Source organism: Patescibacteria group bacterium (genome assembly GCA_040753135.1).
In the GTDB taxonomy this organism is placed as follows: Bacteria; Patescibacteriota; Minisyncoccia; order UBA6257; family Brennerbacteraceae; genus JBFMGR01.
The window spans coordinates 1-41,132 of the sequence record JBFMGR010000002.1 but is presented as its reverse complement, the minus strand read 5'-3'; the positions used below and the strand labels follow the sequence as shown (position 1 = coordinate 41,132).

Genomic DNA, 41,132 nt, shown 5'->3' with positions numbered 1-41,132 from the left:
AAAATTTCCAATTTCTAATTCCTAATTTCCAATGAAATGCCTGATGCTAAAAAATTAAGAATTTAGAATTTCATTAGGAATTAGATATTGGTAATTAGAAATTAAGTTAGTCGCGATTACTCGCGAATAACGCGCAGCACCTCTTCCACCGTGGTCAGGCCTAATTGGGCCTTCTCAATTCCGTCTTCAAACATTGTTTTCATTCCTTTTTGGTTTATCAGTCTTTTCAATCCTTCTAAAGTAAAATCTTCTTGGGAAATATAAGCCCGAATGTCCGGATCAACATCTAAAAACTCAAAGATTGCCAGTCTGCCCTTATAGCCAGACCAGTGACAGGTTTGACAGCCTTTTCCATGGTATAAGATTTCCGGGGCAACAAAACTTTCAACTCTTTCCGGAGCGCTGACTTTAAGCTGGCCCAAAATTGAGTTCTTTAATTCCTCGGTAATAGAAAACGATTCAATGCATTCTTGGCAAACTTTCCTGACCAAACGTTGAGCCATAACTAAATTCAAAGTTGCCGAAACCAAAAACGCCGGCACACCCATCTCAATTAATCGAGGCACTGCTGTCGGCGCATCATTGGTATGCAAGGTGGACAAAACCAAGTGTCCGGTTAAAGCCGCATGAGTGGCAATCTCGGCAGTTTCGTCATCGCGAATCTCGCCAACCATAATTACATTTGGGTCGTGGCGAAGAAACGCCCGCAAGCCCGAGGCAAAATTAATTCCGGCTTTAGGATTAACCTGGGTTTGGTTAATATATTTCAGCTCATACTCAATTGGATCTTCAATCGTAACAATATTCACTTCGGTCCGGTTTAATCGGGAAAGAATTGAGTATTGGGTGGTGGTTTTACCTGATGAAGTCGGGCCGGTGGACAAAATCATACCAAAGGTTTTTTTAATGTTCTTCTCCACCATCTCTGCTTGGACTTGGGTCATGCCCAGCTCTAAAAATGACAATGGTTTAATGCTGGCAAGCAAAAGCCTCATGGTCACCTTTTCACCGTAAAAAGTCGGCATCACTGCCACCCGGATGTCAAAAACATCCTCCCCACGCTTATATCTGATCCGGCCGTCTTGGGGTTTAGAATGCTCATCAATCTGCATCCCGGCCATAATCTTAATCCTGGCAATCAAGGCCGGATGAATCTCTTTTGATAACCGGGCCACTTCTCTTAACAGACCATCAATCCTGAAACGAATCAAAACTTCTTGATCAAAGATCTCCAAGTGGATATCAGAAGCATTCATTGCCGCGGCATAGGAAATCAAATTATCCACAATCGCCACTACCGGCAGCTCTGAAGCAATTTTAGTCAGATCAGCGGTCTTGCCAACCTGAAGCCGCTGAAGCTGGCGCAACTGGTCTTCTAAAAGCCGCTGAAAGTTTTCCATTATCTCCCGGCGATAAAGAGAGAAAGCGTAGCGGAGATCATCCTGGGCAGTCAAATAAATCTCCAAAGGCTTCTGGGTGTAACGTTCTAAAAACTTGATTGTTTCCAGATCGCTTGGATCAAGCATTGCCACCTGAAGCTTGCCTTCTTGGTTTGTGCCAAAAGCCGCCGCATTTCTGGACCGAGCGATATCTTCTGGGAAAACATTCAGAATCTCCATCGGAATTTCCAAGCCGGCAAGATGAACCAGCTTAACTTTATAATAATCAGCCAAAATCTGATTCATATAATCAGCATTGACCAGGCCCCGGGAGACTAAAATCTCCAAAAGATCCCGGCTGGTCCTTTCTGCTTCTTTTTGGGAAACCTCAAAATCTGCTCCTTGAACCAAACCGGATTCTAAAAGCTGCTTTTTTAAATTTTCTAAAGGAATTTTAGGCATACCTCAATTAAAATCCTAATTTCTAAAAATACTAATAAAAATCTATTGGATTGCTGCCCCGGGCATCTTTACAATTAATTATACCATCTTCTTGACTTTTATAGATAATAAACATTTGTGGATATCGGGGAATCGCCATTTTTCAATTATCAATTTTCAATAAATAATCAATGTATTAATTTCCAAACTTCCAATCGCTGGGAGCCGCGATTCCCCGATTCGCGTTATTGCTCCTAAAATTCGCATTATTCCCGCCAAAGGCGGACAGGCGCGATTACTCCCTAGCCCACCTTTAACCAATTTGTATATTCACGATTACTCTTTAAATTTTCAAAATCCCCAAATTAAACAGATTAACCAAATTCCCGCCGAACAAAAAAACCAACAGGCCAACCAAACCCCAAAGATAGCGGAAGCTGAAATAAGCCGGCTGGAGCTGTTTTTTGTTTTTAAACAAAAGATAAGCGCTTCTCAAAACAAAGCCCAAACAGCCAAAAGCTAAAACCAAAATAAAGACAAAAAAATTATCCGGCCAAGAATTCAGGAGAATTGCGATCCCGCCGGAATAATGTTCTTCAGAATAAAAAAACCTGCCCCGGGAAAGTTTTGCCCCCAAGAAAATCAAAAAAAATAAAAAAGCGCTTAGGAAAAAATTAAATGCCGGCAGTTTAGCAAAATGAAGCCAAGCGTAAGACAAAAAATAGCTAATTGGCTGGTGGGGCGGCAGAAAATAGACAAACGGTTCGGTTTTAGACCAGATTAAATACTGAACCAGATAGAGAGAGAAAATTCTCAAACCGGCAAAAACCAAAACAAGAAAAAACAGGCTCCGGACAAAAGTAAAAAACTTTTGGTCAGAAATCTTGCCTAAATATCTTAAACAAGCAAAAACCAAATTCGCCAATAAAAAAAGAAAATTAAAATAAAAGTAATAATTAACAAAAACTATTTCGATGAATTTAACCATAAACAAAACCCCGCCCTTTTATCATATCGCGTTTAGGGCGAAGATAAAAGGGCGGAGTGAAAAAACTGATACAGCTAAACCGCATTAGCTGCCGCCATTATAAAAGTTGGTTGTGGTGGTTGAAGCCAAGAAAGCGCTGCCAACTTCGTAGATTCCGGCAATATTGCCGCCGTCTTTAGATTCAACATCGCCATTGCCGCCATTGGCATAAGTGGTGCTTTCCATATTGGCAAACAGAGAAAAGGTGGTATTGGTGTAATTACAAAGATAAGCGTAATACCGGCCCGGGGTAGCAGAAGAAGTGGTTGGATTCGGATCAATCGGCCATTTTGCCAAAGGCGAGCCGCCGGTCAGATGGTCCAACCTGACTGTAATCCAGCCGGAACTGCCAATCTGCTGGGAGGTATTGCCTTTGTTGGTAGTATTGGTATAAGCGACACCGGAAACCGCTGAATAAGTATAATCAGTTGAATTGTCAACACAACCGACTCCGGCTGAATCATCGCCCAAAATCGGGGTAGTGGTATTGGCAATATAATAGTTGATTGCGGTTTTTACTGAAGCTAAATCAGCCAACCGCTGGGAATCGCGAGATTTTTTCAGCAGTTCGGCCGGATTTAAAGCCACAAAAGTAACTGAGGCCAAAATTGCCAAAATTGCGATAACGATTAACAGCTCCAATAAAGTAAAACCTTTTTTTGTTTGAAACATATTTAAATAAACTTTATTTATTCGACCGAAGCACTAAAATTAATTCTACTTACTATTATTTATAAATAAAATTAGTTTGTCAAGATAAAATTATGAACAATCGCCCCGTTGGGACTGCCGAGAAAAGAATCAACCAGTTTTTGTCTGAACCAGATTTTTGACCTTTTTAACCAGCTCGTCAATTGAAAGCCGGGCTTTGACGTAATAATCAATCGCCCCAAGTTCCCTGCTTTTTTCAATGTCGCTTTCTTGCCCTAGATTGGAAACAATAATCACCGGAATATTGCTAGTCTGGGGATTCTGGGTAATCGCCTCTAAAACTTCAAAGCCATTTTTCTGGGGCAAAATAATATCCAGCAGAATAATGTTTGGAGGCTCTTGTTCGACTTTTTTCAAAGCTTCGGTTCCGGAAAAAGCCTGCAAAACCAAAAAACCCTCTTTTTTAAATCTTAAAGAAAGAAGGTTGGCTAAAAATAAATCATCTTCAACAATTAAAACTTTTGCTTGTTCGGTTGGATTAGCTATTGGTTCCATATTAAAAATTATATCACAAAAAATCAGGGGCAGTGACAATAAATAACTGTGGATATTAAAAGTGAACTAAGCGAACCCCGCTTAAAAGAATTATCCTCCGATGAACAGCACCGGACTGAATCTCAATTTAAAGCTCTCAGCCAAGGGCTGACTGCCTTTTGTTTTAAAAACTCAAGACAGCGAGATTAACACTTTCCGTCTCAACTTCAATGAAGTTGGCGGACCGACCAAGAAACAAAGGCGCGCCTAGCGCGAATTTCCATTATCCAATTTCCAATATCCAGTTTTAGATATCAGTAATTAGTAATCTGGAATTCCGCCGCAGGCGGCCCGGTGTTCTTTATAGAAATTTTCCATCCACAGCTTCCGCTACGGATGCCTTGTTACGACTTATGCCCTGTCACCGAACTCTGGTTAACCCAGCCCTTTGCTCGCGAAGCGAGCACAGAATTATGAATAATGAATTAAGAATAAGGGTTTAAACCCATAATTCATAATTCCAGATTCATTATTCTGCGCAGTTCATGCGCAAAGGGCTGGGCTTCACCAGTTCCCGGCTTCCTTGCATTGACGGGCGATTGTGCTCTAGAAGCTTAGAGTTAACGTTCCCGAACCAAACCCCTTTTATATATATGGGGCCGGTCCTCCGACTTTATGCCGGAGCCGTACGTGCGGATTTCCCGCATACGGCGAGCTCCAACCACTGCTTTGCAGCAGAAATCCCAAGACTCAAACATTAAATCATAAACAATATCCAATGACCAAATTCTAAACGTGTTTTGAATTTTGGAAATTAGAATTTCGAATTTGTTTGGAATTTGTGATTTGTAATTTGGAATTTTTCTAGTTAGAGTGGTTCCTTCGGCACAATGCCTACTATGAACCAGCTGACTCCTGACGCAGCGTCAAGCTTCGTCACTGCGCCAGGTCTCCCCGGGTCAACGCATTCACTTTTCCCAACATCCCAAAACGATTTTATTTCCGCACCTTCCCTACCCTCACCACCCATCAGTAGGTCGATGCATCGTTTCCGTTAAACGGAATAATTCGGGCTGTTGTTTGCCTCCAGGCCCTCCGCCAACCATCTCGCGATGATTGACTGCCTTTCTGCTACGCTCTGCGACGGTCGCAGAGGAATGGATTTTTCTGCCAAAGACAGACCCGCCTCTGGCGGGAACCATTTAGCGAATGCGCCTGCCGGGCGCGTTTATTGTGAGTACAGGACTCGAGAACGTATTCAACGCGCCGTGGCTGATGCGCGTTTACTAGCGATTCCGGCTTCATGAGGGCGAGTTGCAGCCCTCAATCCGAACTGGGGCCAGGTTTTAGAGATTAGCTCCGCCTTACGGCTTGGCTACCCTTTGTCCTGACCATTGTATCATGAGTGTCGCCCAGGGCATCAAAGGGCCATGCGGATTTGGCGTCATCCTTACTTCCACCCAGCCCTTTGCTCGCGAAGCGAGCACAGAATTATGAATAATGAATTAAGAATAAGGGTTTAAACCCATAATTCATAATTCCAGATTCATTATTCTGCGCAGTTCATGCGCAAAGGGCTGGGTAGTCTCGCGTGACACTTGTAACACGCGACAAGGGTTGCGCTCGTTACCCCACTGAAGGGAACGCCTCCATTCGTATTCCTACGAATCTTAGACTATACCACCATCCTGCCAAAATTATCTAAAACGTTAGTTTGGAGGAGACCAGCGTATTATGATGACTTAAAAATTAAAATCACCATCTCGGTTTTAAACCTCAGTCGTTACGGGGTCAAGAAAGTTTGTATTTTAATTCCGGAATAATATGTGGTTCTATCAAGCGCGAGAATTTTTTACTCGCTTCTTTCCCAAAATATAACCTTCCGCTTTTCACTACTGTTGGCTCTATGCCATATCTAATAGACAGCCCCCGACAAATTCTTTCTAAATCTTCTACCGTAAATTTTTCTGTAGCTATGCCGATAGAATCCTTTTTTCTAAAGAAACCGTCATCCATATACCAAACAGAAAGTGTTAATGGAGAAAGTGTTGAATCAATATGTTCTGGCACAATTTTTACGCCTTGCGGATAGAAAATATCCCGCCAAGGACGAAAATATTGTTTTGTCCAAAATCGGTATGATTCAAAAATTCTTCCGTTTCTTTTTCGTTTTGCGAAACAAATTCTTGTACTGACGATTCTTTTCAGAAGAGTGTATTTCCATTCTAAAAATGTTTTCTGTTGAGAGCCTTGCTCGATCTGGATTCTTCCTAATTTAGTTATATATCCGTCGCCGAGCAACGACCCAACCAAAATATCGTACTCTTCTTCTGTTAACTTAAGAACAAGATTTTTCCTCGCTCGCAAAACAATCGGTAAAACTTCCCGACTTCCCACGGTATTACCCATGACTTCATTTTATCATAGGCTCCACCGTTATGAGCTGGTTTTTTCATTTGGCGATTACTCGCCAATGCCGCGAAGCGTATTTTCACGGCACGAGCTGACGACAACCATGCAGCACCTGTACAACCCCGTTCTGCAAGCAGAACAACTGTTTCTTTTCAAAAACAGCATAGGGATTGCATGTCAAGCCCTGGTGAGGTGCCTCGCTTACCATCGAATTAAACCCCATGATCCACCGCTTGTGCGAGTCCCCGTCTATTCCTTTGAGTTTTAGCCTTGCGGCCGTACTTCCCAGGCGGTTGACTTAACGCGTTAGCTTCGCCACTGAAAGGGTCGATGCTCCCAATGGCTAGTCAACATCGTTTAGGGCGTGGACTACCAGGGTATCTAATCCTGTTCGCTCCCCACGCTTTCGTGCCACAGCGTCAGAAAAGGGCTAGCTGACTGCCTTCGCTTTTGGTGTTCCGCACGATATCAACGGATTTCACCCCTACACCGTGCGTTCCGTCAGCCTCTCCCCATCTCAATCCCGCTAGTATCTAATGCGGCCCCAAAGTTAAGCTCTGGGATTGAACATCAGACTTGTCACCAATGCACAGCATTGGAATTACCAATTTTCAATTTCCAATTTCCAATGAAATTTTCAATGCAAAAGTTTTGGCATTTCATTAGAAATTAGGAATTAGAAATTTGATATTCCCAGTGCCGTGCACTGATTTAGCTCTTGCGAGCCCGGGACGCCTGCGCACGCTTTACGCCCAATAAATCCGGATAACGCTTAGGGCCTTCGTGTTACCGCTGCTGCTGGCACGAAGTTAGCAGCCCCTTATTCCACCATTACTGTCAGAAGTTGGAGATTAGAAATCAGAAGTTAGAAATCAACAGTTATAGTATGCCAGCTTCTAACCTCTAAACTCCAACCCCTTCATCATGGCGAAAAAGAGTTTACACTCCGAAGAGCTTCTTCCTCTACGCGGCGTCGCTCCATCAGGCTTTCGCCCATTGTGGAATATTCTCGACTGCTGCCACCCGTAGGTGTGGGGCCCGTGTCTCAGTGCCCCCGATGGGGAACAGCCTCTCAGCTCCCCTACTGGTCATCGCCTTGGTAGGCCATTACCCTACCAACAAGCTGATCAGGCCTAGGCCCATCCCCAAGCGGCTTGCGCCTTTAATCAATGCACAGCATTGGAAATTCTAAACTCAAAATCCTTCAGCCAGAGGCTAATCCGCCTCTGGAGGAAAATCTTAAACAATATCAAAATTCAAATGTTCAAAATCCAAAAAGTTTTGAATTTAGAATTTTGGTTATTGAAATTTGTTTAGAAATTAGAAATTGGAATTTAGAAATTCCAGTGCTATGCACTGGCGTTATCAGGTATTACCCCATCTTTCGATGAGCTATCCCTGTCTTGAGGGTAGGTACCAAGGTGTTCCTATCTCGTTCGCCGCTAACGCAGCGCACCTCACTATGGCTCGGTGCGCGAATTATGAAGTATGAATAATGAATTAAGGTTTTTAATATCCATAATTCATAATTCTTTATTCATTATTCTGCATCGAACAACAGTGAGATGCACTGCATCCGCTCGACTTGCATGCCTAATCCACGCCGCCAGCGTTCATCCTGGACCAGGATCAAATCCTCAAAAAAAAGCATATAGCTTATGGTGAACAGCAAATAGTTTAAAACCATTTGCCATAACCCATTTGCTATTTGCCAATCTTAGGATAATCCTTAAAAATTAAACGGAGTTCGCTTAATTCACTTGACTAATAAATTTTCAAAGGGCAAAACCTAAACTGCGCCTAAAGAAAACAAAAACAGCTTAATTTAAGCTGCTCAATATTAAGGTTTTTAAGCTGCAGCGGTTTCTGATTAAAGTATAGCAAAAATTAAGCCCCTGTCAAATTCACAAGTTAATAAGTCAGCCAATTTAAAATTGAACAGTTGCTTTCTTGGCAGATATTTTTCAGACCGGAATTGGTAGAAAACCATAAGCCAAACCACTGCCTTGATTGAAACTGCTTTTCAGCCAAAGGGAAACCATAACTTAACGGAGCATAAAATAACCAACTGCCAGCGACTAACAGCAAAACAACCGCTAACCAGAATCTGCCTTTTTTGAAATTCAAGAATTGCTCACCGACAACAAACCAAAAGCTTGCCAAAGAGATAATCATTGCTGACAAATAGTGATACAAAAACAGCACTCTTTTAACTAAAATAAACGGCAGAAAATTTGCCAGATAAAGCAAAAGCAGGATGTTTTTTATCTCCTTATCCTTCTGGTCTTCCGGCCGGTAAAAAATCAAATTAACTATGCCGATCAAGCCTAAAAGCCAAACCAAGGGATTGCCAAAAAAATAAATTCGGCTCACTCCTTCGTCGCTATTACTGCTTACCCAATAATAAACTGCCCGAGCCATTAATGGCCAGCCAATTGCTTTACTGCCAAAATCATGCGACGCAGATAAGCCGGTATTATACTGCCACATCTTTTGGTTAAGTTCAGAAAACTTCTCCAAAGAATTCAGTTGATTATTGCGAAACTCTTGGCTCATAAAATCACAACCATTGCCTTCAGCCGGCTCGGGGCATCTTGGCAAAAGCGCAAGATGAAGCTGAAAAACAGCAAAATAAACCAATAAAGGAATTAAAATCAGAAATAAAAATCCTTTTCTTGATCTAGAAACAATGCCGGTTTTTAAACTCAATTTAAACAAATCAAATAAATAGACCACCCCGGCAACGCCCAAAAATGCCAAACCAGTCCATTTAACTAAAGCGCTCAAACTAAAGAACAAACCGGCAAATGCCAACGGCAGAGATGAATAATCCTTATTTCTCGCTTTAAAGAAAAAATATAACCCTAAAAATCCGAATAGAATTAAAAAAGAATCCAAAAGAATCAAGCGCGACTGGACTAACAAGGCGTTGTCAAAAACCATAAACAAGCTGGCAAAAAAAGCTACCAGGGAATTAATCTTCAGCTCTTTCAAGAACAAAAAAATCGCTATCGGAATCAAAGCGCCGGCCAGAGCCGGAAAAAACCTAAACCAGACAAAAGGCAAAGCGCCATAATCTTGGCCAATATTTTCAAAACTAAAAACACCGTGTTCAGCAATATAATTCTGATAGCCGCCAAGCCAAGCGCCTAAAGCAATAATTAACTTTCCCAAAGGCGGATGAATATCAAAATAATACTTACCGGTAAAATAAGAAGAAACAAACTTACCAAAATGAACCTCGTCAAAAACTGTCTGGTTTGGCTGGTTAATAAAAATAAACCTGGTCAGCAAACCAAGAAAAGTCAATACTAAAAGCATCAATTTTTCAGATTTCAGATTTCCCGGATTTAAGATTTTTGATTGGAACACTACTAAATCAAATGACTGCTAATTACTAATAAATGTTAACAAATTCTATGCGATCGTACAAAAATTATTAACATTGGCACTTACTACTTAATACTATTCTCATTTTGTGGCATTATAAATCGCTTGGATTTCCGCTTCGGATAAAGCACGATTGTAGATGCGAACGTCGTCGATAGAGCCGTTGAAATATCCATAAGTACCCGGACTAATTAGCAATGAGCTGCTTGAATCCCAGGATATTCCGGCTGCACCAGATATGTTCATTTGTTGATTGAAACTTCCATCTATGTATATCTTCTCATATCCATTCCTGTCGTATGTTGCTACAATAAAATGGTATCCTCCATCGTTGACATTAATATTAGAATCGAGCCAATAATCCTTGCCAGAGCCAAAATAGCTATTAATCCGGATTATATTCGGACTATAAGTCGCCCAAAATCGATTAAAATTTCCTTTTTGAATTAAATTGGATAGCGGACTTGAAATATTTTTCATCCAAAAGGCAAGCGAGATATTGTTTATACCAAAATGTAAGCTTGAACTGTCTGAGATGCTTACTTTGTCATCCACCCCATCAAAACTCAAGCATCCTCCTTTCTTGCAGTTAGTGCTGGTTTGCCAAGTTGGTCCATTGGTTAAGGTGCCGGTGTTATTGTTGCCTGAGTAATCATAAGCTGTTGTTCCTGTTCCTTCATCAAAGGTCCAGTAGCCCACCAGACCATTGTCTCGGGTAAATGGTCCAAGATTGAGATTAGAGCCAAGCTCAAACACTCCTGGCATTCTACCACCATCATTAATTGCTTGGTCAGCCACCTTGTTATTAGTTGATTCCATTAAGCCAGAGAGCATAAAACTGCCTCCAGTGGTATAGGTATAGTAATAGGTACTATCATTCTTGGGGTCAACTGGCAGTTTAGCTAAAGGTGAGCCAATCTCTAAACCAGCGAGATTCACTGGGACCCAGCCAGTCCCATTGGTTTTTCTGAGATTAGTTTCAGTAACACAGGCATAACCAGAATAATCTGGTGGTACTGCTGGCAAAGACCAGGAAGAGCAGTTAGAGTTAGTATCAGGTAAAGAAACATAGATTAAGGTAGAAGAACCCATGACTGGGTTCAGGGTTTGAGATTCATAGATAGCCAGAGAGTTGTTCAATGACCTTAAATCAGCTAAGCGTTGAGAATCTCTTGCTTTTCTTAGCTGTTCCACTGGATTTAAAGCAATAAAACTCACACTAGCCAAGACTGCCAAGATGCCAATGACGATCAGAAGCTCGAGAAGAGTGAAAGAGGTATAGAATCTTTGCTTGGACATTAATACTTTATACTTATTTATTAATCGCAGTTAAATTTAATTATCTCTTTATTATTATATTCAAAAACTTTTTCGCCGGCTTCAGAAAAATCATTGTTTAAAGGATTCGGATAATCAGCAAAAAACCGCGGCTCTTTCAGCCAATATTTTACCGCATCTTGGCAAAGTTCGGAAACGTTTTCAGTTGAAACGAAATTTTTAATCTTGGCTTGCCTTTGGCTAATTAAATCCGATTGGCCTTGGGTCCAGAGCCAACCAATAAAACCAAGATAAATCGGTCGACCAGTGGTCATTGGAATAAACTGATTTGCCTGTCCATGGCTTAAAATAGCGTCATTCGGAGAACTGTTCTCCTTTATCCAATCAGCAATCACCAAATCCTGTTCTGAATAATAGCCAAAGTTGCGGACATTTTTCTCTAACCTTAAGCCGGTTTTCACTCTTGCCCAAACATCAATAATTCCGGAAAAGCTGCCCAGAATAATAAGAATAATGAATAATGAATTAAGAATTATGAATTTGTATTTTCCGCCTTGATTCATAATTTCTGATTCATAATTCCGCGGCGGCGCGTCAAAAAGACTTAAACTAATAAGCGCCGCCAATACCCACCACCAGAATAAAATTTTATTATTATCAAAAGGCCAGGGTTGAAACAAGAATAAATTCGGCAAAGCAAACAAAACCAGACTTGGCAAAACTAATTCTTTTGCCTGATGATTGAGCTTTTTAAAGCCATAAAACAAAACAGCAAAAAGCCAAACTATAAAAATTAAGCCAAAGTTTTTCAACCAAAACCAGAGCGCCGAACTATCTGTTCCAAAAACATTTGGATTACAAAAAAACCAGTTAAAACTATGTTCACAGCTCATCCAACCAAACCAGGGGATAAAAAATCCTCCATTCCCGTTTCTGGAAAAAATTCCTGACAGCAGATAGACTAATTGAGGCAAAGCGATCAAAAAGCTAATAAAACCAAATCTTAAAAACTGATTAACCCGCCTATCTTTAAAAAACTCTCTCAAAGAACCAAAAATTTCCTTAAAACAGAAAACCAAAACAAAGATTACTAAACCTAAAAAACTATGAGTATGAGCTAAGGGCAAAAACCCCAAAAGCAAAAGCCAGCGCCACGTTTGATGCGGCTGCCGCGTTTGACTGCGGCGCCAGTTCTTTTTATCAATCAAAAGTCCAAACAAAAGTAAAAATCCCAAAAAAGCGCCCAAAACAAACGACCGCTGATGAGAAAAAAATGAGATGATCGGCACAATCCAGACAATGTTCGCCGGATGATTTTTCTCGGTTAATTTGCCGCCGGTCCGGGTGTCTAAATGAGTATACTCAAACTTTGGTTCAGAAAAATTATTTAGAAAAGAATTTAACCAGCCTTGCTGAACTGCATCCTGACTCACCTGCTGGAAAAACCAGATAAAGCCTAAGCCGGCGCCAAATAAAACTAAAAACGCTAAAATCCAAGCCAAGGATTTTCTGGTGAAGTAATTTCTTCCTAGCTCAAACAAAGCCAAAATCATTCCCGCGCCAAAAACAATTATTGGCAGATGCCAGGCAATTAGCAAGCTCAATCCCCCTTTCAATAGAACCGCGGATAAAAAATTAATTAAAAAAGGGTAGGTTAATTTTCCCGCTCCGGCAATCGGCTGGTCTAGAACAAACGGGTCGGCTGTTGCCAATCTCATCACCATATTCAGATGATAAGCGCCGTCGCCCCAGCCCTTTAAGATGCCAAATGGAAAACCAGAAGAATCAAAAAGCATTGCCTGCAAAGCAACAATAATAAAAACAATAACAATTGTCCCCAAAATCAGTTGGGGGGGGCTAAAAACGATTTTTTGCCAGCGGTTCTTAAAAATTTTTCTCGGTTTGAAAAATCGGATTAAAAATACGCTCGCTAAAACCAAGCCCCAGATTAATCCTTGAATCAGGTTCTGAAAAATTAGACTTAATCCTAAGTTTAAATAACCGAGAACAACCAAGCCCAAAGCCAAAGAGAAAACAAAAAAACTGAAGCCCCTGATCTCATTTTTAAAATCAAGCCAGTCAAAAAAACAGGCGCCAACTAAAAAACTGATAATGATAAACCCCAAACTAAACATTAAATTTTATTACAAACTCGTTCAACAAAGCCCGGGAATCTTTCTAACTCACTCTATCCAAGCTGAGTTTTGCTTTAAATATTTAATCAAATTTTGCTCTTCAGATTTTGGGATTTTGGTTAGAAGTTCTTTAATCGTTGTTTTGGCTCTTTCTCTCTGCCCCTGTTTTTTATAAAGCTGAATTAAAAAGGTGTAATCTCGGATTAAAAAATTAATTGGCAAACCCGGAACTTGAGTTATCTGTTCCAGTTCTTTAATTGCCGCCAATCCTTTTTGGCTTGCTTCCGGCCCGCCATTTTCAGCGCCAAGTATTAAACTGGAAATCAGCAGCTCCCAGTCACTCAACCGCCGGGAAATATCATAACCATGCTCTTTGGCTTTCGCTCTGGCTTGTTCCATTTTTTCCAAACTGCCCCAACGGGCTTCATGCTCTGCCTGATAAAACCAGAAAACGCCGATCTGATCATTCAAGCCCAATAAAATGTCTGAATAAGTTTTTGCCTCAACCTGTTTGTTGTTCCTCATTGCCCACAAAAACAGATACTGATAAGCATCTTCCCGTTTTGGCGCCAGATCGGTTGCTTGTAAAAACAAATTATAAGCTTGGGAGTCGCTGCTTAACTTGTCGCTGAAATCTTCTTCTGTCTGCATAAACAAAGAGCCGGCCTCAACCGCAATGTCATAATCCCAAGGATGAAGTTGTAAATCTTTTTTCAGATTTTCAGCGATCAATAAAGCAAGCTCCTGATATTCGGGCGTTTTGGCAAGAAAAATCTCAAGCGTGGCAAAATCTTTTAGTTTTCTGGATAAAGAAATATCCACCTCTTTATTTAAATAGGTGCCCGCGCCTCGAGCTTTTAAATAATATTCTTTTGCCTGCTTAAGAGCAAAATTTGGATTAGCAGTTGGCGCTAAAGCAAAAGCGGTATTAGCCGTATTTCTGGCTGATTGTTCAGGCAAAAACACCCCGTAATAAAAACTTAAACCAATCAAACCTAAACCAATAATCAAGCCAGAAAAAGAAAGGGTTCGGCTGTTTTTTACTATTCTTACTTCTGACCTTTGCTCCTGAATCAGCCAATAAGCCAGAGCCAAGATAACAAAAAAGACGATTCCCGAACTCGGCATCTCAAACAGCACCAAGTTCTGGACAAAATAAGCTCCGAGTAAACCTAAGAACAAGCTGTAAACCAAAACTTTCTGGTTGTCTTCTTTATCCTGCCATAAAAACTTTAAAAAACTGAAACTGATTGCCCCGAATAAAAACAAATAAGACAAAAGCCCGATTATCCCCTGGCCAACCAATAAATCAATAATTTTATTATGGGGCCGGTCAAAGATGGCGATTTCATAGGTGTGAATCTCGGGAATAAAATGTTGGTTAAAAGCATAGAGAAAATTTTCCAAGCCCCAGCCTAGAACTGGCCGGGCTAAAAACGCGTTCCAGCCAATCTGCCAGGCAATTAATCTCGGCTTGGGAATCTGCCAGAGGGCGTAGATTCTTGAAGCTAAAAATGGCGAAATTTTTTGCCACAACCCGGGCAAAAACCAAAAACTGGCTAAAACCAGCCCAAAAACCGCCAAACCGATTAAAACCGGCTTTAAATATTTTTTGCCGGAAAAAAATAAAACCAAACTGCCGGACAGAACCAAGCCGCCAACAGCGCCGACATAAGCGCCCCGGGTGCCGGTTAGGAAAATCAGAATAAAACTAAACCCAGCCAAGCCCAAAAACAGCTTTTTCCAGGAATCTTGAGACAGGAAATAAGCCAGCAAGTTTAGAAAAAACAAGACCAAAAAATAGGTCCCGGAAAAAGCCGGATTACCAAAGGTTCCGGCCAAACGATCTTGGTTGCCTAAATTAAAAATCCCGGGCAAAAATTTGCTGATTAAAGCAGCCAAACCGACAATCACGCCAATCAAAGAATTAATGGTTAAAAATTTGACAATTTCATTCTTAAACAAACCAACAACCATCACAAAAAAAGCAAATAAGTGAAGATACCAAAATAAGCCGTCCATTCTTTCGGCTTTGGACCAGAATGCCAGCGATGGATCAACTGCCAAAAAGCTGGAAACAGCGAGAACCGAAAACCAGCCAGCTAAACCAACAACCAAAATATTCAACCGAGGCAGACAGTTTTTATCAACCACTAAAAGCAGAAGATAAAGCGCCAGGGCCAGTTCAATTACAGCCATAAAAAAAATCGCCTTTGGAAAAACAAACGGGTAAAGATAATTTATCCCAACCACTAACGGCGATAACAGAGACAAATAAAGAAGAATTTTTATGGCGCTGACAAACGAATTCTTGTTTTGTCTTAAAAAAGCAAACATAACTCAATTATAAATATAAGGGCATCGCAAGTCCAGCGGACTTACGATGCCCGAAAATTTCTTTCTAAATTTTAAATCTTAATCTTCTGCTTCTGGTTCCGGAGTTGGACTGATTTCCGGAGTTGGCGAAACTTCCGGCACTGGCGAGATTCCGGGCGGCAGCTGCCGACCAACTTTTCTTAGCGCTTCCTGAAGCTGACGAATCAAGTTCTCAATAATGCTTCTTAAGCGAAGCACTTCTTCGTTCTGAATTCTTGGCACTGAAATTCTGGCATTAACCAAATCAGCTTTAATACTGCCGCTTGCCTCATCAATCGTCCCAATAATATCAACTTTGTCGCCGACTTTTAACTCTGACAAAGACCAATCCCTTAACCGGCCAACCACAAACTTGGTATTTTCATTGGTTTCAACTGCCAAACTCAATCCCCAAACCTTAACAGTAAAATTATTCCCGGAAACCGAAACTACTTCAGCGTCAGTAATCTTGGTATTGCCGGTTGGAGCAATGACCAAACTTCTCACTGCCCGACCTTCCCTAATTTCTTCTATCTCCGGCAGTTCAAAGTTCTTTTCCCAATCGCGCAACTTTTCAAAAACCTCGTCCGGCTTGAAGCCTTTTAATTGCAAATTCAAGCCAATTCCCTCTTGTTCAGCATAAACCCAACCAGCTGCTAAGGCGAAAAAGCTTAAGATTCCTGCTAATAATATTTTTTTCATAATTATTGCTTAATTTTTAAAAACTAAACCCGACCTAATAATATTTTAGAAAAAAATAAAAACTTATCAAGCCCGAATCCCAAAATCATTCCTCAATTTTCAACACAAACCAATCTCTTCTGTCTACTATCTGTCCGATCGGACAGATAGTAGACAGAATTAAAATTTCTCCTTGATACTTATTGCTTTATGCCATTTATTTTCCAGATCCCAGATTAAAAACTTGCGATGTCCCTAATATTGATTTGTAATTTTAGGACATCGCAAGTTGTTAAATCTAAAATCCATCTTAAAATCTATTGGCTGCTTCTATAGTTTGCTTTAACTCAAAAAATCGCTAAAAAACTAAAAAACATGCGAAAACCTGGACAGAAACAAAGATTTATGATTTAATATTGAAAATCTGTTCTTTATATAAGGAGGTAAAAATGGCTGTATTAACCACTGCGTTGATTTTTACGGCAGTGGAGCTTGTCAAACCCACTGCTATAAAAATCATTAAACTCCCAGAGGCACATTGGGGACCTACTTGGATCAAGGGCTGGATTTCAACCCCCAACAAGGAAGAGTTTTCATTTTCCTTTGGCAAAGAACAAAAATGGGATCCTTCTTGGGGAGAACTAGTAGATTTCAATCTAATAGCCAAACGAAAAATGGAACTGGCTCGACGGTTGAAAATGGATACCAAAGTTGCTGCCGCTTATCCTTGGCTTCTTGAGCCAGGTGATTATCTTTATCCCGGCGGAGTTTACCGCCAAGGCATCGCTGTAGGCTGCAGCGGCATAGTGGGTCACGCAGACGAAGGCTTGGCCGCCTTAGTTGCAGATACCATTATTATGTTGGCTCAGCTGAAAACCGGCCAGCTAATTGCGGCTGACAGAATGAGAATTGAGTAAGGAGGATAAAATGAAAGGCATCGCCACTGTTGAGTTCGTCGACACTGAAGAAATTATTTTTTCAGTGTTGACTGAAGATGGTCAGCGATGTGATGGCGTTGTCGTCCGTTTTGATGACGACGATGCCCCAACTGGTCTTGAGCGTCTTCAGGGCTGCGACAAGGGGGATGAATTTGATGTCAGCGTAGACCCTGACAAGTTCTGGCCCACCCGAGGGACTGCGGGGGTTGAAATCCTCGCAATCCTCGGTAGACATAAAAAGAAATCGGTTGGTTTCCGCTGCCGCGAATAGTTCTTTACCCAAAAACCTCGCCATTGGCGAGGTTTTGTCATTAAAAATCCTAAACAAAATTGAGCAATCAATAAGATTTTCAATTTAGATTACAAATTTTTACTTTTCATTTTCCCCTTTTATATCTATTATTTCCTCTCTTCTGTCTACTAACTATGCGATCGCATAGTTAGTAGACAGAATTAAAATTTCTCCTTGATACTTATTGCTTTATGTCATTTATTTTCCAGATCCCAGATTAAAAACTTGCGATGTCCCTAATATTGATTTGTAATTTTAGGACATCGCAAGTTTCAATATCAACCATTTGCCATTTGCTATTGGCTATTCGGTTGTTCTGGTGTGCCGTTAATCTCGTTGTTTTCAGCGTCAAGACCATTTTTCTGAATACCATTATTAGTTTGCCAGTTAGTCAATTCTTCTCCGGAAATATTCGGATTAATTCTTTCCATTGAAGATTTCGTTTCATTATCTCCAGCGGGCCAATCCTGGCCATTGCAGATTGTTTTGTCTTGGAAATTGCCTAAATTATCCAATAATTCAAACACCTCGCACGGATTATTAATTGCGCCAGTAAAGATTTGATCAGCATTAATATCTGAGACCGGCTCATCATTTGTCCGCTCCAAAAGATAATAACCCCCAGCCGGAATAGTTCCGGTTAAAGAAATATCCGGGGTTCCGGAAGCTGAACGCAGAACCCAACCAGTTAAATCAATCTCTCCCGCTGAATTATTATAAAGCTCTATCCACTCATCATTAGTTGAGGCTTCGGTTCCCATCCAAGCAATCTCGTTTATGACTGCTTGAAGCAATGGCCCTGAAGGTTCTGGCGATGGTGAAGGCGGCGGCACTATTGGCTCTAACGCCTGATATTGATTTTGAAACTGCCATTGCCTCTGGTCTATCTGGCGCAGATACAAACCGTTGGCCGGACCACCCTCATTCACCCATAAACTAACGGTCAGATAATCATTCAAGCCCAGCTCGTTTAGCGGCTTTGGGCTCGGCACCCATAAAATCGGGACTTTAAGAATCCAGGAATTAGCGTCAGGGTCTGCGGTCTGGGGCAGTTTGTTCTGGTTATAAGCCATTTTGCCAAAAGAGTTCAGCTCGCACTGTCCGGGCAAAAATCGCACTCCTGATTTCGGTTCAGCTCGGGAATTATAATCGCAGGTTTCATCGCCCCAAAAACCATAGTTAAAATAAAATATGTTTGAACTATCACTACTTTTAACCCAGAACTGGGCCAGATTCGGATCATAAGCATAATAAAAATCAGCCAAACCATTTAAATGAAATCGAAGTTCATAACCATAAGAATACTGATCAGTAATCTCCGGGATCGGCAAGGTATATTCAAATTCCAAAGAATAACCGGTTTCTGAACTCGGGTCAATGCCCCAACGAAGATTTTTCACGGCGCTGACCGAAACCGGTTCAGGATAAGAAACCGGGGTTGAGTCATTTTCCAAAAACGAACCCAAATAATGAAGATTATCCGGTTCAGGCGTGGCTTGATTATACAGCGGCCAAAAAACTAAAGCAATAAAGTCATTGGTGCCGATCTCGCGGCCCAAAACTTGCTCAAAATATTCCCGGCTAATCCCCTCTTCTAAATCTTTTCCCAACAAAACATAATTAACCGTGCTGATCTCGGTTGGTCGGATTTTTAAAACTTTCGGGAACTGGTCCGGATTAAATCCGCTGTTATGATTCCACAAACTCAAAGCTGGGCCGTAATTCGGGTCATTTTGGTTAAGAATTTGACCGGTGGCAGCGGGAATCGGGTATTTTAATTCCGGCCGATCTCCGCCGCTTTGTTTACTCCCGGGAGTTTTGATAAACTCGCTGTTCCAGCCGGCTAAAATCGCGTAATAATCTTCTTCTGGCAGAACTTGATTGACTGTTAACTCAATCGTAAATATCCCGCCTTTTTCCGGATAAAGTTCAGTGTCAAAATACCAGGCAACATCATCAAAGAATTGATTGTTTGACTGCTGATAAGTCGGGGTTGGCGACGGAGTCGGACTGGGTTCGGGAGTTGGCGACGGTGGCGGCGAAGGTTCAGGTGAAGGGCTTGGGCTTGGTTCTGAAGACGGAGAGGGTTCAGTGCTTGGCGTTGGCTCTAGGGTAGAGCTTGGTTCAGGACTGGGCGCAGAAGAAGGTGTTGACTCTGGCGTTGGGCTGGGTTGAGGCGAAGGTGAAATTGGAAGATTTGGGGTTTGGGTGCCAATAAATTGGGGTAAAGATTGAGAGGTTGGGCTAGGCGTTGGGGTTGCCGCTGGAGTTGGACTTAGAATTGGTATTAATATTGAAGTCGGAGTTGGCGAGAAAATTGGACTTGGTTCAGGAGAGTTTAAAACCGGAGAAAAAGCCGGTGATGGTGTTGGGTTTGAGCTTAAAGGGCTTGGTTCTGGAGAATTTTGCTGTCCTGCTGATTCTTGATTTTGCTGCTGGCTGTTTTGATTATCTTGGCTTTGAGGCAAAATCTGACCTAATAAATTATTCCCTTGCTGGGTTAACCATTGCCAAATTTTTTCATACCATTTTAGCTCGGGCTGTTCTAGTTGAAGTTTTTCATTAGCAACTTCTTGAAAAAATAAATTTATTACTCCGGCGCTGTGCGTAACTGCTTGAGTAGAGAGACGGGACCAGTAGTCTTTAAGAACAAAGTTGTCATCGATCGAAACCTCTCCCTCCAGCCCCATTAATACACTTGACTCTATAGACTGCGCTGATAATTTAAAAAACCCGTCTGCATCTTTATTTAAAGCATATAACAACGAGTTTCCTCTTTCATAATCAACTGCTTGTGGTAATTGGTATCCCTTACTTATACCGATTGTATCCCTACTATAAAAATTATTATTTGAGTATTTAGCAATTGATTCAAAATAACTATCTAAATTGCTTAAAACCGCTGGGGATTTTGTTTTTAATCTCTGGTTCAATTCAGAATCAGCATTATTTAGATTAAACTTGGCTGACCATTTTTCATACGGGCTATCAGCTAGATGACCGTCGTTCCGGGTATGGTCAGGCACATTCGCATCTTGAATCAGATGCAGAATATGGCCCAAAGCAAACATTGCTTTTTCTTTTTCGCCTTTAAGCCAGTATTGCTTGGCTTTCCCCCAGGTAAAATCTGTTTCAGAAAAATTAACCTGATTTTGCTCTTGATTGCTTAAGATTGAACTGATTGGATAAAGATTTTTTGTTGCTTGATAAACCAACCGGTTTTGCTGATAAGAATCCTGGCTCCATTGCTTGGAGCTAACCCAGTTAATCACTTGCTTTAAGGTGTCGGCAAAAACCAAAGGATAAGCGTCGATGGCAATATCCGGATCATAGCCCCGCTGGTAAACCGGGTCATAAAAATGGTTAATCCATCTGGGCGCGTCGTCTTCTTTGCGCGAACCATCAACTAAAAAATTAGCTAAATCTTGAGAAATTTGATTTTCAGAAAAACTCTGATTATAAAACCTGATTGTTTCTTGGGTTAAGTAGCCGTGAGTGTTGTAATCATAACCAAACACAAAAAAGGGCGCGAAAACCGCACTTATTAACAAAGCTTTAACCAAAAATCTAAAAATCCGGTTAAAGAGTTTAGGCATTATTTACATGCTCTCTATTTTCCAAACGCCGGAGTAGGGATTCAACTCTAGATTTATATATCCTAGAATTTCTCCATTTTTCTCTAGAATAAACTTGAAATCTTCCTCGCTAGTTATTCTCTCTTTATCGGGTTTAACGAATGATAATTTCTCAATTACTTCATCAAGCTTATTTGCTTCTTTTGTCAACTCTAGGCCGCGTTTCCATTTCGGATCGTATTCTAGATAATACTCGCTATTCTCATTGGTATTCAAAGCAAAGTATTTGCTTGCTAACTCAATATCACCTTTTTTCAGAGCGTCAATAAATAAATTTAAAGTCTCTTCTGGTGTCTTGCCGCCGTAAACATCTTCTCGCATCGCTTTTTCATACGGCTCAATATAGTATTTTTGGAACAGGTCGTATTTTAACTGCTCCCGGCCTTCAGGGCTAAAAAATCGGTACCAAACAAAAATTCCCCCACTGACAAATAAAAAAACAGTCAACCAAATGACTGCTTTCTTGTAGCTGAATTTTTTTCTTGGTTTGGAAAAATTCCCTGCTTCAGGAATTTGTTTGGAAGCCCGATTAAAAATCTTCAACTTCATAGCCACAACAAGTTTATTTTTTATCTTTTATCACCTCGTTTTAAAAAACATCTCTGGGTATTCATTTATAAACGCACTTTTTTTATTTTCCCAAAAACCCTCTGCCTGTCAATACAAAGTTATCCACAGCCTTAGTTCCAATCATTTTATTAATTATTTTTTGTTTGTTTTTAACTTGATTGCTATCTTGACGATCGTCAAGATAGCAATCAAACAACTAAAATAATAGAATAAATAACCATAAATGATCGAGGATTGTTGCTGATTTCTCTAAACCCTTAAACTGCCGCTTTTATTAATTTCATAAATCTCAACATAATCCAATAATCCTAATCGGGAAAGATCTTTAATAAAATCTCTAGGGATTAGATAATCGCCCGACCAGACGCTTTTCTGAACCATTTTAAACCCTAAATTTTTTAAAACCGATCTTAACCAAACCCGCTGATGTTTTTTAGATTCTGGAATATCGAACATCACTATTGTCTTCTTCCGAACTCCCCCTTTTTTATATTTTCTGTATTTTCTGGCAGAAAATTCTTTGCTCTGTTTTAAAGCCAAAAATTTTTTCTTACCCTTCTTGGAAAGCTTTAAATCACGGTCAGGTTGCGAATCCGGAATTAACATCCCCTCTTTTCCCAATTTATAAAGTAAATTATAGAGTCTTCGTTTCTGCTCTATAAACTCTTTTGTTCCCAAAGTTAAAGATTTTCTTGACCGATGGAGTTGTTCAAACTTTCTGTCTATCTTTTTACCGGAGGCACCGTAGCCAGAAACTATTATTGCCAAAGTTAAATCAGTCAAAGTGGTAATTCCTTCTTCAATAAATTCCAAAACAGTGAATAATTTATCGCCTCTCATTGCACTAATAATAGTTTAATATTCCCAGAAAAGATTAACAATACTTTAAGTGTTGATGCTTAAAAATTAGAAAAAGAGTCTTAAACTGATTGCTATCTTGACGATCGTCAAGATAGCAATCAGTTGTTGTTTTTATTTCTTTAATTTTTATTCCCCTTTTTTATCCTTTCATTTCGAGTAAAATCATCGGGGCAAGAAAATTTTTTCAAGCTAAATTAAAATAAAAAATAAACCCAAAAAGAGCCCGAAGGGCTCTTTTTGGTGTTGGCAGGCGTTTTGTTTTTTTCAACAAAACCCAACCGCGTCAGTTATGCGCTACTGAAAAACCATTAAGCGCCCGGCTTGGTGAAGACACCGCCATTGATCGGCAAACCAATGCCAACGTAGTTAGCTTCTTCTATGTCAGCGCTGGTGGATGAGTTGTCATTAAAGCTCATATCCGCAGCCGCATTCTTGAGCGAAACCTGGAAGCTATCACCAGTAGTGGTGAAGACACTCAAGTTAGCAGTGACATAGTATTCTTTAGTTGTTCCGGCAGGAACAGTGCTAGAGAAGCTGTTAAAGTCAATCGTGGCATTAGTAGCCAAGCTGTTAGCAGACGCGGTCTGCAAAGCAGTGCTGGTGCCAGCATCGTAAAGAACAACGTCCCCAGTAGCGGCAGCCTTACCAGCCAGAACAGTCAATCTAATATTGGATGATGCAGTTGTGTTCATAAACTTAACATCATCGCTAGAATGAGCTGTAATTCTGAACCGGAAGACCTCCATTACGCCAGGAGTCAAGGTCGTGCCAGAAGCAGCCACATAAGCAAACACTGGCCGGCTGCGAGCAAAGGTCATAGCGCTGCCATTAAGCTCGTTCGTGGCTGAAGAACCAGACTCCAAAGTGACGTACTGGTTAGAAGTTGAACCTTTAGCTGAGACATTGGTGGTGGCAGTTGCCGTTCCATCAGTAATCTCCAAGCTGAAGCGCTGTTTGGCGCCGTCATCAACAAATGAGGCGTTGGATTTATCAGTCGCGTCAGCTTTAACCACTAAGGTTTTGTAAGAATTCTGCGGAACAGTGAACAAGCCGGCATTATCTTCAAACAGGACATAGTCCATTGTCCAACCATTGGTTGAAGAAGTTGCGGTGCTGGTGGTAAAAGCAGGCACAGTTGCGCCGGCCTGAACGCCATCAACATACAACTTGACATTCTTGAAGTTGCCCGGCTTGTCATCAGCACCGGACTCAAACACCTTAACTCGGGTCACCTTGACTGACTCGGTGTTGTTAGCAGAGAACCTCCAAGCAGCTAAAGTCTGCTCGGTGTCGCCGGCAACAACATAAGTTGAGTCAGGCATGGTTGGTGACGCCTCATTAGCAATCGTCAAGGTGGCGCCGCTGTTCAAAGTAATCAACTGGCCACTAACATTGCCGGAGCCGTAGGTTGTTGCACTGTTAGTGATTAAGCCAGTCGCATCCATTGAGGTAATTCTGGCGGCATCAGTTGACTCGCCGTTCCAAGTTGAAGTTGAAGCTGAAGACAAAACATCGGCTTTCAAGTCAATCTGCTTGGATTGGCCAGCCGGAACTTCAAAAGTGGTGCTGATATTAAAGGTGTTGTCTGAACCACCAGTGGTTGACGGCGAAGCAATGGTCTGACCCAACTGGGTTGAACCATTGAAGAGCATCAAGTTGGAAAAGGCAGAGCCCAAACCATTGGTGCTTGACTGGCCGTCATCAACAGTGATTGAGTTGATTCTAACTCCTTGGTCAGAAGGAGCAGTAATCAACCAAGAAGCAATCACCACATCCTGGGCGTTCAAAACCGTCGAGATGTTCGCCACTGATGAGTTCTTAACTGCTGACAAAGTGCCGGCGCTGATTGAGATGGCATTAGCGCCAACATCGCTTGATGGAACATCAATTGAGTCACCGGTTGACTGACGAACACCATTAGAGGCATCGTTGTCTTCCAAAGTGGCAGTAATTGAGTCGCCATTAGCTAAAGTGCCGGTTAAGTCAGCGTAGATCTCAACCACCACAGTTTCACCGGCTTTAAAGGTGTAGTTGCCGGAAAAGGTCTGGACAGTGCTGTCAGCCGGAGAGGCGACAGTTGAACCAAACTGGGAACCAGCAATGTACAGCTTCAAGTTGGAAACGATATGGCTGTTAACTGATTCAACAACCTTGGCATACATTGAGGAAACTTTGACATCCTCGCCAACCGCTTTGAGCTCAAACTTAGCGATCTTCATATTGGTCGCGTTAAGAGCCAAAGGTCCGGTTGGAGAATCTGATGCCTTGTTGGTCACAATTGAACCAGAGTTAATTGAAGTGGTGCCTGCGGCTTTGAACAATGACCAAACATTGGACTGATTAGTCTTCAGATAGACATTGTAAGTCGTATCCATTGAAACAAAATCAGATGACTTGGCCACCTGGAAGTAAAAGTTGCGGCCAGAGCCCTTGATCACATCAGCCCGAAGAGCCACGGTTCTGGTCTGACCAGAAGTAAAGCTCAATGGCGCTGAAGAGAGATCAAACTCAACTGTTTTATCAGTGCCCATCATTGCCACAGAAGAACCAACCTGGGTGCCGTCAACATACAAGCCGATATTCTGCAAAGCGTCATAATCAGCAGTTCCCACTAAAGTAAACTTCATGTAGGAAACTTTTTGGGGCTGATCAGAAGCCAAAGCAGAAAACCTAAAGACTTCGTAGTTGGTGGTACCAGCATCAACCGTGGTGTTGGAAGAAGGCAAAGCTGAAGAGATAGTCATTTTACCCAAATCGCTGATCTGGGCAGTAGTCATCTGGCTGCCATAGATCGGGAATGAACCGCTCACTGTGGAAACGCCAGCAACCACACTATCTGCGGCAGCTAAGCCAAAGATAAAGGTCTTGCCAGATGAAGTGCCGTTGGACAAGTCAATCTTAACCACGACATCTTTATAAGATCCGGCAGGAACCTCAAACAAACCGGCTGAATTGGTAAAGGTAAAGTAGCCGGAAGAGATTGAGGGTGATTCAGCGACTCTGGCGCCATCAACATAAAGATACATATTGGAGACGTCAGCATCAGCAGAAACACCGGTCCGCTGAACTTTCAAAGAAGTAACTTTAACCGCACCAGCGGCTGGAGCAGTAAATCTGAAAGCGGCGACTGAAGCCAAAGCTTGAGCGCCGTCTCCAGAAGTAGAGTCAGCCACTAAAGTGCCGGCGGCCGGAGCGTCTGGGGACAAAGCCACAGAAACTGAATCAGCCGGAGCGGGTGAAACTCCCGGGGTTGGGCTGACAGTTGGCGCGGCCTGACCATACAGAGCATTAAACTTGTCTCTGGTGGTTGAGCCAACAAAACCAGTGCCATTAGTCAAACCCCAAGGGGCCAAAACCTCGCTGGCATACTTCTCTTGAAAGCGGATAACTGCGGCTTTGGTTAAAGGACCAAAATAGCCAGTGACCAAACCCTCCGGGTAAACAGCTGAATCCTTAGCCAATCCTGATTGAAGAATATTGACTTCAGGATCAGTCATCCCCTGCTTGAGATTTTTGGTCAAAACGCCAACATATGATCCGCCACCCTGCTGGGACTGCAACGCAACCAACTGGGCTTGCAAAGCGGCAATCTGTGCCAAAAGCTCTTCAATAGTGACAGCTGCGGCTGGAGAAGCGGCAGAAACTGCCATTAACGCTACTAAAGAGCCGGCAATAAATTTCTTGAATTTATCCATTTTCTGTTTAGTTAATTTTTTTAATTTTAAGAGCTTTGAGATTAATCTATTCCCAAAGATTTAAGTTTGGGGCATCGACGCTTTAAAAATCAATCTCTTAAGTTTCGACCTTAATAAGCTCTTTCTTTTCCTGTTTGGTTTAACCAAACAGGCGGGTAAGTTCTCCCGCGGGAAAACTTGTTTTTGCCCGGATTAATTCCGAGCGGAATTCAGAACCGGAGTCGACCTCCTCCCTGTCCTGTTGAGCAAGGCAAGAATCAATCGTAAACAAAATAAAGACAATCCGAAAAAACTTTCCTTGCTTAACCGAACAGAAAGCTTTTATTTGCCTAATCTTTTAAACCTGATTGTTCCAACATTAAAAATCAAAATGAAAAAACACTCAACCTGTCTCCTTGAAATCCTCCTTTGCCTCCTTATTAAATAAGACGGAAAAATAACTGAATTGTTACAATAAATCCTCCTTTAAAGAGCTGATTATATTATAAAAAATAATTAAACCGAGTCAAGTGTGGATTATATTGCTGTCTCCTACTAATCTACTAATCAGTACCAATAATACTAATAAGATTGATTGGCAGATATTAGTAATAATTGGTAAATTAGTAGGATTCTATTAGAAATTGTCTCGTTTGGCGAGATCTGGCGCAGATAGAGAAATTACAAAATATTCTAAAATCTGGCTTCTAAAATTTAGTTTTTAAGTTTAATAATCGCCTCAAATTCTACGCCCTGGGGGGTTTGAGAAAAAGAAGACAAAGGAATCTCGGCGTCGGCAAAAAGATTATCAAACTGCTTGATTTTTTCAGGAAAAGCCAAGGCGGTTTGCTGGTTTGGCGCTGAAGCGCGTAGACGAAACTCCAAACTGGTTTCAGAAAAAGAAACTCGAGCGATAGAAATACCAAGCTCTTGGGCGGTTCGGGTTAAAGCCGACAAAACTCCAGACCAGTTTTTAGCTGGTTTCTCGATTGTTTCAATCTGGGCAACAAACCGATTGAACTCTTCGGCTTGCTGATTCAGAGCCGAGATCTCGGCTGTCTCCGGTAAAGCAATAAGAGAATCAAGCTGGGCTTGGGTTTGTTTTTTCTCGTTATTAACCAATAAAAGCGCGGACAAAAAAATCAATCCCAAGCCGGCTAAGACCGCGGCGCTGATCTTGGCCCAAAGAGAAACAAAAAAAGACAGCTGGCTTTCTTGATAAAGCTTTTCCGTGCCTTCAGGCAAAAAGCTGACAATGTCATCTAGACTCCGGGGAATTAAACTGCCGCGCAAACCCGCGCCAATCAAACCGGCATAAAGATCTGGGGCTTGATTCTGAACTGCTGCTGGCAAGGCAATCGGAATCTCCCTTAAATCAAATTTTTGCGCCAGGTAATTAATTAACTCTTTTTTCAAAATCGGCGAAAACAAAGAAAAATTAATCACCTGCTCTTGGCTGTGAGAAGAAAAATATTCAAGAATCCGGGCAACTTCCCGGCCCAAAACCGCTTCTAAATCTTGGCGGGTAATCTTCCCATCGCTTGCTTCTGGTATCTGGCTCCAAAACAAATAAAGGTCAAAAAATAATTTGCCGCTTTTACTGACTAAAAAACTGATTCCGTCTTCACCGATATCAACCAAAAGCAAGGTGATGTTTTTCTCAATTGTCCGGGAAAAATAATTAAAGTTGCGGAGCAAACTCAAAGACCTTGATTCTAAAGCCAAGGGCTGAAACCCGACCTGATTAAAAACTTCCAAATAAGCGTCAATTTTCGGCCGACTGGCAACGCCAATTAAAAACTCCCGCTGAAGGGTTTTTAAATTAACACCCAGATTCTGCCAGTCAAAATAAGCTTCGTCTAAATTAATTGGCGAAACCTGGGCAGAGTTCAGCTTAACTGCCTCTTCATAAGAAGCTTCAGGAATTTCCGGCAATTCTAAAACATTAAAGAAAAAATTAGCTGAACAAAGAGAGATAACTACTGGCGAGCATTTTAGGCCAGCAGTATCACATTTGGCTTGTCTTTTCAACTCATTCAGGGCTTTGATTAAACTGGCTTTGTTTTTCAACTCGCCCTTCTCAATTACTCCGGGTTCAAGTTTAACCTCGCCAAACAGTTTTGGCGCTAAATCAAACTTAGAAAACAAAATGTACCGAACTGCTTTTTCGCTAACCTCTAGAGCGGCAAACTCTTCTTCAGGCACCAGTTTCTGAAAAAATTTTTTAAACCAAAAATGATTGACTGGCATAAATCAAATAATTAAATAAAAGTATAACATATTTCATTGCTGCGCCTACCAATTTACTAATCAGTATTAATAATACTAATAAGAGTGATTGGTAGATATTAGCAATAATTCGTAAATTAGCAGGAGTTATTGATAATCAGCAACTTAACAGTCTCTACGCTTAACGCAACCGTCAAAATCTACTACAGGGCAATTTCCTGCCAGGAAAAAAGCGTAATCTTGCCGGTAATGTCATCCCGAACCACTTGGGCTTGGACTTTTTTTCTGGCATTGCCAACAATTCCGGTTGAAGTAATCAGATTAAATCCGGCCCGGGGATTGTCTTTTTCAACGACTACAGTTGCCTGGCCATTGCCGACTGCCAATTGATAACCAGCTGAAGTAAAATCTTTATTTATGGACAAACGATAAAGCGCGTCATAAACTCCTGATTCAGCCACCCAAAAAGCTTCCTGGCCTTTTAGCCGGGAAAAACTGGCCGCATTTTCAAAATAGCTTAACAAACCCATTCCCAAAGACAAAACCACGACAATTAAGCTAATGCCCAAGATCAGAGAGATGGCAGAAAAACCTTTAAAAGACATAATAATAAAATATTATAGCAATTTTTTTCTCAACAGATAAACGATTATCAACGAATAATGAACTGAATTTCTAATTTCCAATTAATTTTCAATTTTTCTGGCTATACCAGAATCTCGCGAAGCGAGACAATCTCTAATAGAACCATACTAATCAATCTTATTAGTATTATTGGTACTGATTAGTAAATTAGTAGGACAGGGCAGTGGCAATGAAGTAATGCGGTTTGATTTGTATCATTCGGGCGAATTAGTGTATTTGTGCCGCTTTTTGTAAGTTAAATTGATTCGGTTTTGACAAGATCTGTGGCAACAACAATCCTTAATTTATTAGTCCGGACCGGCCAGCAAGACATCAGCCAAAGATGCGAACCATTATCCGGATTCTCAACCCGAAAATCTTTCGGCACAACCACTTTTGAACCGGAAACGCGATAAAGATATTTTTTGCCTTGAGAAACAACAACCACCTCGTCGCCGGGCTCTAATTTCTCCAGTAAAGCAAAAACCGAACCATAATCGCCTCGATACCAAGGATAGGCCGAACTGTGCCCCAATAAAATTCCGACTCCTTTTTCGCCAAACCCGGCAGAATCCGGATAATGAATCACACCCTTCTCCAGCCAAGACAAAAGCTCTTTATTATCAGTGGTGTCGGGAAAGACAATTTCAGCTTTAACATTGATTTTCGGAATAAAAACAAAACTCTCGGTTCCTGAAGCGGAAACTTGATTAAAAGTATCAGGGCTAACCTCTTGACTGTTGGGGGTTTGGAAAATCAGCGTTTGTTTTAAAGACCAATTAGCCTGCGCTAACAGCGCCCGGCCATTAAAGATAAAAATTACTATTGGCAGAAACAGAACCAGATAGCCAAAAAAATACTTAAAAAATAAAATTAAATCAAAACGGCTGAAAACTTTCATCCCTGAATTCATAAAATTTTTGCAGTCAGATAAAACGTTTGTTCAGCGCCGGGCAGATAAGCAATCGCCACAACAATGACTATGGCTAAAGCCGCGCCAATAATCGCTTTGGGATACGGAGTATAGATTTTTGAAAACATGCCCATTGCTAAAACCAAACCAAGATAACCGGCCAAGCTGAATAGAATCGGATTCGGATTAATTGCCAAACCCAACAAATCTTGGGTTAATTGCGGGGTTTGGGGCAAATTTGAATCTTTGGTCAAGCCGGCAAAAATCGGTTCAGCGGAAACCTCCGGAGATAAAGTTGGGGTTATTTCTAAAGACGGACTTGGCATTAAAGAAATTTCCGGCTCGGGGCTGGCAACTGCTTGGGTTTCCTCGCCGGCAATAATCGGTGTTGGCGAAAAACTGACTGGAGACTGAACCGCTAAAGGCTGGACGGTTGGCGACGGCGTTAGCTCTGGAGAAACTATCGGGCTTGGACTGATTAAAACTTTGGCTTGAGAGAGTTTTGTTTTGGGCGTGCCGAAAACCTGAACCACTAAAGTGGTTTGGTGTTCTTGAATCTGGCCGGAAACGACTGCCACGCCGATCTCCTGATAATTTTGATTGAGCAAATTAAACCGATGAGTCGGCGAATTCATCCAAGCATCAACAACGTCTTTAGATTCAAAAAAATCAATGGCCAGATTTTCACCGGCGTACTGGTAAGAATAATTGTTTTCCGCAAACCAATGCCAAGGAGACAAGCCATCAGGAGAGTTATGGCTAAAATACCCTTTGCTAACCATATCTTGAGCTTTGTCTTGGGCAACTTGAGACAAAACTGGACTCTGGCTAACCGGCGATAAACCAGCCAGTTGCCTTTGCTCATTGGTCAGCTGGACAATCAAACCAGAGCTAATATCAGCAAAAAACGGCAGTTTGGGCAAAACCAGCCAAGAAGCAAAAGACAAGGATTTAATAATTAAAGCAAGCAAAATAACTAAAGATAGATTCTCTATCCTTAAGGCATAAGGAAAATTATTGTTTGCTTGAGTGGGCAAAAAATAGTTTTTTAAGAAGTAAATCGCTTTTCTAATCATTCTTCTCATATATATAATTATACCATAAAATAGCTTAAAAATCAATGAGAGTTAGGGCGCGGTTTTAATAAATTATAGCACAATAACTGCGCCCATTTATCTCCTTTTTTCATTTTCATTTTCAACCCAATCTAAGGAAGTCTCACTTCCTTAATTTTGAGTGTTTTTGGCGCCAAAGCTCGATTTTTTTATGGTTGCCGGACAATAAAATTTTAGGCACCCGCCAGGTTTGACTAATAGCAAACGGCTTATGGCGAATGGTTTTTTTAGTTGTTTTCTTTGCTATTTGCCATTTGCCACCTGCTATTTGCGGCCTGAATATTTCTGGCCGGGTATATTGAGGATATTCTAAATAGCCGGGTTTTGAAAAGGACTCGTTTGTTAATGACTCTTTTTTGCCCAGAACTCCGGGCAATAATCTCGAAACCGCGTCAACAATCGCCATTGCCCCTAATTCGCCGCCAGTCAGAACATACTCGCCGATAGAGATCTCTTCATCAACCAAATGCTTTGCCACCCGTTCATCCACGCCTTCATAATGACCGCAGATTAAAATTAATTGTTGATACTTGGCCAATCTCTTGGCGTCTTTCTGGGTAAAGAGCTTGCCCTTAGCCGATAACAAAATAATTCTTGTTTGGAATTTCGGCTTTGAAGTTTGTTTGGGATTTGGGATTTGGGATTTGGGATTTCTTAAAATTGAACCAATTGCTAAAGCAATGGGTTCAATTTTAAGTATCATCCCCGGGCCGCCGCCAAACGGCTTATCATCAATAGTTCTATGTTTGTCTTGAGTAAAATCGCGAAGATTGTGGATATTAATTTTGATTTTTCTCCGCTCTTGGGACCGGCCCAAAATTGAACTGGAAAAATAAGCCGGGAAAACTTCGGGAAAAGCAGTAATAATTTCAAAACAGGTTGATGCTTTTGAACTGATTTTTTTATTTTTTGCCGGTTTTCTGCTTGATTGCTTCATCTTAAAAGATTTTAACACAAATCCGCTGTTGTTTTGTTTAACCAATCTCAAACCCCTCCGCAATGCGGAGGGGTTTGAGATTTAGCTACTAATCTTAAATTTTCAAATCTTCAACTACTTGGTCAACTGTATCAACAGAAGCGGTTCGGTTAGGCCTTTCAGCGCCTTCCGGCTCTTCAATCTTTAAGTTGACTCGGGCATCATTCTTAATGCCAACAATCCGCAATAAAGTTCTGATTGCCTTGGCAGTCCCGCCTTGTTTGCCAATAATCAACCCCATATCTTTGGGATCAACTGACAAAGTTAACAGCACTCCCCTTTCGTCAAGAGTCCGATTGACCTTGACCGCATCAGGATTGTTGACAATCCCTTTGACCAACAGTTCAAGAAATTCTTGATAAGCTGCGTCTGACATAGCTTTATTTTCTGAATCACTGACTTGATTTTATTTCAAAGATCAGATGATTGTCTTAATTGTCAAGTTAATTAGCTTGCCTGATAAACGACCAATCTGTTCCGGAGACTTTACCAGAACATATTTTTATTTTGGCAAAAAAATAATTGAATTTCAAGCGGTTTATTCCCCAAGTTCGGTTGGGGCCGGTTCCGAAGCTTCGGGCTCATTTTTCTGTTCCGGATTTAATTCAGGTTCAGTTTTTTCTGTCTGGGCTGACGGTTCTGAAACTTCTTTTTTACCCGGCTGCCCTGGTCCAACTTTATCTGCCTGAACTGATTCGGCCAAGGATTCGGTTTCTGGTTCCGGGGATTTTTCTACCCCGGTTGCTTCAGCCGGCTTAGGTTCTTGAACCGAATCAGGCGCTTGTTCCTGACTCGCTCCCGACTGGACTGATGGCTCTGATTTTTTCTTTGATTTTTTATGAACCGCGATTTTCTTGCTTTTGATTATTCCGGCCCTGATTAAAAGATTCTGCAAAGAATCAGAGGTCTTGGCCCCTTGAGAAAGCCAATACAAAATCCGCTCCTTTTTCAAAGCAAATTCTTTTGAAAACGGGTTAAACCAGCCAAGATATTCGATTGGTTTTCCTTTTGGCCCGCCGGCTTTTTTTGGAGTGACAATCACCCGATAACTGGGCTGGTTTTTTTTGCCAATCCTTTTAAAACGAATGCTTAACATAAATTAGAATTTAGATTAAAAGATTTCAGATTTTAGAATATCTATAATATCTTAAAATGAAAAAATAATCAATTCTTTAATCCTTGTCTTTATTCGCACACTTGCCCCTATCCCTATATTTTCGCCAAAGGCAGACAGGGTTGATTACCTATTTATTCACGTTATTGCCTTTTTAGATTGGCGTCATTAGCAACCACTCTTACAAAAATCCCAGATCCTTTAATCCTTTTTCGTAAATCTCAACTGCCTCTTCAGCTTCAGAATGAACCAGCGGAGAGAAATAATGAACCGCTTGATTCCTTAAATCATGGGCTTTTAACAGCTCTTCTGGTTTAACCTCGCGCCACAATGGGGTTTGCCTAATTAATTCTGGAATTGGCTGGCCTTTAATATTAAGACCCTCAAGCGCCTGGCGAAAAAGCTCTTCGGCTTCAATTAAAGCCAAGCGGTCGTCTTCAGCGCTGTTGGTTGATAATCTTTTTTTGATTTTCTTCATCTGCCAAGTGAATTTTTTCGCTGTTTGGGACGGCCCAGAACTTTTAACCACTGCTTTAATCTTGTCTATTTTTCCTTTTAAAACTTTTAGTTTGATAAACAAATAAACTGTCAAGCCAAAAAGAAAAAAGCTAACCAAGAGACTAACAGTTTTTAAAAATGAAGACAGGATCAGCCAGTTGGTTGAGTCAAAAAACAAAGCTAAAGACTTAATCAACCGATGCTCAATCGTGGTTTCTGGAAAAGTATTTAAGATTGATTCAAGCATAACGATACTTAAGAATGGGCTTTTTCGTACTGATAAGCGGCTCTTAAAATTAACTCTTCGCTGAAGTGTTTGCCAATAATCTGCAAGCCAACAGGCAATTTTTCCCCTTCTGATTCAGCAAAACCGCAGTTGATTGACAGGCCCGGAACCCCGGCTAAGTTCAAAGGCACGGTATAAATATCAGCCAGATACATTGCCACCGGATTGTCCATTCTCTCACCGAACTTAAAAGCCGGAAACGGCGAGGTCGGCGTCATAATTAAATCAACTTTTTCAAAGGCTTGGTCAAAATCTCTTTTAATCAGTTGGCGAACTTTTTGAGCCCGGGAATAATAAGCGTCATAATATCCAGAAGACAGAGAAAAAGCGCCGAGCATAATCCTCCGTCTTGGCTCCGGGCCAATCAGCTTGCCCCGGGTCTTAAAATAAATTGCCCGAAAATCATCTGCCTGAACAGAGGCAGGATAACGAATCCCATCATAACGAGCCAAATTCGCGCTCACTTCCGCTGGCAGAACAATATAATAAGTCGCTAAACCATAAGGCGAATGGGGCAACTCAATTTTTTCAATTGCCGCGCCTTGGGATTCATACCAGTTAATCGCTTTTTCAACTAACGCTTTTACTTCTGGCTCAAGCCCCTGGCCGAAAAACTCCTCTGGAACGCCGATTCTTAAACTCTTAAAATCAAAATCTTGGATTAATTTTCCCGTCAAACCCTGATAAACCGCTTTCCCTGAAGTTGTCGCATCAAATTTATCTTTACCGGCAATTGTCTCAAAAACCAAACCGGTGTCTTCAATTGTTTTAGCCAGCGGCCCGATTTGGTCTAAAGAAGAAGCTAAGGCAATCGCGCCGTGCCGGGAAACCGCGCCATAAGTCGGCTTAAGCCCAACTACGCCGCAAAAGCTGGCGGGTTGGCGGATTGAGCCGCCGGTGTCTGTGCCCAAAGCAAATAAGCTCATTCCAGCGCTAACAGCAGCCGCAGAGCCGCCAGAAGAACCGCCCGGCACTCGAGATAAGTCATAAGGATTTTTGGTTTTCTGATAAGCTGAGTTTTCAGTTGATGAACCCATGGCAAACTCATCGCAGTTGGTTTTGCCAATCATTATTGCTCCGGCTTTTTTAAGCTTTAAAATCACGCTAGCATCATAACTAGCTTGATAATCCTGCAAAACTTTTGAGCCGGCTGTGGCTTGAACCCCCTTAACTAAAATATTGTCTTTAACTGCATAAGGAATTCCAGCCAAACTGCCAAGCTGATCGCCTTTCTGGCGCGACAAATCAATTTCTTCGGCTTGACTCAAAGCTTCTTTTTCGGCCAGATATAAAAACGCCTCTAGAGCCGACTCTTTTTGCCTGATTTTCTCTAAATAAAACTTAGTCAGCTCAACTGCCGAGATCTGTTTTTCCTCAAGCAACTTTGCTGTTTGTTTTACGGTTAAATTGTCTAAATTGGTCATTGGATAATTGATTAGGAATTGGAAGTTGGGAATTAGGTATTATTTCTCGATTATCTTCGGCACCTTATTATAATCCCCCTGCTTTTTCGGAAACTGCTGCTTAAGCTGTTCTGGATCAAAAGCAAAGCTGTCTTTTTCTGAATCATTTTGCCGAAAAATATTAACCAAAGAATGGCCGCCAGACATCGGCTCAATTTTTGAAACATCAATTTCTTTCAATTGGGAAATATAATCTAAAATCAAACCCAGCTCTCGGGTCATTTTTTCCAATTCTTGTTCAGACAGCTCTAAATGAGCTAAATCAGCTAAATGTTTTACTTCGTCGCGAGAAATCATATCTCTTAATTATAAATTAACAATTCCCAATTTCCAATCAAGCTCCAATTCTTTAATTCTCAATTGTTTGATAATTGATTCATTGATAATCCATTGAAAATTGATCATTGAAAATCGAAAACTCATTCCCCTCCAATTAATCTCAAAAATTCAGCTTCGGAAATTACTTTCACTCCCAGTTTTTCTGCTTTAGCCAATTTTGAACCGGGGTTTTTGCCGACGACAAGATAATTAGTTTTTCTGCTGATTAACTCTGAAACCTCTCCGCCCAACTGCTTAACTTTTTCTTTGGCTTGTTCTCTGGTGGTTGATTCCAGCTCGCCGGTAAAAACAAAAACTTGCCCGGCTAGTTTTCCCTTTTTTACTGATAACTGATCACTGATAACTAACTTAACCCCAACCGCATCAAGTTTTTTCAAAAACTCGATGTTTTTCTTGTTTCGAAACCAATCATAAATGTTCTGAGCCACTTTTGGTCCGATATCTTTAATTGTCTGCAATTCCTCCAAACTAATCCCTTGAAAAACTTTAATAAAATCAGGGATTTTAATTTGGGAATTAGAAATTGGGAATTGGGAATTCCGCGCTAAAAGCACGGCAGTCTGCTCGCCCACCTGAAGAATGCCTAATGAGTAGACAAATCTTTCCAGAGAAATCACTTTTCTTTTTTCTATCTCGTTAATAATGTTTTCAGCTGATTTTTCACCAAATCTCTCTAGAACGGCAATCTCTTCTTGTTTTAAGCTAAAGATGTCTGCCGCATCAACAATCAAGCCCTCATCAATAAACCGGTCAAGAATTTTATGCCCCAAGCCCTCAATATTAAAAGCTGACCGGGAAACAAAATGGGACAGATAGCGCCGGTTCCGAGCGCCGCAATCAGGATTAGAACAGCGATAAATCATTCCTTCTTGCTTTACTGGCGCGTTGTCAATCGGGCAGGTTTTGGGCGGCTTAAACTCTTTCTCCTGGCCGGTTCTTAACTCTTTTAAAATCTGGGTAATCTGGGGAATCACATCGCCAGCCCGGGAAACCACCACTGTATCGCCAATCTTTAAGCCAAGTCTTTTTACTTGGTCAAAATTATGCAGGGTCGCATGGGCCACCACCACTCCGCCTAAATTAACCGGTTTCAAAACTGCCACCGGCGTAAGATTGCCGGTTCGGCCAACTTGAATTCTGATATTTTCCAATTTGGTTACCGCTTCTTTCGGAGAGAATTTATAAGCAATCGCTCCCCTGGGCGCTTTGCCGACTGTGCCGGCTGTTTCAAAAATTTGATTGTCATTAACAATCACCACAATGCCGTCAATCTCATAACTTAATTTGCTTTTCTGCTTTCCCCAATGATCGCGGAACTGAAAAACTTCAGCTAAAGAGCCGGCTGCCTGATTGTGGGAATTGGTTTTAAAACCAAAAGCTTTTAAAATTAGATGCTCTTGCTCATGAGTCGCCTGGCCCAGGTCAGTGACCAAATCATAGATAAAAGAATCAAGCCGGCGCAAAGCGGTAATCTTGGGATCAAGCTGGCGCAAAGACCCGGCGGCCAAGTTCCTTGGGTTGGCAAAGATTTTTCCGCCTTGCTTTTCCTGCTCTTGATTGACTTTTTTAAACTCTAACAAAGAAACAAAAACCTCGCCCCGAACAATCAGTTTTAAGGGCCAGTTTTTATCCAGATTAAAAGCGATTTTTTTCAAACCAAGACCTTTCAAATTTTTCAAAACTTCGGCTTTGCCTAAAAGCTTTAACGGAATCGCCTCTATTGTTTTTAAATTATTAGTTACCTCTTCGCCAAAAATGCCGTCGCCCCGGGTTGAGCCTTGAGTCAAAATCCCGTTCTGATAAACCAGCTCAATTGCCAAACCGTCAATCTTCAATTCACAATAGAATGGCTTATGGCTAATGGCAAATTGCTTATTGTTTATTTTTGTTCCTAAATAATTCTCAACTCGAGTCAGCCAATCGCGCAGATCATCTGGCGAGAAGGCGTCATTAAAAGAAAGCATTGGCGTTTCGTGCCTGACTTTTTTGAACTGCTTTAACGGCTGACCGCCGATCCGCTGGGTGGGCGAATCCGGAGTAATTAATTCCGGATGTCTTTGCTCCAAATCAAAAAGCTCTTTTTTTAAAGAATCTAAAGCTTCCGGAGAAAGAGACGGCTGATTAAGCACATGATAAAGATAACGCTCATCATTAATCAGCTCTTTTAAAAGCTTAACTCTTTGTTCAGTTTTCTTCGGACAACTCATCTTTGTTTAACTGCTTTAAATTTGTCAGCGACAAAAAGCAAACTAGAAGAACCAAAAAAAACAATTAAAGCCGCGATCAAAAATAAAGGCCTAAAACCAAAAAATTCAATAATCACTCCGCCTGCGCCAACGGCTAAAGCGCCGCCTAAACCAGTCAAAGTTTCATAAATACTCCAGCTAAAAGCCACATTTTCCTTATCTATATGCCTAGTGAAAATCGCTTCCCAGCTAATATAAGCCAAAGAAAAGCCAATGCCGGATAATGCCTGAATCAAATAAATATGCCAAGGATAACGAGCAAACAAATAAAGCAGCGGGACTAAACAAATGAAAAAAGAACCAAAAATAAGAACTAAAAAATCGTCTCGCTCGCCTTTTTTCTGATCAATAAATCTGGCCATTGGAATCATCAACAAAGAATAAACAATAAAATAAATTGACGAGGATAGGCCGGCAACACTAAGACTCCCCCCTTGAATATCTTCAGAAGCGAAAACCGCAAAAAATGGATCAACCAAACCAAATCCGGAATAAATTAAAAAATCTGAAATGACCAAAATCTTAGTAATAAAACTCAAGCGACTATCCTTAATAACCAAAGAAAAAAAGTTTTTCTGCCGCATTTTAACCAAGCTCTTGCTTAATCAACTTCTGAACCGTCTCTGGGTTGGCACGGCCTTTAGTCTGGGCCATTATTTTGCCAACTAAAAACTGGAGCGCCTGTTCTTTGCCGGCTTTAAAATCAGCCACTGGCGCAGGGTTTTCAGCAATGATTTTTTTAATTATTGACTCCAACTCGCCTGAATCAGAAACTTGGAACAAGTTTTTCTCTTTGATAATCTCTTCTGGATCTTTGCCGGTTTGAAACATCTCTAAAAGAACGTCTTTAGCAACTCTGGAAGAGATCTTTTTCTGGTGGAATAAAGTTAATAAATGGGCAAATGTTTCAGGAGTGATTTTTAGATCTTTAAAATCGGTTTTGTTCTCAGCCGCTAAGCCGCGCAAATCCGAACTCAAAAAATTAAAAACCAGCTTGGTCAGTTCTTTCCGAGAATGCTGGTGTCCAGAATCAAATTCTTGTATTTCAGAGATTGCCTGTTCAAAAAAATCGCCCAGCTTTTTGTTAAAAGTCAGCTGCTTGGCTTCTTCGGAATTAAGAAAATATTGATTTCCCAAACGCAGTTGTCTTTGCCAGGGCAATTCAGGCAAAGTTTTGGCAATTTCTTCGGTGTTAATAAAAATGCCTTCATCGCCAATTGGCTGGTTAAGATAAATCGGCGGCAGATCCGGTTCGGGAAAATAGCGATAATCATGGGCTTCCTCCTTTGACCGCTGTTCTAAAGTAATTTTTTTTGCCTCATCCCAGCCCCGATTATGCTGATGAACTGCCTTGCCTTTTCCCAAAATCTCTATCTGGCGTTTAATTTCATAATCAATTGCTTCCTCAACTGCCCGGAAAGAATTCAGGTTTTTAATCTCAACTTTTGTCCCTAATTTACTATCTAAAGAAACCGAGATATTCGGCTCAACCCTTAACTGGCCTTTTTCCATGTCTGCGTCAGAAACCTCGAGATAACGCAAAAGCAGCTGAAGCTGTTCAGCAAACTGCCGGGCTTCAAATCCGGAATGAATTTCCGGTTCAGTTACCAGCTCCATCAAAGGCACGCCAGCCCGATTATAATCAACCAAAGAGTACTGCTCTTGATTCTGGGAATGAATCAAGCGGCCAGTGTCTTCTTCCAAGTGAACTCGGGTAATTTTAATTTTTCGGCGCTCGCCTTTTTCATTCTCAATCTCCAAAAATCCGCCCTGAACAAAAGGCAGCTGATATTGGGAGATCTGGAATCCCCTGGGCAGATCTGGATAAAAATAATTTTTCCGGTCAAAAACTGATTTTTCTGCCAACTGGCCGGAAAGGGCCAAACCGACTTTAAGAACTTTTAAAACTGCTTCTAAATTAATCACCGGCAAAGTTCCGGGATGAGCCAAGCAGACCGGGCAGACATTTTTATTCGGTTCAGTCTCGTCCGGATTATTCAAACAGGCGCAGAACATCTTGGTTCTGGTTTTTAGCTCTGTGTGAATCTCCAGACCAATTGTGGGTTTATAATCAGCCATAAACTGATTATAAACCAAAACCAAAAAAACAAAAAGCGATCTTATGATTACCTTTTTGGCCCTATCTCTTTTTTACTTTAATGATTTCATTGTACTCACGCAACAATTCTGACTTATCTGCTTCATTTAAAACGTTAATAAAATCATCTTTGTCCGTAATCCTTTCATTGCCGATACTGAATCTAATGCCCAATTTAGTTGCTAACTGACAAAGCTCTTCTAAAGAAAGCTGTTGAAGCTTTCTCGTAAACTTTATCCATTCTCCCCATTGCCAATCATTATAAGGATGATCGGAATCAAATTTTTGAGGCAGTTTATTCATATTCATAAGGTTTTCCCCTATTAATATTTACTATTATTTCTAGATTATTATAACCTGTAAATTTAAAGAATCTGGGCTTGGGTTCGCCCAAGCCCAGATTTTAGCTGCGAATTATCTCTATTCATCCTTTTTGCCGCCACCAAAAAGAGAGAGGAGAAGATCCAGAACGCCTTTGGAAACTTCTACCCCGTGCGTCTCTCCTTCCTTTTTCCCGTCTTCACCATGATGATAGAGATCAACCCGCATATCAGAGTGGCTTTTGCCCGTATGGGGTTTGCTGATGTAGCTCGTATTGGGGCTTTTTGTCTTATCAGCCACCTTTCTCACCTCCTTTCTTTTGAGATTTTTAGGAACTGCACTTAGTATCTCTCTCTCTGGGTTTTGTCAAGTGCCGGGTCAAGAGATGGAGAATAAACACAAAACTCTCGGTTCTTGACCGAGAGTTTTGGTCAACTTATTTATTTGCCTTATTTACTTGCCTTCTTTGCTTGCCTTTTTGCTTATTTTTTACTTATTTTACCTGTTAAAGATTGCCTATTGTCTACTAACTGTCCGATCGGACAGATAGTAGACAAATCGGGTGTTAACAAGCAAAAAGATGGGAGTTAGAGTTAAACTAATTAAAATGGAAAACTCCGCAAAAGCGGAGTTCTCCAGTGCCTTCGGGTTCCGGGC

At 41.2% G+C, this 41,132-nt stretch carries 30 protein-coding genes and 1 rRNA gene; 2 read left to right on the top strand and 29 right to left on the bottom strand.

Annotation, left to right across the window (positions count from 1 at the left end; all coding sequences use genetic code 11):
• Nucleotides 1-116: 116 nt before the first annotated feature.
• From AB1721_00990 to AB1721_00945, 10 genes are all read right to left on the bottom strand, one after another.
• Nucleotides 117-1,841: a GspE/PulE family protein gene (locus AB1721_00990; protein ID MEW5805293.1), complete on the bottom strand. Its 1,725-nt coding sequence runs from the start codon at nucleotides 1,839-1,841 to the stop codon at nucleotides 117-119.
• Nucleotides 1,842-2,163: 322 nt separating this feature from the next.
• Complete coding sequence (locus AB1721_00985; protein MEW5805292.1) at nucleotides 2,164-2,808, bottom strand: hypothetical protein; 645 nt, start codon at nucleotides 2,806-2,808, stop codon at nucleotides 2,164-2,166.
• A gap of 84 nt (nucleotides 2,809-2,892) precedes the next feature.
• Complete coding sequence (locus AB1721_00980; GenBank protein MEW5805291.1) at nucleotides 2,893-3,519, bottom strand: type II secretion system protein; 627 nt, start codon at nucleotides 3,517-3,519, stop codon at nucleotides 2,893-2,895.
• 129 nt (nucleotides 3,520-3,648) lie between these two features.
• A complete protein-coding gene (locus AB1721_00975; protein ID MEW5805290.1) occupies nucleotides 3,649-4,053 on the bottom strand; it encodes a response regulator in 405 nt (134 codons plus the stop codon).
• 1,130 nt (nucleotides 4,054-5,183) lie between these two features.
• Nucleotides 5,184-8,089: ribosomal RNA gene (locus AB1721_00970) — 16S ribosomal RNA — on the bottom strand.
• Nucleotides 8,090-8,355: 266 nt separating this feature from the next.
• Nucleotides 8,356-9,765, bottom strand: a complete 1,410-nt coding sequence (locus AB1721_00965; GenBank protein MEW5805289.1) for a phospholipid carrier-dependent glycosyltransferase — start codon at nucleotides 9,763-9,765, stop codon at nucleotides 8,356-8,358.
• 150 nt (nucleotides 9,766-9,915) lie between these two features.
• On the bottom strand, nucleotides 9,916-11,133 hold the full coding sequence (locus AB1721_00960) for a LamG-like jellyroll fold domain-containing protein (protein MEW5805288.1): 1,218 nt from the start codon (nucleotides 11,131-11,133) through the stop codon (nucleotides 9,916-9,918).
• 20 nt (nucleotides 11,134-11,153) lie between these two features.
• Complete coding sequence (locus tag AB1721_00955) at nucleotides 11,154-13,247, bottom strand: hypothetical protein (protein ID MEW5805287.1); 2,094 nt, start codon at nucleotides 13,245-13,247, stop codon at nucleotides 11,154-11,156.
• 48 nt (nucleotides 13,248-13,295) lie between these two features.
• A complete protein-coding gene (locus tag AB1721_00950) occupies nucleotides 13,296-15,584 on the bottom strand; it encodes an O-antigen ligase (protein MEW5805286.1) in 2,289 nt (762 codons plus the stop codon).
• Nucleotides 15,585-15,662: 78 nt separating this feature from the next.
• A complete protein-coding gene (locus tag AB1721_00945; GenBank protein ID MEW5805285.1) occupies nucleotides 15,663-16,304 on the bottom strand; it encodes a hypothetical protein in 642 nt (213 codons plus the stop codon).
• A gap of 428 nt (nucleotides 16,305-16,732) precedes the next feature.
• On the opposite strand from AB1721_00945, the gene AB1721_00940 reads away from it, so the two are divergent.
• Both AB1721_00940 and AB1721_00935 read left to right on the top strand, forming a co-directional pair.
• A complete protein-coding gene (locus AB1721_00940) occupies nucleotides 16,733-17,200 on the top strand; it encodes a hypothetical protein (protein ID MEW5805284.1) in 468 nt (155 codons plus the stop codon).
• A 10-nt stretch (nucleotides 17,201-17,210) separates the two neighbouring features.
• A complete protein-coding gene (locus tag AB1721_00935; GenBank protein ID MEW5805283.1) occupies nucleotides 17,211-17,492 on the top strand; it encodes a hypothetical protein in 282 nt (93 codons plus the stop codon).
• A gap of 317 nt (nucleotides 17,493-17,809) precedes the next feature.
• Here AB1721_00935 and AB1721_00930 read toward each other — a convergent pair whose 3' ends face one another.
• From AB1721_00930 to AB1721_00840, 19 genes are all read right to left on the bottom strand, one after another.
• Nucleotides 17,810-21,109, bottom strand: a complete 3,300-nt coding sequence (locus AB1721_00930) for a lamin tail domain-containing protein (protein ID MEW5805282.1) — start codon at nucleotides 21,107-21,109, stop codon at nucleotides 17,810-17,812.
• Between the two features lie 3 nt (nucleotides 21,110-21,112).
• Nucleotides 21,113-21,697: a hypothetical protein gene (locus AB1721_00925; GenBank protein MEW5805281.1), complete on the bottom strand. Its 585-nt coding sequence runs from the start codon at nucleotides 21,695-21,697 to the stop codon at nucleotides 21,113-21,115.
• Between the two features lie 270 nt (nucleotides 21,698-21,967).
• On the bottom strand, nucleotides 21,968-22,558 hold the full coding sequence (gene cas2, locus AB1721_00920) for a CRISPR-associated endonuclease Cas2 (protein MEW5805280.1): 591 nt from the start codon (nucleotides 22,556-22,558) through the stop codon (nucleotides 21,968-21,970).
• Between the two features lie 329 nt (nucleotides 22,559-22,887).
• On the bottom strand, nucleotides 22,888-26,274 hold the full coding sequence (locus AB1721_00915; protein MEW5805279.1) for a peptidoglycan-binding protein: 3,387 nt from the start codon (nucleotides 26,272-26,274) through the stop codon (nucleotides 22,888-22,890).
• Between the two features lie 693 nt (nucleotides 26,275-26,967).
• On the bottom strand, nucleotides 26,968-28,503 hold the full coding sequence (pilM, locus tag AB1721_00910) for a pilus assembly protein PilM (GenBank protein ID MEW5805278.1): 1,536 nt from the start codon (nucleotides 28,501-28,503) through the stop codon (nucleotides 26,968-26,970).
• 182 nt (nucleotides 28,504-28,685) lie between these two features.
• Nucleotides 28,686-29,087 (bottom strand): hypothetical protein, encoded by a 402-nt coding sequence (locus tag AB1721_00905; GenBank protein MEW5805277.1) that lies wholly within the window; start codon nucleotides 29,085-29,087, stop codon nucleotides 28,686-28,688.
• A 275-nt stretch (nucleotides 29,088-29,362) separates the two neighbouring features.
• Nucleotides 29,363-30,019, bottom strand: a complete 657-nt coding sequence (locus AB1721_00900; protein ID MEW5805276.1) for a sortase — start codon at nucleotides 30,017-30,019, stop codon at nucleotides 29,363-29,365.
• On the bottom strand, nucleotides 30,016-31,104 hold the full coding sequence (locus AB1721_00895; protein ID MEW5805275.1) for a CAP domain-containing protein: 1,089 nt from the start codon (nucleotides 31,102-31,104) through the stop codon (nucleotides 30,016-30,018). Before AB1721_00895 ends, AB1721_00900 begins: the two co-directional genes overlap by 4 nt.
• 133 nt (nucleotides 31,105-31,237) lie before the next feature.
• Nucleotides 31,238-32,071 carry a tRNA (guanosine(37)-N1)-methyltransferase TrmD gene (gene trmD, locus AB1721_00890; protein MEW5805274.1) on the bottom strand — a complete coding sequence of 278 codons (834 nt, stop codon included), beginning with the start codon at nucleotides 32,069-32,071 and terminating at the stop codon, nucleotides 31,238-31,240.
• A 94-nt stretch (nucleotides 32,072-32,165) separates the two neighbouring features.
• A complete protein-coding gene (locus tag AB1721_00885; GenBank protein MEW5805273.1) occupies nucleotides 32,166-32,486 on the bottom strand; it encodes a KH domain-containing protein in 321 nt (106 codons plus the stop codon).
• Between the two features lie 162 nt (nucleotides 32,487-32,648).
• Entirely contained in the window at nucleotides 32,649-33,206 is a 558-nt protein-coding gene (gene rpsP, locus AB1721_00880) for a 30S ribosomal protein S16 (GenBank protein MEW5805272.1), read from the bottom strand.
• 199 nt (nucleotides 33,207-33,405) lie between these two features.
• Nucleotides 33,406-33,969, bottom strand: a complete 564-nt coding sequence (locus AB1721_00875; GenBank protein MEW5805271.1) for a hypothetical protein — start codon at nucleotides 33,967-33,969, stop codon at nucleotides 33,406-33,408.
• Between the two features lie 8 nt (nucleotides 33,970-33,977).
• Nucleotides 33,978-35,432 (bottom strand): Asp-tRNA(Asn)/Glu-tRNA(Gln) amidotransferase subunit GatA, encoded by a 1,455-nt coding sequence (gene gatA, locus AB1721_00870; protein MEW5805270.1) that lies wholly within the window; start codon nucleotides 35,430-35,432, stop codon nucleotides 33,978-33,980.
• A 39-nt stretch (nucleotides 35,433-35,471) separates the two neighbouring features.
• On the bottom strand, nucleotides 35,472-35,768 hold the full coding sequence (gatC, locus tag AB1721_00865; GenBank protein MEW5805269.1) for an Asp-tRNA(Asn)/Glu-tRNA(Gln) amidotransferase subunit GatC: 297 nt from the start codon (nucleotides 35,766-35,768) through the stop codon (nucleotides 35,472-35,474).
• A gap of 122 nt (nucleotides 35,769-35,890) precedes the next feature.
• Nucleotides 35,891-38,017, bottom strand: a complete 2,127-nt coding sequence (gene ligA / locus AB1721_00860) for an NAD-dependent DNA ligase LigA (GenBank protein MEW5805268.1) — start codon at nucleotides 38,015-38,017, stop codon at nucleotides 35,891-35,893.
• The gene (locus AB1721_00855; GenBank protein ID MEW5805267.1) at nucleotides 38,014-38,640 is read right to left on the bottom strand and encodes an MFS transporter; all 627 of its coding nucleotides are present in this window, start codon (nucleotides 38,638-38,640) and stop codon (nucleotides 38,014-38,016) included. The genes ligA and AB1721_00855 overlap by 4 nt, the downstream gene beginning before the upstream one ends.
• 1 nt (nucleotide 38,641) lies before the next feature.
• Nucleotides 38,642-40,135, bottom strand: a complete 1,494-nt coding sequence (gene gatB / locus AB1721_00850; protein ID MEW5805266.1) for an Asp-tRNA(Asn)/Glu-tRNA(Gln) amidotransferase subunit GatB — start codon at nucleotides 40,133-40,135, stop codon at nucleotides 38,642-38,644.
• Between the two features lie 61 nt (nucleotides 40,136-40,196).
• Entirely contained in the window at nucleotides 40,197-40,457 is a 261-nt protein-coding gene (locus AB1721_00845; protein ID MEW5805265.1) for a hypothetical protein, read from the bottom strand.
• Between the two features lie 117 nt (nucleotides 40,458-40,574).
• Nucleotides 40,575-40,703 carry a hypothetical protein gene (locus AB1721_00840; GenBank protein ID MEW5805264.1) on the bottom strand — a complete coding sequence of 43 codons (129 nt, stop codon included), beginning with the start codon at nucleotides 40,701-40,703 and terminating at the stop codon, nucleotides 40,575-40,577.
• Between the last annotated feature and the right edge of the window lie 429 nt (nucleotides 40,704-41,132).

Excerpts from the sequence above, each read along its gene's own strand:
- AB1721_00840 (MEW5805264.1), bottom strand. The coding sequence starts at position 40,703 with ATGCGGGTTGATCTCTATCATCATGGTGAAGACGGGAAAAAGGAAGGA.
- AB1721_00960 (MEW5805288.1), bottom strand. The coding sequence starts at position 11,133 with ATGTCCAAGCAAAGATTCTATACCTCTTTCACTCTTCTCGAGCTTCTG.
- AB1721_00980 (MEW5805291.1), bottom strand. The coding sequence starts at position 3,519 with ATGTTTCAAACAAAAAAAGGTTTTACTTTATTGGAGCTGTTAATCGTT.
- AB1721_00855 (MEW5805267.1), bottom strand. The coding sequence starts at position 38,640 with ATGCGGCAGAAAAACTTTTTTTCTTTGGTTATTAAGGATAGTCGCTTG.
- AB1721_00950 (MEW5805286.1), bottom strand. The coding sequence starts at position 15,584 with ATGTTTGCTTTTTTAAGACAAAACAAGAATTCGTTTGTCAGCGCCATA.
- trmD (MEW5805274.1), bottom strand. The coding sequence starts at position 32,071 with ATGAAGCAATCAAGCAGAAAACCGGCAAAAAATAAAAAAATCAGTTCA.
- AB1721_00940 (MEW5805284.1), top strand. The coding sequence starts at position 16,733 with ATGGCTGTATTAACCACTGCGTTGATTTTTACGGCAGTGGAGCTTGTC.
- gatA (MEW5805270.1), bottom strand. The coding sequence starts at position 35,432 with ATGACCAATTTAGACAATTTAACCGTAAAACAAACAGCAAAGTTGCTT.
- AB1721_00985 (MEW5805292.1), bottom strand. The coding sequence starts at position 2,808 with ATGGTTAAATTCATCGAAATAGTTTTTGTTAATTATTACTTTTATTTT.
- AB1721_00895 (MEW5805275.1), bottom strand. The coding sequence starts at position 31,104 with ATGAGAAGAATGATTAGAAAAGCGATTTACTTCTTAAAAAACTATTTT.
- cas2 (MEW5805280.1), bottom strand. The coding sequence starts at position 22,558 with ATGAGAGGCGATAAATTATTCACTGTTTTGGAATTTATTGAAGAAGGA.
- AB1721_00915 (MEW5805279.1), bottom strand. The coding sequence starts at position 26,274 with ATGGATAAATTCAAGAAATTTATTGCCGGCTCTTTAGTAGCGTTAATG.
- pilM (MEW5805278.1), bottom strand. The coding sequence starts at position 28,503 with ATGCCAGTCAATCATTTTTGGTTTAAAAAATTTTTTCAGAAACTGGTG.
- gatB (MEW5805266.1), bottom strand. The coding sequence starts at position 40,135 with ATGGCTGATTATAAACCCACAATTGGTCTGGAGATTCACACAGAGCTA.
- ligA (MEW5805268.1), bottom strand. The coding sequence starts at position 38,017 with ATGAGTTGTCCGAAGAAAACTGAACAAAGAGTTAAGCTTTTAAAAGAG.
- AB1721_00945 (MEW5805285.1), bottom strand. The coding sequence starts at position 16,304 with ATGAAAAAAATATTATTAGCAGGAATCTTAAGCTTTTTCGCCTTAGCA.
- AB1721_00935 (MEW5805283.1), top strand. The coding sequence starts at position 17,211 with ATGAAAGGCATCGCCACTGTTGAGTTCGTCGACACTGAAGAAATTATT.
- AB1721_00925 (MEW5805281.1), bottom strand. The coding sequence starts at position 21,697 with ATGAAGTTGAAGATTTTTAATCGGGCTTCCAAACAAATTCCTGAAGCA.
- AB1721_00875 (MEW5805271.1), bottom strand. The coding sequence starts at position 33,969 with ATGCTTGAATCAATCTTAAATACTTTTCCAGAAACCACGATTGAGCAT.
- AB1721_00965 (MEW5805289.1), bottom strand. The coding sequence starts at position 9,765 with ATGCTTTTAGTATTGACTTTTCTTGGTTTGCTGACCAGGTTTATTTTT.
- AB1721_00930 (MEW5805282.1), bottom strand. The coding sequence starts at position 21,109 with ATGCCTAAACTCTTTAACCGGATTTTTAGATTTTTGGTTAAAGCTTTG.
- AB1721_00955 (MEW5805287.1), bottom strand. The coding sequence starts at position 13,247 with ATGTTTAGTTTGGGGTTTATCATTATCAGTTTTTTAGTTGGCGCCTGT.
- AB1721_00845 (MEW5805265.1), bottom strand. The coding sequence starts at position 40,457 with ATGAATAAACTGCCTCAAAAATTTGATTCCGATCATCCTTATAATGAT.
- AB1721_00975 (MEW5805290.1), bottom strand. The coding sequence starts at position 4,053 with ATGGAACCAATAGCTAATCCAACCGAACAAGCAAAAGTTTTAATTGTT.
- gatC (MEW5805269.1), bottom strand. The coding sequence starts at position 35,768 with ATGATTTCTCGCGACGAAGTAAAACATTTAGCTGATTTAGCTCATTTA.
- AB1721_00905 (MEW5805277.1), bottom strand. The coding sequence starts at position 29,087 with ATGTCTTTTAAAGGTTTTTCTGCCATCTCTCTGATCTTGGGCATTAGC.
- AB1721_00900 (MEW5805276.1), bottom strand. The coding sequence starts at position 30,019 with ATGAATTCAGGGATGAAAGTTTTCAGCCGTTTTGATTTAATTTTATTT.
- AB1721_00990 (MEW5805293.1), bottom strand. The coding sequence starts at position 1,841 with ATGCCTAAAATTCCTTTAGAAAATTTAAAAAAGCAGCTTTTAGAATCC.
- rpsP (MEW5805272.1), bottom strand. The coding sequence starts at position 33,206 with ATGTTAAGCATTCGTTTTAAAAGGATTGGCAAAAAAAACCAGCCCAGT.
- AB1721_00885 (MEW5805273.1), bottom strand. The coding sequence starts at position 32,486 with ATGTCAGACGCAGCTTATCAAGAATTTCTTGAACTGTTGGTCAAAGGG.